Below are 55,634 nucleotides of genomic sequence, written 5' to 3'. Positions count from 1 at the left end.
AGATGCGATCGAGGACCAGCGCAAACTCCTCTCCGCCCATGCGCGCGGCGACGTCGCCCGGCTGGAGATTGGCGGTCAAATCCTTGGCGAACAGTTTCAGCACTTCGTCTCCGGTAGCATGGCCGAACTCGTCGTTGATGGCTTTGAAGCCATCGAGATCGAACACGATCACGGCGGTGAAGGCCTCGACCGGCGTCTTGCCATGCAGGTCGAACAGAGCGCGTCGGTTGAGCAGGCCGGTCAGCGGATCGGTCAGTGCTTCGCGACGGTGATGCTGTGCCAGGCGCCCCTGGTTGAGCGCCAGCGACAAAGCGCCGATGCCGGTCATGCAGGCGATGACGACGATGAGGCTGAGATCCTCCGCCCAGTTGCTCGGCGCATGGCCAAGCACCAGCCTGCCATCCCAGACCAGCGCTCCGGAGCACAGCACGAAGGATATTGCGGTGGCCGTGTAGAGCCCGGCAATGCCGATGATCGGGGCCGGAAATTCGGTGCGCCCCTTCCAGTATTCATAGGCTGTCGCAAACAGGAGCAGCGCGGCAAAGGCATTCTCCAGCATGAAGCCTAGACCGTCATAGCCAAGCGCCATTGGCGGCAAGGCGATCGCCAGCGAGACGCCGGCGCCGATGGCGATGCGCGGCAGCGGCGAGGCGCCGGTCGTGAATTGGTGGGCCGCGCCCAGCATGGTCGCGAAGCCGAGCAGCAGAAAGGTAAAGCTGGCGAGGCCGAGCAGGCGTCCCGGCGTGTCGATATAGGCCTGGTAGGCGAAGACGTCGGCGACGATCAGAAGCACGCTGACCGCCCATGTCAGCAGGAATTTTTCCGAGCGCGCGGTCAGCCAGATGCCGAACAAAGTCATGCCGAGGCAAGCGGCGGAAAAACCGACAGCCAGCAGAAGGGAATTGTAGTCGAGCGACATGCCCTCGTCCTTGCCCGCGGCGACCCAGCTCTTGCCACCGGGCCGGACCGGATTCATGCAGCAAGGAGGTATCGATAAGGTTACGATGGCGGGGAAGATACCACGTTTCGCTTGATTTAGAGCAATTCTGGGTTGAAACACTCTTTCGCGTCCAAGCGTCCGGAATCGCGTCAAACCAGAGAGTTAGAGCGGTTAGCCGTTTCCGCGAACTGCTAGGTCTGTACGTCAGCTCACCCGCTTCATCAGAGCCATGGCGCCGAACGGTGCGCGCACCTTGCCCTCGGTGATGAAGTAGGCGAACACGTCGCGCGGCTTCACTGGCGCGTCGACGGACGGATCGGCGCGCCGCAGATCGGCCGGCTGCTTGCCTTCCGCCCAGGTTTTTACCCGCTCCGCCCACTCGTCCAGACCCTTCGGCGCGTAGCAATCGGGATTGTCGTCCGAGCCGGCCTGCAGCCGCAAATAGATGAAATCGCCGGTGATGTCGGCAATGTCAGGGTATTTGGCATGGTCGGCATAGACGATCGCCGCCTTGTATTTGCGAGCGAGCGCGGCGAATTCCGGCACGATGAAACTGTCGTTGCGCACTTCGAGCGCATGGCGAAGCGCCACCCCATCCTGCTTTTCCGGCAGCAGTTTCAGAAAAGCCTCGAAATCGTCTGCATCGAACTTTTTCGTCGGCGCGAACTGCCACAGGATCGGGCCTAGCTTCTCGCCGAGCGCCGCGACGCCGGAGCTGAGGAAGCGCGTCATGGACTCGCCGGCTTCGCCGAGCACGCGGCGGTTGGTGACAAAGCGGTTGCCCTTCAGCGAATAGACGAAACCGTCCGGCGCTTCGCTCGCCCATTTGACGAAGGTCGGTTCCTTGAAGCTGGAATAGTAGGTGCCGTTGACTTCGATGCTCGGCACCTGGCGGCTGGCATAGTGCAGCTGCTTGGCCTTCGACAGTTTGTCCGGATAGAAGGAGGTATCCCAGGGTTCGAAAGTCCAGCCACCCATGCCTGAGCGGATTGTCCCGGATTTGCTCATATCGTCCTCCCAAATTCAGAAAGATCAGGCCGCCGTGCCGCGCCGACAGGTTTAGCCATGTCGACCACCGTCCATCCCGGCCGGTGGGGATTGGCCCGGCGACCCATTTCCTGGAAGCCATAGGCCGTGTAGATCGAAATGTTCCGCTCCATACGCGAATTGGTGTAGAGCCGAACCTCCGGAACGACCCACGACCGCGCCTGTTCCTCGGCGAAGTCGAGCAGCGCGGTGCCGAGTTTCTTGCCTTGGAAAGCGGGAGAGACCGCAACGCTGAAGATCATCGCATGATCGGGATGCCGCTCGATGACGATCAGCCCGGCAAGATCCGCGCCGCTCTCCAAGAGCCAGACCTCACCGCGCTCGATGCGAGGCGTGTAATCCTCGGTGACCGGAATAGGTGGTGCGCCTAACAGCGGCGTGTAGTGCTCATAGGCGGCCTGCGTCAGCGAGACGACTGCGTCGAGATCACCGGCAAGCGCCTGTCGGAATGTCATTCAAAACTCTCCAGGCGCTCGACCGGTCTGCCTACTATTCCGCCGCTTCGCGCTTGCCCCCGGGGCGCCGCTCCAGCAGCTCTTTCAGGAACTGGCCGGTATAGCTGCGCTTTTCGCGCACGATGGCTTCCGGCGTACCCTGTGCCACCAGTTCGCCGCCGCCGTCGCCGCCTTCGGGGCCGAGGTCGAGCACCCAGTCGGCGGTCTTGATCACTTCGAGATTGTGCTCGATGACCACCACCGTGTTGCCCTGGTCGACCAGCTCGTGCAGCACTTCCAGAAGCTTGGCGACGTCGTGGAAATGCAGGCCGGTTGTCGGCTCGTCCAAGATGTAGAGCGTCTTGCCGGTCGCCTTGCGCGACAGTTCCTTGGCGAGCTTGATGCGCTGCGCCTCGCCGCCCGACAACGTCGTCGCCTGCTGGCCGATATGGATGTAGCCGAGACCAACCTGCTTCAGCGTGTCGAGCTTGTCACGGACGCCGGGCACGGCGGCGAAGAAATCGACGCCTTCCTCGACCGTCATGTCCAAAACGTCGGCGATCGACTTGCCTTTGAACACGACATCGAGCGTCTCGCGGTTGTAGCGCTTGCCGTGGCAGACATCGCAGGTGACGTAGACGTCGGGCAGGAAGTGCATCTCGATCTTGATGACGCCGTCGCCCTGGCAGGCCTCGCAGCGGCCGCCCTTGACGTTGAACGAGAAACGACCGGGCTGGTAGCCGCGCGCCTTGGCCTCGGGCAAGCCGGCGAACCAGTCGCGGATCGGCGTGAAGGCCCCGGTATAGGTGGCCGGATTCGAACGTGGTGTGCGCCCGATCGGCGACTGGTCGATGTCGATGACCTTGTCGAGGAATTCCAGCCCCTCGATGCGGTCATGATCGGCCGGATGCTCTCGCGAGCCCATGATGCGCCGCGAGGCCGCCTTGAATAAAGTCTCGATCAGGAAGGTCGACTTGCCGCCGCCCGATACGCCGGTGACGGCGGTGAAAGTGCCGAGCGGGATTTCGGCAGTGACGTTCTTCAGATTGTTGCCGCGCGCGCCGACGATCTTCAGCCGGCGGCCCTTCTTGGGCTCGCGCCTGATACCGGGTGTGGCCACTTCAAGCGCGCCCGACAGATATTTGCCGGTGATCGAATTCGGGTTGGCCATCACCTGCTGCGGCGTGCCCTGGGCGATGATCTCGCCGCCATGGATGCCGGCGGCCGGGCCCATGTCGACGACATAGTCGGCATGCAGGATGGCGTCCTCGTCATGTTCGACGACGATCACCGTGTTGCCGATGTCGCGCAAATGCTTCAGCGTGTCGAGCAGGCGCGCATTGTCGCGCTGGTGCAGGCCGATCGACGGCTCGTCCAGCACGTAGAGCACGCCGGTGAGGCCCGAGCCGATCTGCGACGCCAGACGAATGCGCTGGCTCTCGCCGCCCGACAGCGTGCCGGAATTACGCGACAGTGTCAGATAGTCGAGGCCGACATCGTTGAGGAAGCGCAGCCGGTCGCGGATCTCCTTGAGCACCCTGACGGCGATCTCGTTCTGCTTGTCGTTGAGCTGCGCCGGCAGGTCGGTGAACCATTTGTCGGCGTTGCGGATCGACTGCTCGGTGACCTCGCCGATATGCTTTCCGGCGATTTTCACCGCCAGCGCTTCCGGCTTCAGCCGGTAGCCCTTGCAGACCGGGCAGGGCGTTGCCGACATGAAGCGCTCGATCTCCTCGCGCATCCAGGCGGATTCGGTTTCCTTCCAGCGCCGCTCCAGATTGGGAATGACGCCTTCGAACGTCTTGGTCGTCTTGTAGGAGCGCAGGCCGTCATCATACTGGAAGGTGACCTCGCGCTCGCCGGTGCCGCGCAGGACGGCTTCCTTTGCCTCCTCGGTCAGGTCCTTGAACTTGTCGCCGAGTTTGAAGCCGTATGCCTTGCCCAGCGCCTCCAGCGTCTGTGCGTAATAGGGCGAGGTCGATTTCGCCCACGGGCTGACGGCGCCATCGCGCAGCGAGACGTTTTCGTCCGGCACGATCAGGCTGGCGTCGATGGCACGCTGGCTGCCGAGACCGTCGCAGGTCGGGCAGGCGCCGAACGGGTTGTTGAACGAGAACAGCCTGGGCTCGATCTCCGGAATGGTGAAGCCGGACACCGGGCAGGCGAATTTTTCGGAGAACAGGATGCGCTCATGCGTCTCGTTCTTCGACTTGTTGACCGAGTCTTCGCCGGTCTGGCTGGCGTCGAGCGGCCGGTCGGCGAATTCGGCGACCGCCAGCCCCTCGGCGAGCTTCAGCGCCGTTTCGATGGAATCGGCAAGTCTGGTCGCAAGATCACCGCGCACGACGATGCGGTCGACGACGACGTCGATGTCGTGCTTGTACTTCTTGTCCAGCGCCGGCACGTCGGCAATCTCGTAGAAGACGCCGTCGACCTTGACGCGCTGAAAGCCCTTTTTCTGCAACTCCAGCAGTTCCTTGCGGTACTCGCCCTTGCGGCCGCGCACGATCGGCGCCAGCAGGAACAGGCGCGTGCCTTCCTCGACCGCCAGCACCCGGTCGACCATCTGGCTGACCGTCTGGCTCTCGATCGGCAGGCCGGTGGCCGGCGAATAGGGGATGCCGACGCGCGCGAACAGCAAGCGCATATAGTCGTAGATCTCGGTGACGGTGCCGACCGTCGAGCGCGGGTTCTTCGACGTCGTCTTCTGCTCGATGGAGATGGCAGGTGACAGGCCGTCGATCTGGTCGACGTCCGGCTTCTGCATCATTTCGAGGAACTGGCGCGCATAGGCCGACAGGCTCTCGACATAGCGGCGCTGGCCCTCGGCATAGATTGTGTCGAAGGCAAGCGACGATTTGCCGGAGCCCGACAGGCCGGTCATTACGATCAGGCTGTCACGCGGCAGGTCGAGATCGACATTCTTCAGATTGTGTTCGCGTGCACCGCGAATGGAAAGGTATTTATGGTCGGCCATCGCCGGTCGCCGCCTCAGATCTGGTATCAGTGGGATCGGCGGGGTTTTCCCGGCCATCCCCTATGTAGGTATTTTTGCCGCCACGTCGAGAGACGCCATACTTCTCGACCCAAAGTCGTTTAACCGTCTTTCGCGTGAAGGGGCAAGCGGAAAGAACAAAGGCCGAACACGCTCCTGACAAAGCTGTGCTGAAACCTGACAAAGCTGTTTCAGAAACTGACCCTGACGTAAGCTCCCGGCGATCACATTTTTCGGTAACCGGCTATTCAAGGTTGACGCCGCCGACTCAGGGGCGCAGTCTCTAAAGGTCAACGAAGCCGGCCGTCTTTCGATGGCCTCGCCGCCCATAGGTGGCCTGCGAGACGCCGCAGGTTTTTGCGATTTGTGCTTCGGACGACAACAAGCGCAACGGACATAGGAGCGGAGCATGACGCCACCGGATAGTCCTTTGAGGCTCCACATCTCGTTGGAGCCGCGGCGGGCATAAGTGCCAGGGTAGTTTCAAGCCATAAGAGTGTATGCGTCCAAAAGAACGCATTGCTTCAATGCAAAACCACCCGACAAACCGTGACCTGCCGAATCCCACAAAAATCAGAGACGGATAGTCGGATCGTCGGCTGAATGCCGCGAAGCATCCGAGATAAAAGTCGGTATAACACTACCGGCAAGTTGGATTTGGAATCCAAAAAAAGCCCCGACCGTTTGCGGAAGCAACGGCGGGGCTGCTCTTTTGTGTGGGGATATCGGGGCGAAGCGCCCTGTCGCCCGATCGTACGAAGAGTCATAGCTATCGGTGTTGGCGATGCCCCTCATTGCCCTGCCAGGCATTTCTCCCCGTGAACGGGGAGAAAGAGGCAGCTGCGGCTGCGGTGCTATTTATGCAACGTTGGTGGCTGGCGAAAGCATCGATCGGGAGCGTCCCTCGCCCCGTTTACGGGGAGAGGATGCCGGCAGGCAGGTGAGGGGCGGTGCCAACGCTCGCAGGAAGCACGTATCGCCCGGCTCAGTGATTTGGAGGTCTGATCCCGCCTGTAGCCATATCGATTGAAATGCTGCCGGAAACCCGGACATCCGTATTGCCGATCTTGAATGTGCCGTTCTCGCCGGCAGGCAGTGCGTCGTCGGGTTCGGGCTGCGGCGCCGGCTGGGCGATGCGGTAGTCGCTCGTCACACCGGGCAGGTCGGCCTTTTGCGACGATGTCGCGGTGTCGCCGGCGAAAGCTGTGCTGGAGGTTACGGCTGTGACCGCAACGGCTGTTATCAGTCTGGTCAGGCGGTGGTGCATGGAAACATTATAGTGCTGCGCTCAAGGCGGAACCAGACTGGGCGTCGAAATTGATAGGCCGGCCGGCATTCGATCTGCCGCCCCGTCAGGCCGCCGCCTGCTTGCGGGTATCAAAAACATGGTCGACGAGGCCCCAGTCCTTGGCTTCCTTCGCGGTCATGAAGAAATCGCGGTCGAGCGTGCGTTCGACGTCTTCATAGGTGCGGCCGCAATGCTGCGCATAGAGCTCGGTCATCTGCCGCTTGGTGCGCAAAATGCCTTCGGCATGGCGCTGGATGTCGGAGGCCTGGCCCTGGAACCCACCCAGCGGCTGATGCAACACGATGCTGGCATTGGGCAGCGCAATGCGACGTCCCGGCGTTCCCGCCATCAGCAGGAACGAGGCCATCGAAGCGGCAAAGCCCATGCACACCGTCGACACCGGACAGCTGACATATTGCATCGTGTCGTAGATGGCGAAGCCACTGGTCACCACGCCGCCCGGCGAGTTGATGTAGAGCGAGATCTCCTTGTCGGGATTGTCCGATTCCAGCGACAGAAGCTGGGCGCAGACCAGCGCCGACATGCCGTCATTGATCTCGCCATTGATGAAGATGATGCGCTCGCGCAGCAGCCGCGAGAAAATGTCGAAGGCGCGTTCGCCGCGGCTCGATTGCTCGATCACCATCGGCACCAGATTGGCAAAGCCGCTCATCTCATTGTCTCCGTTTGTTTTTCTTCGGCTCAGGCCGCGCGCATCAATAGATATGGCGCGTTGGCGGCGATCAGCGGTTTGGGCTTGTATGCCCTGAGCGAAAGCCGGCAACCGGCGCTCGCCATCGCCATCGCGGGCGTTGCCGCCTGCACAAACCCGTCATGGACGATGCGCAGATGCGTACCGCCTGAAACGGTGCGGGCGAGCGTGAAGGTGACGATGCTGTCCAGCCCGTTGGCATCGCCGGTCTGCGACCGCTCGCGCCAGGAATAGCGCAACAAGCGCCCGGGTTCGGCATCGAGCACTTCGCACTCGATCGGCGCGTCCGGCCCGGCAAAGGCAAAGCGGCTGCCGGTTTCCGGCTTGATGTCGTTTGGCATCATCCACGCCGCCAAAAGCTCCGGCACGGTCAGCGCCCGCCACACCTTTTCCGGTGCGTCCGGCAGGTCGCATTCGAAGGCGAGTGTATCCTTGGCGGCCGGAGCCTGCTTTTCATCGGTCATTGGTCCATGTCCTTCAAAACGGCCTTTAGTCTTTCGATGCGTTCCGGCCAGAATGCGCGGTAGCGTTCGATCCAGCCGAGCAGCGGCTCGAGCCCTTGCGGATCGGCGCGGTAGTACGCGTTGCGGCCGGACCGCCTTTCGCTGACCAGGCCGGCGCTGCGCAGCACGGCGAGGTGTTGCGACACCGCCGGCTGCGACACGCTCATGCCGGTGCGCAGTTCCGACACGCTCATCTCGCCTCCGGCCAGCCGCTCGTAGACGGCGCGGCGCGTCGGGTCGGCCAGGGCGCGAAAAATCTCTGCTTCGATCATGACAAAAGCATAAGTCGATACTTATTGATTTGGCAAGCGGTCTTTTATGGCGCCGCCGTAAGCCAGCGCCTCACCGGCTCGGCGGCCCCTTCGAAAGTCGCCTCGAAGATCGGCGACGCCAGCACGGCCTGGATGTGAAGCGTTTCGGTGCCAACGTTTCTAAACCCATGTTTTCGTTGGGCAGGAATGAGAAGCGATTGTCCGGCAATCAGTGTCAGACGTCCTTCGTCGATCCACATTTCAGCGATCCCGGCGATGACGGTCAGCACTTCCTCGACTGGGTGTTGGTGTGTCGGAGCCCCGACCCCGGGCTGAACCCATTGTTCGAACAGGCAAAGCTGGCTCGCTCCGTTGCCGGCGGAAACTTGCATGCGGGTTTCCACGCCCGCTCGCCATTGCTCTCGCGGCTGGTCCAGATGCGCAATGGCTTTCATTCGCTCCGCCTTTCGATCCCGGCATAGTCGCAATTTCAGACGCACACCCTACCTCTTGCTGACATTCTTGACAGCCGGGGCAGACAAGAATAGAACAAAAAAAGAACAAAAACCTTGTGGGAAAAGCCAGCCGCGGCAAGCGAGGATCGCATGCAGGCTGTAAGGTGAGCGACTTAAAATTTGTTTCGGATGAGCGCGGAGAAGTGTCATGGCGGGTAGCGTCAACAAGGTCATTCTGGTCGGAAACCTCGGCGCGGACCCTGAAATCCGCCGCCTGAATTCCGGTGACCCGGTCGTCAACATCCGCATCGCCACGTCGGAAAGCTGGCGCGACAAGAATTCCGGCGAACGCAAGGAAAAGACCGAGTGGCACAACGTCGTCATTTTCAATGACCAGATCGCCAAGGTCGCCGAGCAATATCTGAAGAAGGGCATGAAGGTTTACGTCGAAGGCCAGCTGCAGACACGCAAATGGCAGGACCAGACCGGCGCCGACAAATACACGACGGAAGTCGTGCTGCAGAAATTCCGCGGCGAGCTGCAGATGCTCGATTCACGCGGCGAGGGCGGCGGCCAGGTCGGCAACTATGCCGGTGGCGGCGGTGCGAGCCGTGGCTCGGATTTCGGCCAGTCGAGCCCCAATGAAAGCTTCAACCGTGGCGGTGGCGGCGGTTCCAAGGGCGGTGGTGGCGGCGGTTCGTCGCGCGAACTGGACGACGAAATCCCGTTCTGAGCAGCGAGCGATTGCCACCTAGGGAGAGGGCGCAATGTCGCTCGGACCGCTTCTATCGGCGCCCCCTCCCATTCCATGGCACGCCTTCGCGGCCCTTGCCGCGCTGGCCATGGGCGGCGCCCAGCTGGCGCTGCCGAAAGGCACGACGCGCCACCGTGTGATGGGCTATGCCTGGGCGGCGCTGATGCTGGTCATCGCCATTTCCAGTTTCTGGATCCAGCAGATACGCCTCATCGGCCCGTTCAGCCCGATCCATATCTTGTCGATCATAGTGTTGATCACCGTTCCGCTTGCGGTCTGGCACGCGCATAGGCATCGCGTAGCCAAACATCGCAGGGTCATGATTTCGCTGTATGTTTTTGCGCTGATCGGCGCCGGCGTGTTCACACTGCTGCCCGGCCGCATCATGCATGCGGTCGTGTTCGGCTAGGGATGTCTTTCCAGGAGGATGATTGCCGTGAAAGCACGGATCAAATGGGTCGAAGAGCGCACCTTCGTCGGCGAATCCGGCAGCGGCCACAAACTCGTGCTGGGAACCGCCTCCGGTCCGGAAGGCAAGACGCCAGGCCCGAGCCCGATGGAGCTGGTGCTGATCGGCACCGGCGGCTGCTCGGCCTATGACGTCGTCCACATCCTCGAAAAAGGCCGCGAGGCGATCGAGGATTGCACCGTCGAACTCGACGCCGACCGGGCCGAAACCGACCCAAAAGTCTTCACCCGCATCCATATGCATTTCATCGTCACGGGCCGCGCCCTGTCGCACGACAAGGTCCAGCGTGCGATCAACCTCTCGATCGAAAAATACTGCTCAGCCTCCGCCATGCTGGCCAAGACCGCTGTGATCACCCACGGTTTCGAGGTTGTTGATACGGCTGGGCAGTAGGGCAGTAGGGCAGTAGGGCAGTAGGGCAGTAGGGCAGTAGGGCAGTAGGCGCTGTCGTTCACCCCGCCATCAGCGCCTTGATGCCATCGGCCACGAACTGCACCGCAAGCGCTGCCAGAATGACGCCGAGCAGGCGGGTCAGGATCGAGCGGCCGGTCTGGCCGAGGATGCGGTCGATGCGTTCCGACAGCACGAACACCAGATAGGTGATGGCCAGGCAGACGAAGATGATGCCGACCAGCGCAGCCTGTGCGGTAAAACCCTGGAACGAGCCGGACAAAAGCACGGTTGCCGAAATCGCGCCGGGGCCGGCGATAAGCGGGATCGCCAGCGGGAAGGCGGCGATGTTGTGGATCATGTCCTTGGTGATGGCGACATCGCCGATCTTCTCCTTGCGGTCCTGGCGGCGCTCGAACACCATTTCGAAGGCGATGAAGAACAGCAGGAACCCGCCGGCGACGCGGAAGGCCGGCAGCGTGATGCCGAACACCGACAGGATCGAGGCGCCGGCCACCGCAAACAGCGCCATCACCAGGAAGCCGATGATCGAGGCGCGCACCGAAACCTGCTGGCGCTCCTCGCGGTTCATGCCGCGTGTCACCGCCAGGAAGAGCGGCGCGAGACCGGGCGGGTCGATAGTCACCAGGATGGTGACGAAGGCGTTGAACAGGCTGTCGAAACTCGGCATCGCTGACCCCCTCCCGCCGGGCCGAGCCCCGCACCACCCTATTGGTAGAGCAAAGCCCGGCCGGTGGGAACCGTCTGAGATGGCGATACCGGAGACGCCGGCGGTGTTAGCCGGCAGTGCTGCAATAGGCCTCCAGGCGATAGCCGTCGGGATCGATGACGAAGGCGGCGTAATGTCGCCGTAGTCGGCACGCAGGCCCGGCGCGCCGTTGTCGCTGCCGCCTGCACGCAAGGCGCCGGCGTGAAAGGCGTCGACGCTCGCCCTCGTCGGTGCGGCAAAGCAGAAATGCAGGCCGGATTTTTCGTCAGCTGGCACCGGCCGCGCCGCGTCGTTCACCCAAAATGCTGCCGCCTGCGCGCCATAGCCCAGCGAGCCCGGCGACTGGCTGAGGCAGGAATAGCCGAGCGGCTTCAGCGCGGCATCATAGAAAGGCTTTGACACGGCGGTGTCACGGACACCGATCGAAACGTGGTCAAGCATGGTTTTCTCCATGTTGCAGGTGTTGCGCCATCAGCCCTGGGCGACGCGGCGCGCCAGGAACTCGACTTCGAGGCGCCATGTCGCCCCATTGTCGTGCGAACGCTCGCCCAGCCAGCGGAAGCTGTCCTTGGTGATCCGCGAAAAGCTCCAGCGGACCGAGGAACCAGTGCCGTCGGCGCCGACCTGCACAATCGTGTCGCCTTCGGCGCGACCAAGCTGGCGGCTGTAATATTGGTTACGCGGATCGCTCCAAAAGATGTGCCAGGCATCCGCGCCGGGATCATAGGCCCGCAGCGTGGTGCCATAGAATGTCCATTTGCCGAGCGAGGGCGAGGGGCCGGCGTCGCGCGCGGGCAGAATCCACACATCCTGGATCGCCTTGCCTTCCAGGACCCAGCCGAAATGCACCTCGCCGCGCCCGGTCAAGACGGTGCCGTCCTCAAGGTGGCGCGTGGCATCGAATGTCCAGGCGCCGACAAAGCGACCGTAGAGATCCAGCTTTTCAGCCAGGTCAGGGTTGGGGCCGTCGCTGTGGAGGGCTTCTGTGAATGGATCGGTCATACTGCTGCCTTCGTGGTGTCAGGAGGCTGCAAGCGATAGGCCGGGGCGGGGTGTTGCGCTTGGGAAAAATTGCTATCTTTCAAGCTATGACGACGAGCGAGCAGAAACTGGCTTCGGGGCCGGACTGGTATGTGTCCGACGTGGTGTGCACCGCAGGCGCCGGCGATCGCCCGTTCGAGGAAGAGCACCGCAGTGTCTGCGTTGCCGCAGTCACCAGCGGCAGCTTCCGCTACCGCACCAGCCAGGGCACCGCCATGCTGGCGCCAGGTGCCGTCCTGCTCGGCAATGTCGGTGCCTGCTATGAATGCGGGCATGAGCATGGCGCCGGCGACCGCTGCCTGTCCTTCCATTTCGCTCCCGCCTATCTCGACCGGATTGCCAACGACGTGCCGGGCGCAGGCAAGCTGGCGTTTGGAGTGCCGCATCTGCCGCCCTTGCCGGCCCTTGCCTCGCTTCTGGCCGAGGCCGAAGCGGCACGCGAGACGGCCGACATCGATGCCTTCGAGGAGCTTGGCCTGCGCCTTGCCGGCGCGGCTCTTGCCGTCGGCGCAGCCCTTGCTGTCGCCGGCGAGGCCGCGCCTGCCGCTCGCCCACCGAGCCGGCGCGACCAGAAACGGGTTGCCGAGGCGGTGCGGCAGATCGAGCTCAATGCCGACCGGCCGGTCTCGCTTTCCGAGCTTGCCGGCTCGACGGCGACCAGCCCCTATCACTTCCTGCGCACCTTCCGGCAGGTCGCCGGCATGACGCCTTACCAGTTTCTGCTCAGAACCCGGCTGCACCGTGCGGCGGTACGGCTGCGCATGTCGGATGAGCCGATCTCGGCAATTGCCTTCGAGGCCTGCTTCAACGATCTGTCGACCTTCAATCGCCGTTTCCGGCGCGTCATGGGCGAGACGCCGGGAGACTATCGCGCGCGCCGGTCATGCAGCGCCTCGCCGTCACCGTCGGCGTTCGCAGCCTTCTGACCTCAGTCCGAGGTCGACCCGCACCAGCCCGGCAGATAGTTCGCGTCCTTGCCCTTCGGACCAAGCACCACTGGCACCATATGGCGGCCGAGGAAAACGCCTGTCTTCTCAGGGCTTTGTGCCCGGATCATCCGGCGCTTCAGCTCCACCTCGCGCATGCCGCCGGTGATCTGCGTGGGCCGCAGCTCCTCCACGGCGACAGGCTTCAGCAAGGGTTCCCGCTAGGTGGTCATAGCGCGTTGTCCTGTTGTCCTACAAGTTTCTTGTCCGGCGATAGCGCCTTGATGGCGGCGTCGACGCTGTGGAAGATTCTGTGCGGGCCGACGAGGTCGGCAATGCCGAAACGCGCCAGTGCCGCCTGGGCGCGCAACGATTCCAGCCGTGCGATGGCAAAGACAGCACCGGCCTTGCGGCAGTGGTCGACGGTTTCGATCAGCGCCTGTGCGGCGGTATAGTCGATCTCGGCGATGTTGCTGGCCTCCAGCACGACTAGTTTCACACTGTCGCTCCGGGCGTCGATCAGCTCGCAGACACCGCGCTTGAAGCTGTCGGCATTGACGAAGGACAGTGGCGCCTGGAAAGCCGCGACCAGCACGCCGGGGAGTTGCTCGCCGGCCGACGGCGTGCTCGGCGGCCACCACACCGAGGTGCCGGGCACCTGTTCCAACTCGATCGCCTGCGTCCGTGTCGCGCTCCACAGTCCATGCAGCAGCGACAGGCCGATGCCGACCGCGACGCCGGTCTCGATCGGCAGCACGACAATGGCCGTCATGGTGACCAGGATCAGCAGGAATTCGACCGGCGCCTGCCGGTAGACACTGGTAAACACCTTCCAGCGCAAAATATGCTGGGCAACGAACATCAGAACGCCGGCAAGGGCGGCCTCCGGGACATCGGCAAGCAGGCCACCGCCAAACGCGCCAAGCGCGAGCACGATTGCCGCGGCAATCAGGCCTGAAAACTGCGAACGCCCGCCCGACTGGGCGACGATTGCGGTGCGCGGCGGGCTGGCATTGACCGCGAAGGCGCCGAACAGGCCGGACAGGATGCTGCCGGCGCCGACACCGACAAAGTCGCGGTTGATGTCGTCGCCAGCAAAGGAGCGGCTGGTGGCCGCCGTCTGCACCATGACCACGATGGCGATCAGCAGGGCCAGCGGTAACACCGCCTGCGCATCGCTCAGGCTGACCGTCGGCAGGCCGGCCTGCGGCAGGCCGTTGGGCAAGGCACCGAGCACCTCGACGCCGCGCGCCTTCAGGCCGAAGATCGCAACCGCCAGCGTGGCCAGCACCATGCCGATCAAGGCGCCGGGGATGCGGGCGCTGATGCGCTCGGCGGTGAATACAATGGCAAACACGCCAAGGCCGAGCGCCAAGCTCCACGGGTTGATGAGGTGGAGATTGGCGGCGATCTCACCGACGCGGCGCAGCGTTTCGCCGCTTTCGGGCGGCAGCCCGAGCAATCCGGGCAGTTGCGAAACGATGATATGGACCGCGATGCCGGCCAGAAAACCGGTGGTGACTGGGACAGACAGAAGATCGGCGATCCAGCCGAGCCGGAAGATGCCGCTCAAACCCACCAGTAGCCCGACCATCAGCGCCAGCATCGCCGCCAGCGCCAGGTAATGGGCCGAGCCGGCAACGGCGATGAGGGCGAGGCCGCCGGTAAACAGCGGTGTGATGGTCGAATCCGCCCCGGACGACAGATGGCGATTGGCGCCGAACAGGGCAAAGGCCACCGATCCCGCGACAAAGGCGAAGAAGCCGATCTCGGGCGCAAAGCCGCCAAGCCGCGCCGTCGCCATCTGTTCGGGAATGGCGATTGCCGCCAGCGTCAGCCCGGCGGCCAGATCGCCATTGAGATCCCCGGGCCGCCAACCGCTCAGCGCTCGCAAAGGCAGCCACCGGGTCCAGTTCATCGTGCTTATGGCTCCCGGCCGGGGAAAACGGTCCATCGCAGGCTTTTGCCTGGCGGCGGCGAAACACGCTTTTGCCAAATCGTCGCAATCAGCGGTATCCATTTGAAATTACCACCGAAATTGTCTTTGGAAAAGTGCCGGGATCATTGGAGTTTCGAGCGGGCTTCCTATATAAGCGGTCAGTGATTCCTGATTAGATTGTGATCCAATTTGACCGACCAAAAGACACCGCGCGGCGCCGACGGCGGCCCCACCGGCATCGAGCCGATCTCCATCATCGAGGAGATGCAGAGCTCCTACCTCTCTTACGCCATGAGCGTGATCGTCAGCCGTGCGCTGCCGGACGTTCGCGACGGCCTGAAGCCGGTGCATCGCCGCATTCTCTATGCGGCGCATGAGAGCGGCTATCACTGGAACCGCAAATATGTGAAATCGGCCCGCCCGGTCGCCGACGTGATGGGTAAATACCATCCGCATGGCGACGCCTCGATCTATGACGCCTTGGTGCGCATGGCGCAGGACTGGTCACTGCGGGTGCCGCTGATCGACGGGCAAGGCAATTTCGGCTCCATCGACGGCGATCCGCCGGCGGCCATGCGCTACACCGAGTCGCGCCTGACCAAGGTCGCGCATGAGCTGCTCGAGGACATCGACAAGGAAACCGTCGATTTCCAGGAAACCTACGACGCGTCCGACACCGAGCCGAAGGTATTGCCGGCTCGCTTCCCCAACCTCCTGGTCAATGGTTCCGGCGGCATTGCCGTCGGCATGGCCACCAACATTCCGCCGCACAATCTGGCCGAAGTCTGCAACGGCGCCATCGCCATCATCGACAATCCGGCGATCGACCTGCCGGCGCTGATGGAGATCATTCCGGGTCCCGATTTCCCGACCGGCGGCATCGTGCTTGGCCGTTCCGGCATTTACAGCGCCTATGCGACCGGCCGCGGCTCCATCGTCATGCGCGGCAAGGTCAATGTCGAACAGCGCGGCAACGACCGTGAATCGATCATCATCACCGAGGTTCCCTACCAGGTGAACAAGGCCTCGATGATCGAGAAAATGGCCGAGCTGGTGCGCGACAAGCGCATCGAAGGCATTTCCGACATCCGCGACGAGAGCGACCGCCAGGGCTACCGCGTCGTCATCGAGCTGAAGCGCGACGCCGTCGCCGACGTTATTCTCAACCAGCTTTACCGCTTCACGCCGCTGCAGACGTCCTTCGGCGCCAATATGGTAGCGCTGAACGGCGGCAAGCCGGAAGTGATGACGCTGACCGACATGCTGAAGGCATTTGTCGGCTTCCGCGAAGAGGTGATCAGCCGGCGAACGAAGTTCCTGCTGCGCAAGGCGCGCGACCGCGCCCATGTGCTGGTCGGTCTCGCCATCGCCGTCGCCAACATCGACGAAGTGATCAAGCTGATCCGCACCGCGCCCGATCCGCAGACGGCGCGCGAGCAGTTGATGGAGCGCCGCTGGCCTTCCGGCGACGTCGAGTCGCTGATCCTTTTGATCGACGATCCGCGCCATCGCATCAACGAGGACGGCACCTACAATCTGTCCGAGGAACAGGCGCGCGCCATCCTCGAACTGCGCCTGCAGCGCCTGACCGCGCTCGGCCGCGACGAGATCGCCGACGAGTTGAACACGATCGGCGCCGAAATCGTTGATTACCTTGATATCTTGTCGTCCCGCGCGCGCATCCAGCAGATCGTCAAGGACGAACTCGCCGCCGTGCGCGACGAGTTCGGCACGCCGCGCCGCACCGAGCTCACCGACGGCGGCGCCGACATGGAAGACGAGGACCTGATCCAGCGCGAGGACATGGTCGTCACCGTTACCCATGAAGGCTATATAAAGCGGGTGCCTCTGTCTCTGTACCGCGCACAAGGCCGAGGCGGTAAAGGCCGCTCCGGCATGTCGACCAAGGACGAGGATTTCGTCACCCGGCTATTCGTCGCAAACACGCACACACCGGTGTTGTTCTTCTCATCACGCGGCATTGTCTACAAGGAAAAGGTCTGGCGCTTGCCGATCGGCAATCCGCAATCGCGCGGCAAATTCCTGCGCAACATGCTTCCACTAGAGGATGGCGAGCGCATCACCACCATCATGCCGCTGCCCGAGGACGAGAACAGCTGGGGTGATCTCGACGTGGTGTTAGCCACTACCCGCGGCACGGCGCGACGCAACAAGCTGTCCGACTTTGCTGACGTGAAGCGCAACGGCAAGATTGCGATGAAGTTCGACGAGGATGGCGATTCCATTCTGGGTGTCGAAATCTGCACCCACAGCGATGACATCCTTTTGACCGCCGACAACGGTCAATGCATTCGCTTCTCCGTCGAGGATTTGCGTGTCTTCCAGAGCAGAAACTCGACCGGTGTGCGTGGCATTAGCCTTGCCGATCAGGATCGCGCGATATCGACAGCAGTGCTGCAGCATGTGGACGCAACGCCAGGCGAACGCGCCGCTTTCCTCAAGCGTTCCTCGGCTGAGCGCAAGGCGATACCGGGAGATCCAGCGGAACCCACGACCGAAGACGGCGGCTCCGCGCTCGTGAATGAGGATATAGGCGAAGAGACCACGTTGATCGAGAGTCGTTACGAAGAGTTGAAGTCTAAAGAGCAGTTGGTCCTCACTGTCAGTGAGTTTGGTTTCGGCAAGCTCTCTTCGTCCTACGAGTTCCGTACTGCCAATCGTGGCGGTAAAGGTATCCGCGCGACTGATACTTCGGCCTACGCAAGGGAAAAGATCGGCCGCTTGGTCGCCTGTTTCCCTGTTACGCTCGACGATCAAATAATGCTCGTGACAGACGGGGGACAGGTCATCCGCGTGCCAGTCTCGGACATTTCTCGCAAAGGCCGCACGTCTATGGGCGTCACCATCTTAAACACGGCCGAAGGCGAGAAGGTGGTTTCGGTCGAGCGAATCTCCGAGCCGCAGTCGGACGAGGACGCCGAAGAAAACGGCGAGGGCGCTGCAGAGGCCGGCCCGGATGCCGGAGATGTCGCTCCGGACAATGCCGAATAAGGGCGCCAAATAAGCTCTGGACACAGCGACGCCGGCCCGATGGGCCGGCGCATCAAGACTTAGCCGATGAAATCGTTAGTGACGGTGGGGCCAGCGAGCGCCAAAGCCTTCGAAGCGCTTGGTCCGGACACGGACACGCTCTGCTTCCTGATGCAGCCCGAATGCGGTAGCAATCAGCATGGCGACGGTCATTGCGGTGGCGAGCATGTAGATCAGCATTTGCGTGTTCTCCTGCGCCTTATAACGGTTAGATGGGGTTTTGGTTTCATCTTCTGAAGTGCAAACTAGTGAACGCTGCGTGAAGTCTTCGTGATCAAGGCATTCATCTGTCGTTCATGTCTGCGAAAAGGTTCACGCAGATGTTCCCAATCGCATTTGCCTTCCGTCCAATGCCCCGCTAGAAGCCTGCCATGACCGAACGCACCGCCCTTTACGCCGGCTCCTTCGACCCGCTGACCAACGGACACCTCGACGTCCTGAAGGCATCGCTGGCCGTTGCCGACACGGTTTATGCGGCGATCGGCACCCATCCGGGCAAGACGCCGCTGTTTTCCTTCGAGGAACGGGTGAAGCTGATCGAGGCGGCAACCAAGGCCGAATTCGGCCGCGACGGCGGCCGCATCAAGGTTGTCGCGTTCGACGGGCTGGTCATCGACGCGGCCCGCAAGCACGGCGCCTCGATCATGATCCGCGGCCTGCGCGACGGCACCGATCTCGACTACGAAATGCAGATGGCCGGCATGAACGAGACCATGGCGCCGGAGCTGCAGACGGTTTTTCTGCCCGCCAGCCCTTCGGTGCGCACGATTACTGCCACACTTGTGCGCCAGATAGCTTCGATGGGCGGCGACATCCGTCCCTTCGTGCCGGCCGCGGTTGCCGGCGCGCTCACCGCAAAATTCAAGAAATAATCCCCCGGAGATCCCTATGCAGCTGAAGAAGCTCGCCTCGTTCCTCGTCGTGCTTGCTGGTCTTGTCACAGCATCTGTCTCGGCCTATGCCGCCGATCCGGAAAACACCATGGTCATCACCTTGAAGGATGGCGACGTCACCATCGCGCTGCGGCCCGACCTGGCGCCCAAGCATGTCGCCCAGATCAAGAAGCTGGTGCGCGAAGGCGCCTATGACAATGTCGCCTTCCACCGCGTTATCGATGGCTTCATGGCGCAGACCGGCGACGTCAAGTTCGGCAATATGAAGAAGGGGTTCAGCCCCGAGGCCGTCGGCACCGGCGGCTCCGATCTGCCTGATCTGCCGGCAGAATTCTCGCAGAGCGAACATTACAAGCGTGGCACGCTCGGCATGGCCCGCTCGCAGGATCCGAACTCCGCCAATTCGCAGTTCTTCATCATGTTCGCGCCAGCGCCGAACCTCGACGGCCAGTACACTATCGTCGGCAATGTCGTCAGCGGCATGGAATTGGTTGATCACATCAAGAAGGGCGACGAGGCCGACAATGGAACGGTCAGCAACCCCGACCGCATGATCAAAGTGCGCATCGCCGCAGACAAGTAGTCTATCAAATCAATCTGTTTTTCTGAGATAAAGGATATCCGACATGGCTGAGATCAAGGACCGCGAAAACGCGCTCATCATGGAAACGACCAAGGGCAAGGTCGTCATCGAACTGTTCCCCGATCTGGCCCCCGGCCATGTCGCCCGCATCAAGGAACTGGCGCGCGAAGGCGCCTACGACGGCGTGGTCTTCCACCGCGTCATCGAAGGCTTCATGGCGCAGACCGGCGACGTCAAGTTCGGCAATTCGAGCAAGCCCTCGTTTGCCCCCTCCCGCGCCGGCATGGGTGGCTCGGAAAAGCCCGATCTGAAGGCTGAATTTTCCAACGCCAACCACGGTCGCGGCACCTGCTCGATGGCTCGTTCGCAGAACCCGAACTCGGCCAATTCGCAGTTCTTCATCTGCTTCGACGATGCCGCCTTCCTCAACCGCCAATACACGGTCTGGGGCCAGGTCATCGAAGGCATGGACAATGTCGACAAGATCAAGCGCGGCGAGCCGGTGGTCGATCCCGACAAGATCGTGTCGCTGAAAGTCGCGGCCGACGTCAAGTAAAGGCGAACGACAATGATGGGCGTGGTCTGGTCGCTGCTCGGCATCCTGTCCGGCGCCTTCATCGCCATTCAGGCGCCGATCAATTCGCAACTTGCGCGCGGCCTGGGGCTCCCGGTCGCGGCGGCGGCGTTTTCCTTCCTGTCCGGCGCGATCGTGCTCGGCATCATCTCCTTCGCCGTGGTGAAGTTGAACGATGTCTCGCTCGACTGGAAGGCGCCGGCACCGTGGCTGTTCGTCGCCGGCGGCATGCTCGGCGGTTTCTATGTCACGCTGTCGACCATTTTGACGCCGCGCATCGGTGCGGCCGCCCTGATGGCGTTCCTGGTTGCTGGCCAGCTCTTGGCCGGCATGCTGATCGACCGCGTCGGCTTCCTCGGCGTGGCGGTGCGCGAGATCTCACTCGGCCGCGTCGCCGGCGCTGTGCTGCTCTTGGCCGGAGCGCTGCTCGTCCGGCTTTACTGATGCGCGTCGACCTCTTCGACTTCGACCTGCCGGAGGAGCGCATCGCGCTTCGCCCGACCGAGCCGCGCGACAGCGCCAGGATGCTGGTGGTCTGGCCGGGCGAGGGCCTTTCGGACCGCTCAGTGCGCGACCTGCCGTCCCTGCTCAAAGCCGGCGACGTGCTGGTCTTCAACGACACCAAGGTCATTCCGGCGCAGCTGAGAGGCATCAGGCGGCGCGGCGAAGCGCAGGCGCAGGTCGAGGCGACGCTGCACATGCGCATGGCGCCGGACCGCTGGCTGGCCTTCATGCGGCCGGGCAAGCGCATCGCCGCCGGCGACCGCATCCATTTCGGCCATGACAGCAATTCCTGCTTCCTCGGCCAGCTCGACGCCACGGTGATCGAGAAGGGCGAGGCTGGTGAGGCGCTGCTCGGCTTCGACCTGTCCGGCCCGTTTCTCGACGAGGCGCTGCGCGCCGTCGGCCACATCCCGCTGCCGCCCTACATCGCCTCCAAGCGTGACGACGACGCGCGCGACTTGACGGACTATCAGACCATCTATGCCAGGGAGGAGGGCGCGGTTGCCGCGCCAACCGCCGGCCTGCATTTCACGCCGGAGCTATTTGCCGCGCTAGACGCCAAAGGCATCGAACGCCGCTTCGTCACGCTTCATGTCGGCGCCGGCACCTTCCTGCCGGTCAAGGCCGACGACACCGCCGACCACAAGATGCATGCAGAGACCGGTTCAGTCAGCGAGGCGACCGCAGCGGCGCTCAATGCCGCGAAGGCGAGGGGCGGGCGCATCATCGCCGTCGGCACGACCTCGCTGCGCCTGCTGGAGAGCGCGGCAAAGCCCGACGGTACGCTCGCCGCATGGTCAGGCCCGACCGACATTTTCATCACGCCCGGCTATCGGTTCAAGACTGCCGACCTGCTGATGACGAATTTCCATCTGCCGCGCTCGACGCTGTTCATGCTGGTTTCGGCCTTCAGTGGCCTCGACACGATGCGGGCCGCCTATGCGCATGCCATCGACACCAGCTACAGATTCTACTCCTACGGAGACGCAAGCCTGCTTTATCGAGCGGAGATGAGCGATGGACGATGATCTGCAAGCCTTCGACCGAGAAAGCCTGATTGCCGAAGTGAAGAAATTGCGTGCCGGCATCCGCGCGCACCGCGACACGACGGGCCATGATCTGTGCTGGCATCATCCCGATCTGTGGGATCTGTTGCCGGAAAAGACCGAGCCTTCGATCGCCGTGCCGCCGTGGCCAAAATTCATGCGCGGCTGCATCCAGTATCGCCAGTCGCTCGACAGGCAGGCGCCAGACGCACCTGTCCATGACAAGGAATTCAATGGCTGAGACGTTCACTTTCAAAGTCCTCGCCACCGACGGCAAGGCACGGCGCGGTGTCATCGACATGCCGCGTGGCGAAATTCGCACGCCGGCCTTTATGCCAGTCGGCACCGGCGGCACGGTCAAGGCCATGTATATGGACCAGGTGCGCGGCGTCGGCGCCGACATCATCCTGGGCAACACCTACCATCTGATGCTGCGGCCTGGCGCCGAGCGCGTGGCGCGGCTCGGCGGCCTGCATGAGTTCGCCCGCTGGCCGCAGCCGATCCTGACCGACAGCGGCGGCTTTCAGGTGATGTCGCTGTCGAAGCTTAGGAAACTGACCGAAAAGGGCGTCACCTTCCGCTCCCATATTGACGGCGCGCCTTACGAGATGTCGCCGGAGCGTTCGATCGAGATCCAGGGGCTGCTCGATTCCGATATCCAGATGCAGCTCGACGAATGCACCGCGCTACCGGCCGATCTGAAGGAGATCGAGCGCGCCATGGAGCTGTCGCTGCGCTGGGCGGAGCGCTGCAAGACGGCGTTCGGCGACCAGCCGGGCAAGGCGATGTTCGGCATCGTCCAGGGCGGCGATAATGCAGCACTCAGGGTGCGCTCGGCGCAGGCGCTGAGCGCCATGGATCTGAAGGGCTACGCCGTCGGCGGACTGGCCGTCGGCGAGCCGCAAGCGGTGATGCTCGATATGCTCGACATCACCTGTCCGGAACTGCCTGACAACAAGCCTAGATATCTCATGGGCGTCGGCACGCCGGACGACATCGTGAAATCGGTGGCGCGCGGTATCGACATGTTCGATTGCGTGATGCCGACCCGCGCCGGCCGCCACGGCCTGGCCTACACAAGGCGCGGCAAGGTCAATCTGAGGAACGCCCGCCACGCCGACGATCCGCGCCCGCTCGACGAGGAGAGCGACTGCCCGGCGGCCCGCGATTATTCGCGCGCCTACCTGCATCATCTCGTGCGCTCGCAGGAGGCGCTGGGGGCGATGCTGCTGACCTGGAACAACCTGTCCTACTATCAGAAGCTGATGCAGGACATTCGCGGCGCGATCGAGGCCGGCGCCTTCGAGGCGCGCACGGCGGAGATTTCCGAGGGCTGGGCGAGGGGCGATATCCCTACCCTTTGAACAAATCAACGCCACCTGACGATGATTGACGGATCCATTGTCCGGGCGCAGATTCCGGTTGGGGTCAGGCCATGACTGTCACATATGAACTTGGCGGCAAGACCGCGATCGTGACTGGCGGCGCACGAGGCATCGGCAAGGCCATTGCGGCGCAGTTATTGAACTCCGGGGCCGAAGTCTGGATATGGGATGCTGATCCGACACCTGTGGACGGCGCGCATTGCCAGACGGTCGATGTGACAAAGGCTCACCAGATCAAAGACGCCCTGGCTGAGGTCGTCGCAGACAATAGCCGGATTGACATTCTAATCAACAATGCAGGCTATTTAGGCGACTATCGTGGGTTCGAGGCATTCGAGCCGATCGAGTGGCAACGCATCATCGGTGTCAACCTGATCGGCGTTTTCGAGGTTACGCATCAGGTTCTGCCGATCATGCGCAAGGCTGGTAGGGGCCGGATCATCAATATGGGGTCCCTGGCAGGCAAGGAAGGGTTGCCGAATCTGGCCGCCTATTCAGCGGCAAGTGCAGGCGTCATTGCCTTTACGAAAGCCTTGTCGCGGGAGACCTGCGATACCGACATTCGGGTGAATTGCGTGGCACCGGGGCCGATCGATACCGAGTTGATCAGGCGCCTTGGAAACGATGTCGTAGACGACATGATAAATGCCAGCCCGCTCAGGCGCCTTGGCTCGGTCGATGAAGTGGCGGCACTGGTGCTTTGGCTTTGTTCCGACGCCAGCGCATTCAACACCGGAGCCGTGTTCGACATGTCGGGCGGCAGGGCACGCTACTGAGGCTTTGTGCGTCAGGTGCTCAGTGAATTCGATGCCCGAAGGCTGCAGCCGGTGATCTGGAAACTGCCGTCGGGCTGCTGCTGCAGCGTATAGACCGCCTCGTAGTCCTTGCCGTCGGGACCGACGATCAGCACCTGCTGGATGATCGAGCCTGGGCCGGTCTGCTCGACCTTGCCGAAGGAATAGCTTTGTGGCTGACGCACCGGCGCGTAGCCGTTGGTCACCATGTTCATGAAGGCGTCGACGGTCGGGAAAATCTGCTTCACGTTTGGAGCAGCGTAGCTGTAGGCCTTCGCGCCATCGTTTGCGATGAGCGCCTTCAGCTGACCATCGATGACGGCCTGGCCGGCCTTGATTTCGGCATCGCCGGCAAGGGCTGCCGAGATGAACAGGGTAGACGCGAACAGCAATGAAACGACTGCGAATGCGATACGGCGCATGGCCTGTCTCCATTGTCTCCTGACAATCGCTGTCTGAAGACACATCATACCATACGCTTGGCGCTGCCTCACGGTTTCAGCAACCGCAGTAATTCGCCACGCAAGTGCCGCAAGATCATGCTTAAGCATCCTTTAAGGCGGGGCGCGCATCGTAGGGGACGGGTGGGACCCGTTCGCGCAACCAGGGACGAACCATGTCTAAGCAGCCGATCGACCGGCGCCTTTTGCTGAAGGGCGCGGCTAGCTTTGCAGTTCTGGCTCCCTTGCCCGCTTGGGCAGCCACCGGGCCGACCGTCACCGAAATCGCCTTCGATCCGGCCATTCCAGCGCTCGGCAATCCGGATGGCGACGTCACCATCGCCGAATTCGTCGACTATCAGTGCCCGATCTGCAAGCTCGTCTTCGTCGAACTGAAGAAACTGATGGCACAGGACAGCGGCATCCGCCTGGTGATGAAGGACTGGCCGATCTTCGGCGACGTCTCGCGCGACGCGGCGCGCGTGGCGCTTTTGACCGGCGAACACTATGCCGCAGCGGTCGATGCGCTGATGACCAACCAGCGCGGCCTCTCGGAACGCCGCACCAACGATATCCTGGCTTCGGTCGGGGTCGATGTGGCGATGGTGCGTGCCGATCTTGCCATCCGTGAACCCGACATCGACGCTGCCCTTTTGCGCACCGGTACGCAGGCAACCGCCTTTAAACTGCGTGGCACCCCCGCTTTGGTCATCGGTGGCAGCCTCTACCGGCGCGGCATGCCGGTGTCCGAACTTAGACAAGCCGTTGCCAAGGCGCGTTCGGCCTGATGCTTGAAAGCCAGGCGGCAGTCTGCGAGAAGGGCCGCCATGGGCGCAAGATGCGCGTTTCAACGTGGCAGGACCGGCAATGAAGACGTTTTTCGTGCAGATAAAGTGCGACCTGGGCAAGTCCTATGAGGTCGCCAGCGCGCTCGCCGACGCCGAGATCGCCTCGGAAATCTACTCGACCGCCGGCAATTATGACCTGCTCGCCAAATTCTATGTCGACGACGAGGAAGATGTCGGCCACTTCGTCAGCGAGAAGGTGCAGCATCTTCCCGGAATCAAGGACACCTTCACGGTCGTCACTTTCCGCGCTTTCTAAAGCAATTCCAGGAAAAGTGTGAAGCGGTTTTCCCGGGAAGCGCGTAGCGCTTTCCCTTGGGAATTGCGTTGAAACAAAGGATAGAGCGGTTCACCGTTTCCGTGAAACGATGAGCTGCTCTAGCGCCGCATCAGGGCACTTGCCCGGCGACGAGGCAAAGCCTGATTACGCCCCTGTTTCGACTGCCCTAATTTTGGGCAGTCGTAACATACTGATCGCCGATGTCCTCCAAATCACCGATTGCGCTTGATTTTCTCCTGCGACGCCAGTGAAATGGCGTCACAGGGGAGTATGCGATTGGCAGCGTTCGATGAAATGCTTCCGGAAGTTTCCGGATTGAGAAAACCATATACGGCTTACGACCGCTGGCTGAAGGAGCAGGACCCGGCCAGGCTTACCGAGAAGATGCAGGACGCCGAGCGCGTCTTCCGCAAGACCGGCATCACCTTCGCCGTCTATGGCGAGCAGGAAGCTTCCGAGCGGCTGATCCCCTTCGATATCGTTCCGCGCATCATCTCCGGCAATGAATGGCGGCGCCTCACGCAAGGCATCGAGCAGCGCGTGCAGGCGCTGAACGCTTTCCTCGATGACATCTACCATCGCCAGGAGATCCTGCGCGCCGGCCGTGTGCCGAGGGAGCTGATCGCCAGGAACGAGGCCTTCCTGCCGGAAATGATCGGCGTGCGGCCGCCGGCCGGCGTCTACACCCACATTATCGGCGTCGATATTGTCCGCATCTCTGAGAACGAGTTCTACGTGCTGGAGGACAATGCTCGCACGCCGTCGGGCGTCTCCTACATGCTGGAGAACCGCGAGACGATGATGCAGCTCTTCCCCGAGCTGTTCCAGCAGATCAAGGTGCGACCGGTCGAGAACTATCCGCAGCTCCTTCGCCAGTCGCTGGCAGCGGTCCGGCCGCAAAGCACCAAGGGCGCGCCGACCATCGCCGTGCTGACGCCGGGCAGCTTCAACTCCGCCTATTTCGAGCACGCCTTCCTTGCCGACCAGATGGGCGTGCAGCTGGTCGAAGGCCAGGATCTGCGCGTCGTCGACGGCCATGTCGCCATGCGCACCACCGAGGGCTACAAGCAGATCGACGTGCTCTACCGGCGTGTCGACGATTCGTTCCTCGACCCGCTCACCTTCCGGCCGGACTCGGCCCTTGGCGTGCCCGGCATCATGGATGTCTATCGCGCCGGCAACATCACCATCGCCAATGCGCCGGGAACCGGCATCGCCGACGACAAGGCGATCTATTCCTACATGCCCGAGATCGTCGAGTTCTACACCGGCCGCAAGGCGATCCTCGGCAACATCCCGACCTGGCGCTGCTCGGAACCCGACAGCCTGAAGTATGTGCTCGAACACATCCACGAGCTGGTCATCAAGGAAGTGCACGGTTCCGGCGGCTACGGCATGCTGGTCGGACCGGCGGCGACCAAGAAGGAATGCCAGGACTTCGCCAAGAAGCTGCAGGCCAAACCGTCCAACTACATCGCCCAGCCGACGCTGGCGCTCTCGACCTGTCCGATCCTGACCGAAAAAGGCCTGTCGCCGCGCCACGTCGACTTGCGCCCCTACGTGCTGGTTTCGGACCGCATCCAGATCGTGCCCGGCGGATTGACGCGGGTGGCGCTGAAGGAGGGTTCGCTGGTCGTCAACTCCTCGCAAGGCGGCGGCACCAAAGACACCTGGGTGCTCGATGACTGATTTTCACCTGAAGGATTTTTGATGCTTTTAGGCCGCACCGCCAACGGGCTCTACTGGATGAACCGCTATATCGAGCGGGCGGAAAACATGGCACGCCTGGTCGATGCAGGCCTGCGCATGGCGCTGACCCGTACCCAGAGCGCCTCGGAAGAGTGGAATTCGGTGCTGCTCAGCGCCGGCTCGGACGTGACCTTCACACAGAAATACCAGGACTACACCGCCGCCAACGTTGCCGACTTCCTGCTGCGCGACACGTCGAACCCGTCGAGCACGATGTCGGCGATCGAGACCGCCCGCAACAATGCCCGCATGGTGCGTACCGCGCTGACGCGCGAAACCTGGGAGAGCATCAACGAGGCCTGGATGGCGCTGAAGCGCATGCTGGCCAAACCCATCGACGAGCGCGACCTGCCCAGCGTGCTCGACGCCATCAAGCGCGAGACGGCGCTGATCCGCGGTTCGTTCTACGGCACCATGCTGCGCAACGAGATCTTCGATTTCTCGCAGCTCGGCACCTATGTCGAGCGCGCCGACAACACGGCACGCATCCTCGACGTGAAATACTATGTGCTGTTGCCGTCGATCTCCTGGGTCGGTTCGAGCCTCGACAATTATCAGTGGGAATCGATCCTGCGGTCGGTCTCGGCGCATCGCTCCTATCGCTGGGTCTACGAGGCCGACTACAAGCCGACCAACATCGCCGACTATCTGATCCTCAATGTCCGCATGCCGCGCTCGCTGACCTTCTGCTATCGTTTCCTGGCCGAGCACCTGAAATTCCTCGGCGACGATTATGGCGAACGCCATGCCTGCCACGCCACTGTCGACAGGACACAAGCAATGCTGCGGGCAGGGTCGATCAAGGACATATTCGATGCCGGCCTGCACGAATTCCTGGCCAGGTTCATCCAGGACAACACCAAGCTCGGCGACGAGATCGCACAAGATTACCGGTTCAACTGATATGCGGCTCAAGATCACCCACCGGACCGAGTACCGCTACGATGCGCCAGTGCATTATCTGCTGCAGCGGCTGCGGCTTTTGCCGGTCAGCGGCCCGACGCAGACCGTGCTTTCCTGGGCGCTGAAGATCGAGGGTGCGCGCGAGGAAGTGCGTTTCAGCGACCATTTCGGCAACGATAACAGGCTGTTGAGCGTCGAGGGCGAGCGCGACTTCATCACCGTCGAGGCCTCCGGCGAGGTTGTCACGCGCGACACCGCAGGCGTCTCGGGTCCGCATCACGGCTTTGCGCCGCTCTGGCTGTTCAGCCAGGAGACCGCTTTGACCATCCCCGGCGACGGCATTCGCGAGCTTGCCGCAGCGCTCGGCAAAGGCACCGACATCGAAAGGCTGCATGGGCTGATGGCGCTGATCGTCGAGCGCGTCGCCTATACGCCGGGCACCACCAGCGTGACGACGCCGGCGGAAGAGGCGTTGGCGCTGAAGACCGGCGTCTGCCAGGATCACAGCCATATCTTTGTCGCCGCCGCCCGCGCCATGGGCTTTCCGGCCCGTTATGTCAGCGGCTATCTGATGATGGATGCGGCCATCGAGCAGGCGGCGAGCCATGCCTGGGCCGAAGCCCATGTCCAGGGTCTCGGCTGGGTCGCCTTCGACGCCGCTAATGGCATTTCTCCCGATGAGCGCTATGTCAGGGTGGCCACCGGCCGCGATTATCGCGACGCCTCGCCCGTGTCGGGAATTCGACTGGGACAGGCGGAGGAACAGCTTGCGGTCACCGTCACGGTAGAGCAGTAGTTCTCGGCAAGATTGCTGCCTGAAGAGATTCCATGACTTATTGCGTCGGCCTCAAGATCGATCGTGGGCTCGTGTTCATGTCGGACACGCGCACCAATGCCGGCATGGATTCGATCTCGACCTTCAAGAAGATGCATGTCTGGGAAGAGCCGGGCGAGCGCGTCATCGTGCTGATGTCGGCCGGCAATCTGGCCACGACGCAGGCTGTCATCAGCCTGCTCGACGAGCGCAACAAGGCGATCGGCGAACGCCATGCGACGCTGCTCGAAACCCCGTCCATGTACCAGACGGTGCGGCTGGTCGGCGACACCGTCAAGGAAGTCATCGCCCAGTCGTCACCGGCCGGCGAAAAGGCGGATTCCTATTTCAACGCCTCCTTCATCCTCGGCGGCCAGATCAAGGGCAGCGCGCCGCGCCTGTTCATGATCTACCCCGAGGGCAATTTCATCGAATCGACCGACGACACGCCGTTCTTCCAGATCGGCGAGACCAAATACGGCAAGCCGATCATCATCCGCGCCTATGAAAGGACGATGAGCCTGGCCGAGACAGTGAAGCTGCTTCTGGTCTCCTTCGATTCGACGCTGAAGTCGAACCTGTCCGTCGGCCTGCCGCTCGACCTGCTGTTCCTCGAGAAGGATGCGTTCAAGGTCGGGCTGAAGAAGCGGATAGGCCAGGACGACCAGTATTATCGTACCATCTCGGACGGCTGGTCGAACGCGCTGAAAACGGCCTTTGCCAGCCTGCCCGATTTCCCGGGTTAGATTGCCTTGCTGGCGCTGTTGCGTGGCGCTTGCCGCGGCGATCGACGCTGCTTGGCCCAAGTCTGGAGACCAGAATGAACAGTGATGATTTCCGGCAATGGTCGAGGCGCGCCGCTGATTGGGGAGTCGAATACCGCTCCTCGCTGCGCGAAAGGCCGGTGCGGCCGCTGGTCGAACCCGGCGACATCTTTCGCAGCATCGAGGCGTCGCCACCGGAAGCGGCTGAGCCGATGGAGCGGATTTTCGCCGATTTCGAAGAGAAGATCGTGCCGGGCATGACGCATTGGCAGCATCCGCGTTTCTTCGCTTATTTTCCGGCCAATGCCGCGCCGGTCTCGGTGGTGGCCGAATATCTTGTCTCGGCAATGGCCGCGCAATGCATGCTGTGGCAGACCTCGCCGGCCGCGACCGAACTCGAGACACGCATTGTCGACTGGATGCGCCAGGCGCTCGGCCTGCCCGAAGGATTTTCCGGCGTCATCCAGGATTCGGCCTCGTCGGCGACGCTGGCCGCCGTGCTGACCATGCGCGAGCGCGCGCTCGATTGGCAGGGCAACAAGCAGGGCCTGGCCGGGCAGAGGCGGCCGCGCATCTATTCCTCCGATCAGGTCCACACCTCGATCGACCGCGCGATCTGGGTGTCGGGCATCGGCGAGGACAATCTGGTCCGCATTCCGGTCACCGGGCGCTTTCGCGCCATGGATACGGTTGCACTCGAGGCGGCGATCGCCGCCGACCGTGAGGCCGGCATGCTGCCCGCCGGCATCATCGCCAGCGTGGGCGGCACCAGCACCGGCGGCACCGACGATGTCGCCGCCGTCGCCGCGGTGGCCAGGCGCCACGGGCTCTATCTGCATGTCGATGCCGCCTGGGCCGGATCGGCAATGATCTGCCCGGAATTCCGCCATTTCTGGGCCGGCGCAGAGCTCGCCGATTCCATTGTCTTCAACCCGCATAAGTGGCTTGGCGCGCAATTTGACTGCTCGATGCAGTTCATCCGCCAGCCCGAGGATCTGGTCCGGACTTTGGCGATCAAGCCCGAATTCCTGAAGACGCACGGCCGCGACGGCATCATCAATTATTCCGAATGGTCGGTGCCGCTCGGCAGGCGTTTTCGGGCGCTGAAATTGTGGTTCCTGCTGCGCGCGCACGGCTTGGAGGCGCTGCGCAGCATGATCCGCAACCACGTCGCCTGGAGCGAAGGGCTTGCGGCGCGGCTCAAGGGCGAGCCGGATTTCGAGATCGTCACCGAGCCAATGCTGTCGCTGTTTTCATTCCGTCACAAGGCCACCGGCGATGCCGATGACCACAATCTGCGCCTGGTCAATGCCATCAACGACGACGGCCGCCTTTATCTGACGCAGACGCGGGTCGATGGACGCGTCGCCATTCGTTTCCAGGTCGGACAGTTCGAGACGACTGCAGAAGACGTCGATACCGCCTTCACCGTCATTTGCGACTGCGCAAGATCCCTGAGGGACTGACAGAGATTGTCCGGGCGGTTGCCGCCGCGGGGTAGCCAGCAAGGAATTGCGAGCAAGCATATGGCCGGACAGGGCGAAGAGGCGAGCCGGAATCTGACGGGCGTCTGGAGCGGGCGCTATTTCTATCCGCGCGAGCTGGCGCCGGTCTCGTTTGTCGCGACGCTGATCGAGACCGCAACCAGCTTGACGGGGGCGACCCACGAACCGGCCGGCCCGGCGACCGGCACAGTGAGATACGCAACCCTGCAGGGGCAGCGCGACGGCAATGCCGTCTCCTTCATCAAAACATATGACAATGGCGGGTCGAACGTGGATCCGATCGACTACAGCGGCATTCTGAACGGCGATGCCACCGAGATCGCGGGCACCTGGCGCATCCTGGGAAGCTGGTCCGGCAAATTCCTAATGATCCGCTCGCCGGGCAAAGTCGCTGCCGTCGCCCGCAAGGTGGCGGAGCGGGTCTGAGCTGTATCTGCCTGGTTCGCCTTTGCAATCATCGATATTTCATTAGCCGGCTTCTCCCTTTTCATTGCTTTCGTTTTGAGCTACAAACAAGAAAAACGAAAACGGGAGGTTCTTAGTGTATCTGTCACCGCGTCACGCCGAAATCATCCAGATGGCCAAAGACCATGGTCGCGTGCTGGTCGACGATCTGGCCACGCATTTCAACGTGACGCCTCAGACCATCCGCAAAGATCTCAACGATCTCTGCGACCAGCGGTTGCTCACTCGCATCCATGGCGGCGCCTTGTTTCCGTCCGGCATCGAGAACATGGAGTACGAGGCGCGCCGCAAGATCGCCGCGGACGAGAAGGAGGCGATCGGCCGCGCGGCGGCCAGGCTGATCCCGGACAACGCTTCGTTGTTCATCAATATCGGCACCACGACCGAGTCAGTCAGCAAGGCGCTGCTCGATCACACCGGGCTCATGGTCATCACCAATAACATCAATGTTGCCAATAGGATGCGCATTTATCCTTCGATCGAGGTGGTGATCGCCGGCGGCGTCGTGCGCGGCTCCGATGGGGGCGTGGTCGGCGAGGCGGCGGTCGATTTCATCCGCCAGTTCAAGGTCGACTATGCCGTCATCGGCGCCTCGGCGATCGACCATGATGGCGCGCTGCTCGATTTCGACTTTCGTGAAGTGAAAGTGGCGCAAGCCATCATCGCCAATGCCCGGCATGTCATCCTGGTTTCCGACCAGACCAAATTCGAACGCACCGCGCCGGTTCGCATCGGACATCTGTCGCAGGTCAACACCTTCATCACCGACCGTTGCGACATTCCTTCGGTGCGCAAGATCTGCGAGGAAGCGGAGGTTCAATTGATCGAAACGTCGCTCGGCTAGCGGCTTTCGGGGCCTCTATTACCTGGCTGTGATATTTCGTTTGACATTCGTTATCATTTCGAAATAATTCCGTCACGGTTTCGCAAAACACCAAAAATGCTGCAATGCGAAATCGGTGGAGGAATTTTTGGACGCATCTCCGATCCATGACATCTTTGTCATTGGCGGCGGTATCAACGGCTGCGGCATTGCCCGCGATGCGGTTGGCCGCGGCTTCTCGGTGTTTCTCGCCGAGATGAATGATCTCGCCAGCGGAACCTCCTCCGGCTCGACCAAGCTGATCCATGGCGGCTTGCGCTACCTCGAATTCTATGAATTCCGGCTGGTGCGCGAGGCGCTGATGGAGCGCGAGATTCTCTGGAAGAACGCGCCCCACATCATCTGGCCGATGCGGTTCGTGCTGCCCTATGCCAAGGGCCTGCGCCCGGCCTGGCTGATCCGGCTCGGCCTTTTCCTCTATGATCATATTGGCGGCCGCAAATTGCTGCCGGCGACCCGCACACTCGACATGGCCAAGGACCCGGCTGGCAAGCCGCTGAAGCCGCTGTTTCACAAGGCGTTCGAGTATTCCGACGGCTGGGTCAACGATGCCCGCCTGGTGGCGTTGAACGCACGTGATGCCGCCGACCGCGGCGCCACCATCCGCACCCGCACGAAGGTGGTCTCGGCGCGGCGCGAAGGCGATATCTGGGCAATCCGGCTGGAGGATCTGGCGACCGGAAAGGCCGAGGAAGTCAAGGCCCGGCTGCTGGTCAATGCCGCTGGTCCGTGGGTCGACCACGTCCTGTCGACCGCGGTCGGCCAGAACGACGTCCACAATGTCCGCCTCGTGCAAGGCAGCCACATCGTCATCAAAAAGAAGTTCGATGACCCGCGCGCCTACTTCTTCCAGAACAAGGACGGGCGCATCATTTTCGCCATCCCCTACGAGGAAGAATTCACGCTGATCGGCACCACTGACCAGGACTATCTCGGTGATCCGCACGACGTGAAGATCAGCGACACCGAGATCGACTATCTCTGCGCAGCCGCGAGCGAATATTTCGCGCAGGCCGTCAAGCGTTCCGACATCGTGTGGACCTATTCCGCCGTGCGGCCGCTCTATGATGATGGCGCCTCGAAGGCGCAGGAAGCGACCCGCGACTATGTCCTGAAAGCCGATGGCGGGAACGGCGCGGCCCCGATTGTCAACGCCTTTGGCGGCAAGATCACTACCTATCGCCGGCTGTCGGAATCGATGCTGGAAAAGATCGAGGGTTTTCTGGGCAAGCGCGGCAAGCCGTGGACCGCGAACGCGCCGCTGCCGGGCGGCGATTTTCCGGCCACCGGCTTCGATGCCGAAGTGGCGAAACTGAAAACCGCCTATGCGTTCCTCGACGCGCGGCTCGCCCGCCGGTTGACCCGGCTCTACGGCACCCGCGCCAGAATGCTGTTGGGCCTCGCCAAGTCGAATGCCGACCTTGGCCGCAACTTCGGCGTCGATCTTTATGAGGCCGAGGTGCGCTATCTCGTTCAAAACGAATGGGCTGTCACCGCCGAAGATGTATTGTGGCGCCGGACCAAGCGTGGCCTGCATCTCAGCCGCGAGCAGGCGGCGGCACTCGACGAATTCATGCACGGAATAAGCCGGCGCCATGTCGCGGCTGCGGAATAGGGAAGGCTGTTGATGCACAAAGCCTGGGAGGAGGCATCATGCTGGAACTGAGAAACGTGACGAAGACGGTCGGCGCGTCGGAGCATATCCGCGACGTGTCGCTGGCGCTTCAGCACGGCTCGCTCAACGTTCTGCTCGGACCGACGCTATCCGGCAAGACCAGCCTGATGCGGCTGATGGCCGGCCTCGACGTGCCGACCTCCGGTTCGGTCTGGTTCGACGGCCAGAATGTCACCGGCATGCCGGTGCAGCAGCGCAAGATCGCCATGGTCTACCAGCAGTTCATCAATTACCCCGCGATGACGGTCTATGAGAACATCGCTTCACCGCTGCGGGTGGCCGGCACCGACCAGGCCAAGATCGACAAGGAAGTCCGCAACGCGGCAGCGCTTCTGAAGCTGACGCCCTATCTCGACCGCACCCCGCTCAGCCTGTCCGGCGGCCAGCAGCAGCGCACTGCGCTCGCCCGCGCTATCGTCAAGAACGCCAGCCTGGTGCTGCTCGACGAGCCGCTCGCCAATCTCGATTACAAGCTGCGCGAGGAGTTGCGCGCCGAGCTGCCGAAGATCTTCGCCGCCGCCGGCACCATTTTCGTCTATGCCACGACTGAGCCGCACGAGGCCTTGCTGCTCGGCGGCAACACGGCGACGCTGTCGGAGGGACGCATCACCCAGTTCGGCCCGACCATCGACGTCTTCCGCAAGCCGATTGACCTGGTGACTGCAAGGACCTTTGCCGACCCGCCGCTCAACACCATCGTGCTGGCAAAGAAGGGCCCGGATTTCCTGCTCGAGGGCGGCGTCAAGCTGCCGGTGCCGGCCGAACTCGCCGGCATCGCCGACGCCAATTATACGATCGGTTTCCAGCCGCATCATCTGTCGCTCGAGCGGCCCAACGCCGCCGCCGTGCCGGTCCGCGCCAAGGTGACGATCACCGAGATCACCGGTTCGGAAAGCTTCATCCATCTCGATTTCGCCGACGCGCGCTGGGTCATGCTGACCCATGGCATCCGCGATTTCGAGCCCGACGCAGAGATCGAGGTGTTCATCGATCCGCGCCACATCATGGTCTTCGACAGCAACGGCAGCGCCGTCGCCGCATCGAAGCTGGCGGCTTGAGGGGGGAAGAGATGGCGCGCATCGACGTCAACCATGTCCGGCACTCCTACCTGCCCAACCCGCAGAAGGATGCCGATTTCGCTCTGAGGGAAGTACACCACACTTTCGAGGATGGCGGTGCCTATGCGCTGCTCGGGCCGTCCGGCTGCGGCAAGACCACGCTGCTCAACATCATTTCGGGACTTTTGCATCCTTCGCACGGAGAGCTGCTGTTCAACGGCAAGGACGTCACCAATTTGTCGACGCAGGAGCGCAACATTGCGCAGGTGTTCCAGTTCCCGGTCATCTACGACACCATGACCGTTTACGACAATCTGGCCTTCCCGCTGCGCAACCGCGGCGTGCCGGAAGCCGACGTCGACCGCAAGGTGCGCGAGACGCTGGAGATGATCGATCTGGCGTCATGGGCGAAGAAGAAGGCGAGGGGCCTGACCGCCGACCAGAAGCAGAAGATTTCGCTTGGCCGCGGCCTGGTGCGCTCCGATGTCAACGCTATCCTGTTCGACGAGCCGCTGACCGTCATCGACCCGCATATGAAGTGGGTGCTGCGCTCGCAGTTGAAGCAGCTGCACCGCCGCTTCGGCTACACCATGGTCTATGTCACCCACGACCAGACCGAGGCGCTGACCTTCGCCGACCAGGTCGTCGTCATGTACGACGGCGGCATCGTCCAGATCGGCACGCCGGCCGAACTGTTCGAGCGGCCGCGCCACACCTTTGTCGGCTATTTCATCGGCTCGCCCGGCATGAACGTCATGCCGGTGGCGATCGAGGGCAAGACCGCGACCATCGGCAGCCAGCGCATCGAGCTGCCCGGCGCGCCCAAGACCGGCCCAAACACCGGCAATGGCGCCATCGAACTCGGCATCCGCCCCGAATATGTCCGGCTTGGCCGCGACGGCATGGCGGTGAAAATCAGCAAAGTCGAGGATCTCGGCCGCCACAAGGTGGTGCGCGCCAGCCTCGAAGGCCGCGAGATTGCTGCCGTCATCGGCGAGGATGAGAGCGTTCCCGCCGAACCGAAAGTGCGCTTCGATCCGGCCGGCATCAACATCTATGCCGATTCCTGGCGCGTCGAGATGGGGGCATAGATGGAAAAGACCTGGAACAACAAGGCCTGGTTCCTGGTGCTGCCGGTGCTGGTGCTGGTGGCGTTCTCGGCCGTCATCCCGCTGATGACCGTCGTCAACTATTCGGTGCAGGACACGTTCGGCAACAATCAGTTCTTCTGGGCCGGCACCGAATGGTTCGAGGAGCTGCTGTCCTCCGACCGCTTCTGGGAAGCGATGGTGCGTAACCTGATCTTCTCCTTCATCATCCTGGCCATCGAAGTGCCGCTCGGCATCTTCATTGCGCTCAACATGCCGAAGAAGGGCTGGGGCGTGCCGGTCTGCCTGGTGCTGATGGCGCTGCCGCTCTTGATCCCGTGGAACGTTGTCGGCACCATCTGGCAGGTGTTCGGCCGTAACGACATCGGCCTGCTCGGCTACTACGTCAACGCGCTCGGCATCGACTACAATTACGTCCAGGACCCGTACGACGCCTGGGTCACCATCATCATCATGGATGTCTGGCACTGGACCAGCCTCGTCGTGCTGCTTTGCTATGCCGGCCTGGTCTCGATCCCCGACGCCTTCTACCAGGCGGCCAAGATCGACGGCGCTTCGCGCTGGGCGGTGTTCCGCTACATCCAGCTGCCGAAGATGCAGCGCGTGCTGCTGATCGCCGTGTTGTTGCGCTTCATGGATAGCTTCATGATCTACACCGAGCCGTTCGTCGTCACCGGCGGCGGCCCCGGCAACTCGACGACCTTCCTGTCGATCGACCTCGTCAAGACCGCGCTCGGCCAGTTCGACCTCGGCCCGGCGGCGGCGATGTCGCTGGTCTACTTCCTGATCATCCTGTTGTTGTCGTGGGTGTTCTACACCGTGATGACCAACTACGACGCGGAGCGCTGAGATGAGCGGCGCCAACGAGAGAGCTGACCGAGTGAGCGAGACGACAGCCGAGAGCAAACTGGCGAGCACGCTCTCGCAGGAGCAGGTCGCCCGGCTGATGCGCAAGCGCGGCGAGGAATCGCGCTGGTGGTGGATCGTGCCGACGGTCTACATCATCGTGCTTTTGCTGCCGATCTACTGGCTCATCAATATGAGCTTCAAGACCAATGCCGAGATCGTGTCGTCGCTGACGCTCTACCCGCATCAGCCGACGCTCGCCAACTACGTCACCATCTTCACCGACGCCTCCTGGTATTCGGGCTACATCAACTCGATCACCTATGTGGTGATGAACATGGTGATCTCGGTGGCGGCGGCACTGCCGGCGGCCTACGCCTTTTCGCGCTACCGCTTCCTTGGCGACAAGCATCTGTTCTTCTGGCTGTTGACCAACCGCATGGCGCCACCGGCGGTGTTCGCGCTGCCATTCTTCCAGCTCTATTCGGCCTTCGGCCTGATCGACACCCATATCGCCGTCGCTCTGGCGCACTGCCTGTTCAACGTGCCGCTGGCGGTGTGGATCCTCGAAGGCTTCATGTCGGGCGTGCCGAAGGAAATCGACGAGACCGCCTACATCGACGGCTATTCGTTCCCGCGTTTCTTCGTGAAGATCTTCATGCCGCTGATTGCCAGCGGCATCGGCGTCGCCTGCTTCTTCTGCTTCATGTTCTCATGGGTGGAACTGCTGATCGCGCGCACACTGACCACCACCGATGCCAAGCCGATCGCCGCCACGATGACCCGCACGGTTTCGGCCGCCGGCATGGACTGGGGCCTGCTCGCCGCCGCCGGCGTGCTGACGCTGATCCCCGGCGCGCTCGTCATCTGGTTTGTCCGCAACTACATCGCCAAGGGCTTTGCCCTGGGGAGGGTGTGACCATGAACCTCGACCTCACCTGGATGGCGTGGACGTGGCCGACGGCGGCGTTCTTCGGCACCATTCTTCTGCTGCTGTGCGGCATGGCGTTTTGGGAATTTGCCTCGCCGGGCGGCAATCCGCGCGTCGGCGTCCTGCGCTTCGAGACGACGCGCGGCGACCGCCTTTTCCTGTCGCTGCTTGGCAGCGCCTTTATCCATCTCGCTTGGCTGGGTCTTGTCGGATCCAACCTGTGGTGGGCTCTCGCTCTCTCCGTGGTCTACGCCGTCGGCGTGTTCCGCTACGTATAGAGGGGGAAACTGTTGGAGCGACCGCGTGCCGGCGGCCGCTCCAGATCGCACTTGAAACCTAAATGTGGAGGAAACCTATGCGACGGCAATTTTTAACATCTACGACCGCGCTTGTCCTGTTGCTCGGGGCAGGCAACGCCTATGCCGGAATGGACGAGGCAAAAGCGTTCCTGGACAAGGAAATCGGCCCGCTGTCGACGCTCTCGCGCGCCGACCAGGAAGCCGAAATGCAGTGGTTCATCGATGCCGCGAAGCCTTTCGCCGGCATGGACATCAAGGTCGTCTCCGAAACCATCGCCACCCATTCCTATGAATCGCAGGTGCTGGCGCCGGCCTTTTCGGCGATCACCGGCATCAAGGTGACGCATGACACCATCCAGGAAGGCGACGTCGTCGAGAAGATCCAGACCCAGATGCAGACAGGTCAGAACCTCTATGACGGCTGGGTCAACGATTCCGACCTGATCGGCACCCACTGGCGCTACCAGCAGGTCCGCAACCTGACCGACTGGATGGCGGGCGACGGCAAGGACGTCACCAATCCGAACCTCGACCTGAAGGATTTCATCGGCACCTCCTTCACCACGGCGCCGGACAAGAAGCTCTACCAGCTGCCCGACCAGCAGTTCGCCAACCTCTACTGGTTCCGTTACGACTGGTTCAATGACGAGAAGAACAAGGCAGACTTCAAGGCCAAGTACGGCTACGACCTCGGCGTTCCCGTCAACTGGTCGGCCTATGAGGACATCGCCGAGTTCTTCACCGGCCGCGAGATCGACGGCAAGAAGGTCTATGGCCACATGGACTACGGCAAGAAGGATCCGTCGCTCGGCTGGCGGTTCACCGACGCCTGGTTGTCCATGGCCGGTAACGGCGACAAGGGCATCCCGAACGGTCTGCCGGTCGACGAATGGGGCATCAAGGTCGATGAGAATTCGCGTCCTGTCGGCTCCTGCACCGCGCGCGGCGGCGACACCAACGGCCCGGCTGCCGTCTACTCGATCCAGAAGTACCTCGACTGGCTGAAGGCCTACGCTCCGGCCGAGGCCCAGGGCATGACCTTCTCCGAATCCGGCCCGGTTCCGGCGCAGGGTGCGGTTGCCCAGCAGATCTTCTGGTACACCGCGTTCACCGCGTCGATGGTCGACGCCGGCGCCAAGGCGGTGATGAACGACGACGGCACGCCGAAGTGGCGCATGGCGCCGTCGCCGCACGGTGTCTACTGGAAGGACGGCATGAAGCTCGGCTATCAGGACGTGGGTTCCTGGACGCTGATGAAGTCGACGCCGACCGACCGCGCCAAGGCCGCCTGGCTCTACGCGCAGTTCGTGACGTCGAAGACCGTTGACGTGAAGAAGAGCCATGTTGGTCTCACCTTCATCCGCGAGAGCACGATCCACGACAAGAGCTTCACCGAACGTGCTCCGAAGCTCGGCGGCCTGATCGAGTTCTACCGCTCGCCGGCCCGCGTCCAGTGGTCGCCGACCGGCACCAACGTGCCTGACTATCCGAAGCTGGCACAGCTCTGGTGGCAGGCGATCGGCGATGCGTCCTCGGGCGCCAAGACGGCGCAGGAGGCCATGGACTCGCTCTGCGGCGAACAGGAAAAAGTCATGAGTCGTATCGAAAAGTCGGGCGTCCAGGGCGATATCGGCCCGAAGATGGCCGAAGAGCATGACCTCGCCTACTGGAACGCCGACGCAGTCAAGAAGGGCAATCTCGCGCCTCAGCTGAAGATCGAGAACGAGAAGGAAAAGCCGGTCACCATCAACTACGACGAACTGGTGAAGAGCTGGCAGAAGTAAGCTTGGCGTACGCGCCAGGATCATAGTGAACGGGGAGGCGGCATCTTGCCGTCTCCCCTGTTTGTATAAGCGAGCTACCGGGAGGACGAATGACCGGACACATCCTTGCGATCGACCAGGGCACGACATCGACCAGGGCGATCCTGTTCGACGGTGAGATGAAGGTTGCCGGCAGCAAGCAGCAGGAATTCACCCAGCATTACCCGGCCTCCGGCTGGGTCGAGCACGACCCGGAGGACATCTGGGCAACCGTCGTCGCCACGGTCAAAGGCGCGCTAAAAGCCGCCGGCCGCGAGGCGTCCGATGTGGCGGCGATCGGCATCACCAACCAGCGCGAAACCGTCGTCATCTGGGACAAGGCGACAGGCAAGCCGATCCACAATGCCATCGTCTGGCAGGACAGGCGCACCGCGCCGCTCTGCCAGAAGCTGAAGAAGCAGGGGCTGGAAAAGACATTCACCAAAAAAACCGGCCTGTTGCTCGATCCCTATTTCTCCGGCACCAAGATCGCCTGGATGCTGAACAAGGTGAAGGGCGCCAGAAAACGCGCCGAAAAGGGCGAATTGCTCGCCGGCACCATCGACAGTTTTTTGATCTGGCGGCTGACCGGCGGCAAGGTTCACGCAACCGACGCCACCAACGCCTCGCGTACGTTGGTCTACAACATCGAGAAAAATGTCTGGGACGACGAGCTGCTCTCCATCCTGCGCATCCCGGTCGCGATGCTGCCTGAGGTCAAGGATTGCGCCGACGACTACGGCGTGACGGAGAAAAGCCTGTTTGGCGCCGGGATAAAGATCCTCGGCGTGGCGGGTGACCAACACGCTGCGACCATCGGCCAGGCCTGTTTCGAGCCGGGCATGATGAAATCCACGTACGGCACCGGCTGCTTCGCGCTGCTCAACACGGGCGCCGATCTGGTGCGCTCGAAGAACCGGCTGTTGACCACCATCGCTTACCGGCTGAACGGCAAGACCACCTATGCGCTGGAAGGCTCGATCTTCATCGCCGGTGCTGCCGTGCAATGGCTGCGCGATGGCATCAAGGTGATCGGCAAGGCCGAGCACAGCGGCGTGCTGGCGGCCGAGGCAGATCCCACGCAGAATGTCTATCTGGTGCCGGCTTTCGTCGGGCTGGGCGCGCCGCATTGGGACGCCGAGGCGCGTGGCGCGATCTTCGGCCTGACCCGTAATTCAGGCCCGGCGGAGTTCGCCCGCGCCGCACTCGAATCCGTCGCCTACCAGACGCGCGACCTGCTCGACGCCATGCGTAAGGACTGGAAAGGGGCTTCAGTCAAAACCGTGCTTCGCGTCGATGGCGGCATGGTGGCCTCCGACTGGACCATGCAGAGGCTGGCCGACATTCTCGACGCGCCGGTCGATCGCCCGACCATTCTGGAGACGACGGCACTGGGCGCCGCGTGGCTCGCCGGCTCCAAGGCGGGTGTGTGGCCAAAAGCGAAGGACTTTGCCAGGAGCTGGGCGCTCGAGCGTCGGTTCAAGCCGGACATGGATGCAAGTGTGCGTTCGGCAAAACTGGCGGGCTGGCGCGATGCGGTGCGCCGGACGCTAAGCGCGCGATAGATCGGCGAGCCGCGAAATGATTAGGTTTTGCTGAGCGAGGGGGCATGAGAAGTCCAGATTGGTATCCTGCTTGGCGCGAGGAGGCTGTCGACCAGCTGAACGCGAAGAACAAGCGACTCGAGGGCGACTTCAACCTGGGTAACTGGTCCCGCTACGACTATGATCTGACATCCGGAAAGCTTCTCTTTTCAGACCAGAACGTCGTCAGAGTTGTCGCCGAAATCCAGATTGCAGGTAGCACGAGCGCGAAGGCCAGCAACTGGCTTTGGGCCTGGTCGAACTCAAACCTGCCTAGCGAACTGCTTGTCGACGCAAAGCTGGTTCGATCGTTCGGAGAGAAGAACGGCATTAAGGAGCTGGCGCAGGCCTATGTGACGGATGCTCAAGACGATCTGGAAGTGCTCGGTTGGGAATTGTCCGCGACCATGGTTCGAATTTGCGACGCTCTTGGAGCTTACCGGTCTCCGCGCGGAGAAGGCGGTGGTCTCTATCTGGTCTTGAAGAGCATTGGTTGGGCGAGTTGAACTGAACCGCCGCTCCCTGTGACAAGCCATATAGAAAAACCCGCGCCGTCTCGGCGCGGGTTTTTACTCATACTCGTCAGCTACTGGTACTCACCCTTGGATCAGTAGGGCGAATTGCACTGCCGCCGAGGACCGTAGTTCGGCTGGTAGGTGTTGTCCGACGCGCGATACGACCGGTAGCGGTCATAGCACCACTGCACATGCGAATCGCCGCCCCGGTAGACGCGGTTCTGGTTGTTGTTGACGATCGCGCCGGTAATCAGCGCGCCGGCAATGAATGCACCAGCCGGGAACCAGAAATCACCGTGACGGCGATAGCCGTGGCGGTAATGGCGCGAGCCGCGATGGCCGTTCCAGTAGGCACCGTCATTGTTGCTGCGCGAGAAATTGCGGTCGCCGTTGAAGTTGCGGTTTTTCATCCACGGCCTGTAGTCGACCGCCTGCACATCGGACGAAGCCGACGGGGCCTGCGGCGCAATCATTTGCGTGGCGCCGGCCGGCACGGCCGCGGAAGCTGCGAAAGAAGCTGACAATGTGGCCGCCAGCATACCCGATACGATCTTGTTCATGATCTTCTCCTTAAAAAGGGTGGTTGACGTCCCTTGTGGGGAGAGAACGGCCCGGCGGTGCGAAGGTTCCCCGCCAGAACATTAAGTTGCTGATTTGCAATGTTTCTCCAGTCAACCGGAGAAGAAAATACCCATCTCGCGCGCCTGCAGATTTTGAAGCGGCGACCTCATTGCGGGAGCGGCTCACCGAGCGTCCTGCCAAGGCAATTTGCAGGGCGTCAGGCGATGGCAGAAACCTCGGTGAAAGGGCCATCTTTTTCCGGTTGACCGGTCGCGGCACTCTCCCTATGTTCCGCGCAATTTCGAGGGCGGCCTTTAGAGCCCGCGGGAGCGCGTAGCTCAGCCGGTAGAGCAACTGACTTTTAATCAGTAGGTCTCGGGTTCGAACCCCGACGCGCTCACCAAAAACGAAACTAAATCAAGGTATTGCGGGAGGTGAGGGCGGTCTTTCGTGCCCGCCTGAAAGCGTGTCCGCACTATGTCCGAAGCAGAGTCTGGATCTCCGCTCTAATCGAGTGACGTTGATTTCCAAGGGTTCCCTGCCACACTTCGCTGGTCCATGCGACATGGTAGGGGAGGTGCCGACAAAGCTGGAATCAGATCAGGAAGCCATAGCTCGTATCTTGGAGATCCTGCTCGGCAATGGGCTGGGTAGCGCGCGCTTCGATTCATCGCAGGATGGCGCCGGTTTGCTGCATATGGCAGACGCAGATCAGGCAATGAATACCTTCGATGACGTCCTGAAATGGATGGCCGACGAGGGGCTGATTCGAGTGGCGAACAGGTATCCAACACTTTCGAGCGGAACTACATGGATGGCGTCGAGTTAACGTCGAAGGGGCTCGAAGCCTTGAACAGAAAACCGTCTAACCACGAGAAGTCGGTCGCCGAGACACTTTCCGGGACGAACGGGGATCTCGATCCGTCTGCCTACTCGAAGCTCGGCGCCTTATTTGGCGGATTCGTTGGAGGAGCAATTCAGACTTTCACGTAAAAAGCCCGCCACCGTGAGGCAGCGGGCGAAAAGGCGAAAACTTTTCGTCTTTAATGAGAGCGAGACCAGAACCTCCTGCGATTTAAGATCATCGCCCCTCGGTGATCCGGCGGCGGGTGCGGAATTCCGACATATCTGTCAGCGCTCCGCCACCCGATTCTTGCGCAGCCGCCCGCTAGCTCGAATCCGCCGGTGTCGACTTCATCCCCGAGAACGGCGCCGCCAGCCCGCCGAATGAGATACCTCGAATTGCGCTCGTTAGGGCGGTGGCCAACGGCGCAACTACCTCGCTGGCATACAAGGGTAACTATGTAAGAAAAATGAATCAATTTCCGTGTAAAAATTCATCAATCATAAGTTAAATTAGGATATTTCTGAAATATGCCTTGAGTAATGAGCTCGGCAAATACGTTCTCCGATCAACCAAATAGGGGCCACTTCGGTGGCGAGGCCAATGAACGCTCTTGCGCGCGCCGACAAATCGGCATCTGACCAGCTCACTGGTCCAGATGCGAAGCCCGTTCAGCTTGAAAGCAAAACCCTGGCGACTCCCGCGGGCGCGGTCGAGCTACAGTCTCTGCTGGGCAAGCACTTCCGCGACAACGGCGACGACGCTGTCGCAGTACCCGCGGCGGCCCTGCCGGCGGCATCGAACTGGACGTCTCGCCTTGTCAAAAGCGCCGTCGGCCTGGCGTTGGTGGTAGCGGCCGGATGGATGCCGGCGCAGCGGCTCTTCCAGATTTCGAGCGTGGAGGCTGTCGTAAGCGCCCGTCTCGTCACCGTGCGAGCGCCAATCGACGGAATTGTCCGACTCGATACCCGACATACGGGTCTTGGTGAGACGATAGATCTCGGCGACCCGCTGGTGACAGTCACGAACCCCCGTGCGGACCGTAGCCGCCTGGAGGCCGCAAGCGACGAGCTCAGCAACGCCCAACAGGAACGTCAAGCTCTCTCCTTGAAGCTGCTGAACCTCAAAGGTATTCGCGAGAGCCTGCGCACACAACTTGCAGCATTTCATTCGAACCGTCTTCGCCAGCTTGATGCCGAGAGCACCGAAGCCGATGCGGGCATTCAGGCATCAGTCGCCGAGCAGGCCAGAGCGGACGCGATCCGCTCCAGGCAGGCAACGCTTTCACAATCGGGGTCGGTCGCACAATCACGAATAGACGATGCCGAGCGTGACTCAAGGGTTGCTGTGGCCGCGGTTGCGGCGGCGCGCGCCCGTCGCGCGGTCCTAGTGGTCGAACGCGATGCCCTCAATGCAGGAACCTACCTTGGCGACGCCTACAACGACCAGCCGCGCTCGGCGCAACGCCTCGACGAGGTGGAACAGGCCATCGCGGGCCTCGACGCCGATATGGTTCGGCTCGCCACGCGCATGAACCGTGCGGAAGATGCAATTGGAGACGAGGAGCAAAGCCTCGCTATGAACGTCCAAGCTCGGCTCATGGCTCCGGTCGATGGCACAGTCTGGGAGGTTCTTACCGCTCCGGGGGAGCAGGTAACGGCAGGTCAACCACTGTTCAGCCTTTTGAATTGCTCGGATGCGATCGTCACGGCGACCGTCAGCGAAGCCGTGTACAATACCCTGAGCGTCGGCATGCCAGCGACATTCACCTATAGGCAAGGCGGCGCGGCACTGGCTGGCAAGGTCGTGCAGCTCAGCGGCGTTGCATCTGCCTCGTCGCACTTCGCGATCATGCCATCCGCCTTGACCAAAGAATCCTACCGGGTGGCAATATCTGTCAGCAAGCTGGCCTCCGATGGTTCATGTCCTGTCGGGCGCACGGGTCGTGTCGTGTTCGAGCCAGCGGCGAGCTGACGGTACGATGGCGGTAGGCCACCCATGAACCCGATGATCTCTGTCTTAGCCGAAGGGCTGACACCGGCTCTTATCGCACTTGGCGGACTTCTGTTACTGCTGCCCTTGATCGATCGCGAGTCGCAATGGCGGGCCGTGCCGATCGTCATCGTGATAGTGCTGACGCTGCGCTATCTGATGTGGCGCGCAACCATGACGATCCCGTCGGCGAGTGAACCCGCCGACTTCGTCGCCGGTTGGCTGTTCTTCGCTCTCGAATGTGCTGCCGCAATCGGATCGATCCTCTCATATATCACGCTGACACGCATCAAGGACCGCTCACCGGAAGCCGACGCCAACACCGAATGGTTGCTTTCACGCGAGAAGGCGCCGTTGATTGACGTGTTCATCTGCACCTACAACGAGGAGCGCGATATCCTCGAACGCACTATGCTCGGCGCCATCGGCATATCCTATCCCAATTTTCGCGTCTGGGTTCTCGATGACGGACGGCGCGCGTGGCTTGCCGAACTCGCGACAGAGCTGAAGTGCAACTATCTGAGCAGGCCGGACCATGCGCACGCGAAAGCGGGGAACATCAACCACGCGCTGCGGCACGTTTGTGGGCTCGACACTCCGCCGGATTTCGTCTCCATCCTGGACGCCGATTTCGTTCCGACATCGGCGTTCCTCTCGCGTGCGCTCACGCTGTTTCGAGATGAGGATGTCGGCATCGTTCAGACACCACAGCATTTCATCAATCCGGATCCGATTCAGGCCAATCTGCAGGCCTCCGATGCCTGGCCGGACGAGCAGCGCTACTTCTTCGACGTCCTGATGCCGGCGAAGGACGCATGGGGAACCGCATTCTGTTGCGGCACCTCCTCGGTGATACGCATGCAGGCTTTGGCCGAGGTCGGAGGCTTTGCCACCGAGTCGGTTACCGAGGACTATCTGTTGACCTTGCGGCTAAAGCGCCATGGGTACCGTACGGTCTATCTCAATGAACGCCTTTCGCTCGGACTGGCCCCTGAGGGAATCAAGGAATACATCACCCAGCGCAGCCGCTGGTGTCTCGGCTTCATGCAGATCATCCGAGGCGCAGATGGGCCGTTCAAGCGCCGCAACGGCTTACATCTCCTCGATCGCATGAGCCTCATCGAGAGCCTGCTTCACTGGACGGCCTCCTATCTGTTTCGGATTGCCGGCCTGGTGATCCCGATCCTCTACCTGCTCTTCGACGTCCAGGCCGTGAATGTTGGAACCGCCGACGGCATCGCGCACTTCGTTCCTTACTATCTTGCCCAGGTCGGCGTGATGGCATGGCTCTCGGGACAACGGGTGCTTCCGGTGATGTCCGACGTGTCACAGCTCCTTGCCGCGCGTGAGGTCCTGTCGGCAGCTGCGATTGGGCTCTTCCGTCCGAAGGGGCAAAGATTCAAGGTCACGGCCAAGGGAGGAGATCGAAGCGAGACGGTGATCCAATGGCGGATGCTAATCCCATTCAGTGTGCTGCTCTGCCTGACCATCCTCGGTATTCTTGTTTCCTTCGGCGGCGACGGACCACTGCAGGATTCCAGCGTCGTTGCACTCTATTGGTGCTGGTACAATATGCTCATCCTTATCTCCACCATTGCCGTCTGCATCGAGCGACCGCGACTGCGGCGCAACGAGCGGCTTCGCAGTGCACTGCCTGTTATCGTGACGATCGGTGCCCGGTCTCATGTGTATCAGACTGCGGACATTTCGCTGGGTGGAATGCGGCTGGTGGGCATGGTGCACGCACCGATTGGTACGGAAGTAGGAGTTCAGATTGGTGGTGCTCGCCTCAATGGACGCATCGTCAGGAGCTCTGGCCACGATTTCGCGGTCGAGGTCGAACGCAGCATCGGTGCTCGCGCCGCAATGGTCCGGCAAGTCTATTCGGGGGGCTTCGTATCGAGCGTGGGCCGTGTGCGACCGCGTCAGGTCGCCGGCAAGGTTCTGGCGCGACTTTTCAAGTGAGACGCGCTTGCGGCATTTAACTCTCAATTATGCATGTTGCTCGACGCTGATGATCCCGCCAACACGCATCCCAGTAAGGAGTGCGATGGCCAATTCGATCATCGGCCTAGGCCTTCCGAAGCGTGACAGGAGCGGCTGCTTACTCGCTTTCGCCTTTCGAAAGCCGCCGGTCCGCTTCCGGCCCAAAAGGTGCCTGTCGGCTACGCGCCTCATATCCGTCATAAAGCGAGAATTTGCGCCCGCCCGGAGGCAGACATCGCGCAAGGGTGATTGGAAGTGAGCGGCTACTTACGGGCCGTGTTGGGTTGCGAAAGCGATCACGAACGTCACGCAGAAATTGCGACCAGAGCGACGGATGGCCTACGCCAGAAGCGGATGACTATCAAAACAGCTCGCTGGAATGCGGGAAAACGGGTGGCTACTGGCGTCCCTGAATAGTCAGTGAGGATTGTCGTGACTCTTATTCTCCCCGACGTGATGTCATGTTCGTTGCCGACCTCTGAAAGGGGGCTTGGGGAAGCGCACCAATGAAGTGTCGTCAAAAACCGGCCACTTCGGCATCAAATGTAGAGCAACTTGTCGTTAAGGCACGTTAGTGGCACCGTATCCGCCTACAGAGGGCACATATCCAAATGTAGGGGGCGCGGCCACATATGGGTGCACAGAGCGAATTCCAGGAGCTCCAGAAATGCTGTGACGATCTCACCCGTGTTCTCGACCTGGCTGGGACCTGGAGAGGGCGCGACACAACGTTCATCGCGGAAAGCCTCCTTGCCGTTCTCTGCCGTATGCTGGATCTTGATTTTGTCTATCTTCGCCTGGATGAAGCGGTACACGCATTCACCCGAGTTGGACAGGTCCTGGGTAGCGCGCTTGGGACCGACGACATGTCGGAACGAATTGGACGCTGGCTCGACACCGAGCCGCAGCTGCGCTCAAGGCATTTTTTGGCGAATGAGATGTCGATTTCGGGTGCAGCTTTTCCATTGGGCATCGCCGCAGGGATCGGTTGGTTGGTGGTAGGCTCGCGTCGCCACCCCTTCCCCAGCGAGACGGAGCATTTGCTGCTGAGCGTGGCAGCCAGCCATGCCACGGTCGCGTTTCGCGAGGTGCGCGATCTGGCCGATCGGCCGCTGCCACCGGGCTTCCGCCATCGTGAGCCAACCGAGGCGGCCCTAGCCGAAGGCGAACGCGCGCTGCAGCTATTCATCGACACGATTCCGGCAGCGGCATATTGCGCCACCGCGGACGGAATGGTGGAGCTCATCAATCGGCATCATTTGGACTATGTGGGTCGCACTTACGAAGAGATGAAAGGCCTGGGTTTTCTCGGGCAGTTCCATCCCGACGATTTGCCGGGTCTCCTTTCAACTTGGCAGGGGATGTTGGCCTCCAAACAGGGGGGCGATCTCGAGGGGCGTGTACGCCGGGCAGACGGTGAGTATCGCTGGACACTGATCCGCACGACCGCTCTGCTGGACGACGATGGCAATGTCGTGCGGTGGTATGGGGTCAATACCGACATCGAAGACCGTAAGCGCACGGAAGACTCACTGAGAGCGGCTGAAGCGGCGCTCGCGGCGACAGAACGTAATTTCAGCCTCATGATCGACTCGCTGCCCGTTCTCGTCTGGTCAAGCCGGGCGGACGGAAGCGCCGACTATGTGAACAAGCCCTATCTCGAATATGCCGGCCTGCCCGAGCGCGACATCATGGATTGGGGCTATCTGAATCTGATCCATCCCGACGATGTGGAAGGGATGGCAGCCCGGTGGAGGGCGCAACTAGACCTGGACTGGGCCGTCAATCAGGCTCGTCTCCGCCGCCACGACGGCGAGTACCGGCGATTCTATTTTGCCGGCCGGAAGTTCATTGACTCAAGCGGCGCGGTCAGGTGGTTCGGCGCCAATATAGACATTGAAGACCTGAAGCGGGCCGAGGACGCTTTAAGGGAGAGCGAAGCCGCGCTCCGGACGAGCGAACGCAAGCTACAGCAGATCATCGGCACCATCCCGGGCTTGGTTTGGACAGCCTCCGCGGATGGCGCGGGCACGTTCGCAAACCAGCACTATCTCGACTATGTCGGTTTCTCGGCTGAGGACGCGCTCGGCCGCGGGTGGGCTACCGCGGTTCATCCGGATGATCTGGAGCGTCTTGCGAATACGTGGACATCCATGCTGGAAACCGGTCGTGGCGGCGATGTCGAGGCACGCATTCGACGAGCCGATGGACAGTATCGCTGGTTCCTGTTTCGCACGAATCCGCTATACGACGATGCGGGAAATCTGACCCAGTGGTTCGGCATCAACACGGACATCGACGACCGAAAGCGGGCCGAGGAAAAACTGCGCGAGGCCCAGGCGGAACTCGCGCATGTGACCCGCCTGATCACCATGGGCGAGCTTGCCGTGTCGATTGCGCATGAGGTGAACCAGCCGCTTATGGCCATTGTCACCAACGCGGCAACATGCCTGCGGTGGCTGGAGGAGGGCAAGCTTGACGTGACCGAGGCAAGACAAGCGGCCGAGCGCATTGTCAGGGACGGGCATCACGCCGGTGAAATCATCGCGAGCATCCGCGCACTGGGGCGCAAATCGTCGCCGCTGATCGAACGAATGGACCTGGGAAAGGCGATCAGGGAGATGCTTGAACTCATTCAGGGACAGCTCGGCCGGGCGGGCATAGAGCCGACGCTGGAATTTTCGGATGACAAGCCTGAGGTATTCGGTGACCGTACACAGCTTCAACAAGTCGTGCTTAACCTGATCCTGAACAGCGTCGAGGCTATGGCTGATACCCCGGATGAACAGCCCCGATTGCACATTCACGTTTCTGCCGGCGACGACGGTTTTGCTGAGGTCCGCATTGCAGACAATGGACCGGGCATCGATCCCAACACCATCGATCGTCTGTTCGACGCATTCTTTACAACCAAGCCAAATGGGATCGGGATGGGCCTTTCCATCTGCCGATCAATCATCGACGGGCATGGTGGGCAGATCTGGGCATCCCAGAACGCTCCTAAAGGCAGCGTGTTCCATTTTACCGTGCCTCTGGCCGTGGCGGCGTAGTGAGATGAGCAAGAACACCAGTTTTGACAAACCCACGGTAGTCGTCATCGACGACGACAAGAGTGTGTGTGAGGCGCTCCGGGGACTTTTCGAGTCCGTAGGTCTGTCGGTTCAAACTTACGGTTCGGTCCAGCAGTTCATAGCGGATGACCTACCCGCGCGGCCTGGTTGTCTGGTGGTTGACATCCGTCTTCCGGGGCAGAGTGGCCTCGAACTTCAGGAAATGGTTGCGAGGACTGGAACGCCGCGATCAGTTGTCTTCATCAGTGGCCATGTCGATGTGCCAATGGCCGTTCGTGCAATGCGAGCCGGCGCAGTCGATGTCCTGACGAAACCTGTTCGAGAGCAGGACCTTTTGGAGGCCGTCCACAAAGCGATAAGCCAGGATGCCTTGTGCCGTAGGCAAACGAAGCTGAGAGCTTCGTTGGAGGCACGGTATGCTACGTTGACAGTGCGAGAGCGCGAGATCATGGCCCTCGTCGTGACCGGAATGCAAAACAGCCGGATTGCCGCCGAGGCCCGGATTGCGGAAGCTACTGTAAAGCTTCACCGAGGGCAGGTCATGCGCAAAATGGCAGCGGATTCCATCGCCGCGCTGGTCAGGATGGCGGACCTTCTCGATGACGGTCATGCGGCTACGCTCGACCAAAGCAGTGACAGCACACGACCTAGGTCTAGGTTTCGTCACCTCTCGTCGGATTGAACGGGCAGACTGCCTCGTGCACTATCGCAATGATGAGGGATACAGAAACTACATCACGACCGCTCATCATTGCCTGCGTGGACGACGATGCCTTGGTCCGCGAGGCGATCGAGGGACTCTTACGGGCCTTTGGCTATGACGTTCTTACCTTTGCTTCGGCTGAAGCATTTCTCGTGTCCGGCAAGCTCGCTACGGTCGACGGCATTATCACGGACATTCAGTTGGGAGGAAAGTCCGGGCTCCAGCTTCAAAGTGAGCTAGTCGCGACGGGATATTCCATCCCAACCATCGTCATCACCGCTTTCGCGGAAAACGGATACAGAGCACAGGCAATGAGGGCAGGCGCCATCGAGGTATTGTCGAAACCCATCTCGTCGGAGCGCCTTCTGGAAGTCGTTGAAACTGCCCTGAAAGGTAGGGGGCCCTAAGACCCGGCTAGATTGCCCGGACCGGTATAGTGGAGGGGGCTATGCAGACGTACCAGACGGAAACATCGGCTTATACGACCCCGGGAGTAACCGCTCGCGCCGCGGCGGAAACCATACGCTTTGGGCGGTTCCGCGTTCTGCCCGGCTCTCGCCTTCTGCTTCGCAACGACCAGAAAGTCCCGATCGGCGGCCGCGCTTTCGATCTTCTGGTCGCCCTGCTCCAGTTGCGCGGCCAACTGGTCGACAAGGTCGAGATTAGAAGACGTGTCTGGCCCTCCACCATCGTCGATGAATCCAATATCCGATTCCAGATAGCGTCGCTTCGCAAAGCTCTTGGCCCGGAGGGAGACTTGATCAAGACAATTCCAGGGCGTGGGTATCTGCTCGCTGAACCGCAACCTCGTTCGGAACCGTCAACACCCGCCGCGATACCGATTGCCTCCTCCTGGTTTCCGATTTGGCTCAGGTCTCCTCACGACCAGTTTTCTCCGTCAGAGCAATACGTCGCCCTGGTAGACGACGACGCCTCGATCCTTGAGGCCCTAGCTGGCCTTATTCGTTCCGCCGGCTTTCGCGTCGAGACCTTTCAATCGACGCGTGACTTCCTGGACAGCGATCAACTCCAACCGCCGATCTGTATCGTTCTGGATGCCTGGTTGCCGGGTCAGGGCGGCCTGGATTTTCAGGACAAGCTGCTTCGCGCCGGCGCCAACGTTCCTATTATCTTCATTAGCGGTCACGCCGACATCGCCATGTCAGTTCGTGCGATCAAAGCCGGCGCGTCTGATTTCCTGACGAAGCCGGTCCGGCATGAAGACTTGCTGAACGCAATAAGCCTCGCAGCGTCTGCCGCAGCAACCTGAGATAAACGCGCTCGATCATTATTATGCGGCACACGCGCGGAAGCAGAGTGGTCGCACAAGAGCGTTTAAAACAAGCCATCGACATCTATCACCGCCTGCGCAAAAGCCGCTGGTGCCTCTTGCGGCAGATTGTGTCCGATGCCGCAGTCTTTCCGGTTCGCGGTGCCGACGGCCCACGCTCGTGTCATCCAGTGCAAAGTCAGCGTTACAACGCACCTCCAGATGCGGCGGCGACTATGTTCGAAAGCCTGTCGGCCATCCCGCGAAGCAGCAGCTTCGTGTGGTCGATCACCCCATGATGCTCCCCAATCCACATGGGATCAGTGTAGCCAATCCAGGTTTTCCCTTCAGCGTCCCGCCACGCGAGCGCTTTCAGCGGCAGGTCAATCGCTGCGGTCTGCATATCCTGCATGATCGGCGTCCCGGCCTTCGGGTTGCCAAAAATCAGCACTTCCGTTGGCCTCAGATCCATGCCGACTTGCGCCGCTGCCGCGGCGTGGTCAATGCGTGCCAGAACGGCCATTCCGTTGGAGACAGCGGTCGCCGCCAGGCGATCCATGGTCTCCTTGGGATCAAACCCGCTTTCGCGCGCGATAAAACCTTTCGGTGTCATGCCAGCGACCTCACGAGCCATCGCCTGACTGAGACCACCGCCCTTCGACCTCCCTCATCTTATCGGCAAGTTCGCTCGGGGTGAGGATGCCTTTCCGGAAGAGGATGTTGGCGAAGGCAACGATCCAGCGCTCATAGTAGCTGAGCTTGCCGACCATCTCGGAACCCAGCGCCTCGACTCCGCAGCGCTTCTCCTCCGTGTTGATGATCTTGTGAAAATCGAGGACGTCGGCCAGGGCATGGCAGCGCTTTTCCCAAGGCTCGAGCTCGTGGTCGACGCGATGGATGGGATCGGCCGGCACCCCACCGATGTCGTTGGGAAGCCGGCTCACAAGGTGCTGCGTATCGGTCATGGTTCAACCTCACTGCTCAAGTCTGACGGGAATCACGCCGATCATCGCGTCGCGTGTGACGAGATCGGCCAATTGTTGCTCGTCATAGGCATCGGTGCCGTCAGGACGCATAGGCAGCACGAGATAGCGGACAATCGCCGTCGAATCGCTGACACGGACTTCGACGTCTTCGGGAATTTCCGTACCGAATTCGGCAAGAACGGCACGGGGTTCCGCAACGGCCCGCGCCCTGTAGGGCTTCAGCTTGTACCAGTCCGGTGGGAGCCCGAGGACAGGCCGCGGGTAGCACGAACACAGGGTGCAGACGATCAGGTTGTGAACGTCCGGGGTGTTTTCCAGGACGATCAGTTCGGTATCGTCATAGAAGCTGATGCCGAGCTCCTCGCAAGCGGTGCGTCCGTTGCCCAGCAGGCGGGCCTTGAAGTCCGGATCGACCCAGGCGCGCGCGACGACCTTTGCTCCGAGGGCGGGGGTTCGCGAGTCGATCACCTCAATCTGGCGCCGGATCTCATCGGCGCGGATCAGCTTCCGCTCGATCAGAAGTTCGCGGACAGCCGTTTCCATGATGTCATAGTAGCCCGGCGCCTCGGTCTGCGTGATTTCGGGATGGGCATGATCATGCCCGTCGTGATCGTGATCAGGTTGAGCCATCTTCAGATCCTCTCAAGCCATGTCTCAAAGATTTCGATGCGCAGCCCGTCTCGCGGCGAGCCAACATAGTCGGCCCATATTTCGGTCATCGGGATGGCCACACGGTAATAGTGGCGCTTCGATCCGGCATTGCGGCCAAAGCCTTCCTCCTCGTTGTCGACCGCCGCCGGCTCGATGACGGCCTCGATCGACCCTTGCTTGCCGCGCAGGTAAATCGGCACTCGGTAATGGCCGATCGGGGAGCGCGTGAGTATCCTGACCCGGTCTCCAGGCTGGAAGATCGGCGCCTCGCCCGTGGCGAGCACGACGCTGAAGCGTCCGGTGTGCGAGGCGTCTGATCGGCTCCCCATTCCTTCCTCCCTGGTCAAATGTCCGGCTCGCAATTTCTGGTGCTTCCCTGTCGGAACGGCGCGAACATCGTGGCAATTTCGCTCTCCGTGAAGCGCGGTGTAATGTGTTGCGGGCAGTTCCAGTCGAACGCCGCCACCGTAATCACCATTGATCGTTCGACCACCGCACCGTATTCGGCGATCGCCATCCGTTCCGCGAGCGCTGGATCGTCGTGAACGTCGAGTGCGCGCATTCGTCCGAAAATCTTGAGGCGGCGCCGGTCTGCATAGTCCATGAGGAACAGCGATACCTGGTCATTCCCGGCAACATTGCCGGTGGTGATGTACTGGCGGTTGCCGCGAAAGTCGGCAAAGCCGAGGGTCCGTTCGTCGAGAACGCGCAGGAAGCCCGCCGGACCTCCTCGGAACTGGACATAGGGCCAGCCGGTTTCGGAAACCGAAGCGATGTAGAAGCTGTCGCGCGCGCCGATGAAGGCAATCTCATCTTCGCCAAGCCGTCCGTTGACGTCAGGCCCAAATTCGCGTCGTGCATAGGCCTTACGACTGCCCAGGGCTTCCTGGACGGCCTTCACGGCGCTGGTGAATGCTATGTCCGCAAACTTGTCAGGCATTGGAACCCCGAATCTGACGGGTCGAGGAAACAAGCCGAACAATGGGAAGAACCTTGTCGGATGCGTCACGTCTTCTGGGCAGCCCTTCACGTCCTGTGACCTCGTCCTTGACTGTCGACCGTGGTCTTCAAGCCGCGCTTGAGAAGCGGAATGCGCTGCCCTTGCGCTCCGCATATCCAATTCCCGGATACTCCCAATGATACCCAAGCAGCTTCATCTTGTCGGTCGCCGCGCGGTCGAGCAGCTTGAGCCGGTTCTGGATGGCGAGATCCGGAAGCGTGTCGTAGCCGAATTTCCAGTCGGGATGTTCGAACGAGACGATCTGATTGTTGGCAACGTCCCCGGTGATGAGCAGTCCCTCCGAGCCTGCCAGTTCGAATGACAGGTGACCCGGTGTGTGGCCTGCCGTGTCAAGAACGCTCAATCCCGTGACCACCTCGTCGCCGGGCTTGAGCATCAC

59 protein-coding genes, 1 tRNA gene and 2 pseudogenes (2 of these 62 cut by a window edge) are annotated in these 55,634 nt (G+C 61.7%); 39 read left to right on the top strand and 23 right to left on the bottom strand.

Going from position 1 to position 55,634, the window contains the following annotated elements:
* The 9 genes from AC1D1L_RS07730 to AC1D1L_RS07690 form a co-directional block, all read right to left on the bottom strand.
* Positions 1–919, bottom strand: the 5' portion of a protein-coding gene (locus AC1D1L_RS07730) for a GGDEF domain-containing protein (RefSeq protein WP_477340748.1). It extends 227 nt beyond the left edge of the window; the window shows 919 of its 1,146 coding nt (coding positions 1–919); the start codon lies at positions 917–919; its stop codon lies beyond the left edge, outside the window.
* A 225-nt stretch (positions 920–1,144) separates the two neighbouring features.
* Entirely contained in the window at positions 1,145–1,948 is an 804-nt protein-coding gene (locus tag AC1D1L_RS07725; RefSeq protein ID WP_477340216.1) for a DUF72 domain-containing protein, read from the bottom strand.
* Positions 1,945–2,442, bottom strand: coding sequence for a GNAT family N-acetyltransferase (locus AC1D1L_RS07720; protein ID WP_477340214.1), 498 nt, complete (start codon positions 2,440–2,442; stop codon positions 1,945–1,947). The genes AC1D1L_RS07725 and AC1D1L_RS07720 overlap by 4 nt, the downstream gene beginning before the upstream one ends.
* 34 nt (positions 2,443–2,476) lie before the next feature.
* Positions 2,477–5,398: an excinuclease ABC subunit UvrA gene (uvrA, locus tag AC1D1L_RS07715; protein ID WP_352586839.1), complete on the bottom strand. Its 2,922-nt coding sequence runs from the start codon at positions 5,396–5,398 to the stop codon at positions 2,477–2,479.
* Positions 5,399–6,401: 1,003 nt separating this feature from the next.
* Positions 6,402–6,683: a hypothetical protein gene (locus tag AC1D1L_RS07710; protein WP_477340212.1), complete on the bottom strand. Its 282-nt coding sequence runs from the start codon at positions 6,681–6,683 to the stop codon at positions 6,402–6,404.
* An 85-nt stretch (positions 6,684–6,768) separates the two neighbouring features.
* The gene (locus AC1D1L_RS07705) at positions 6,769–7,377 is read right to left on the bottom strand and encodes an ATP-dependent Clp protease proteolytic subunit (RefSeq protein ID WP_352586841.1); all 609 of its coding nucleotides are present in this window, start codon (positions 7,375–7,377) and stop codon (positions 6,769–6,771) included.
* Positions 7,378–7,406: 29 nt separating this feature from the next.
* Positions 7,407–7,880, bottom strand: coding sequence for an SRPBCC family protein (locus AC1D1L_RS07700; protein WP_477340210.1), 474 nt, complete (start codon positions 7,878–7,880; stop codon positions 7,407–7,409).
* Positions 7,877–8,191: an ArsR/SmtB family transcription factor gene (locus tag AC1D1L_RS07695; RefSeq protein WP_477340208.1), complete on the bottom strand. Its 315-nt coding sequence runs from the start codon at positions 8,189–8,191 to the stop codon at positions 7,877–7,879. The genes AC1D1L_RS07700 and AC1D1L_RS07695 overlap by 4 nt, the downstream gene beginning before the upstream one ends.
* Positions 8,192–8,235: 44 nt before the next feature.
* Positions 8,236–8,625, bottom strand: coding sequence for a cupin domain-containing protein (locus AC1D1L_RS07690; protein ID WP_477340206.1), 390 nt, complete (start codon positions 8,623–8,625; stop codon positions 8,236–8,238).
* Positions 8,626–8,833: 208 nt separating this feature from the next.
* On the opposite strand from AC1D1L_RS07690, the gene ssb reads away from it, so the two are divergent.
* The 3 genes from ssb to AC1D1L_RS07675 are packed head-to-tail and all read left to right on the top strand — an operon-like array spanning position 8,834 to position 10,241.
* On the top strand, positions 8,834–9,358 hold the full coding sequence (gene ssb / locus AC1D1L_RS07685; RefSeq protein ID WP_112561535.1) for a single-stranded DNA-binding protein: 525 nt from the start codon (positions 8,834–8,836) through the stop codon (positions 9,356–9,358).
* Positions 9,359–9,392: 34 nt separating this feature from the next.
* Positions 9,393–9,788 carry a DUF2306 domain-containing protein gene (locus AC1D1L_RS07680; RefSeq protein ID WP_477340204.1) on the top strand — a complete coding sequence of 132 codons (396 nt, stop codon included), beginning with the start codon at positions 9,393–9,395 and terminating at the stop codon, positions 9,786–9,788.
* A gap of 27 nt (positions 9,789–9,815) precedes the next feature.
* Entirely contained in the window at positions 9,816–10,241 is a 426-nt protein-coding gene (locus AC1D1L_RS07675) for an OsmC family protein (RefSeq protein ID WP_477340202.1), read from the top strand.
* Positions 10,242–10,299: 58 nt separating this feature from the next.
* Here AC1D1L_RS07675 and AC1D1L_RS07670 read toward each other — a convergent pair whose 3' ends face one another.
* The 3 genes and pseudogenes from AC1D1L_RS07670 to AC1D1L_RS07660 form a co-directional block, all read right to left on the bottom strand.
* On the bottom strand, positions 10,300–10,929 hold the full coding sequence (locus AC1D1L_RS07670) for a MarC family protein (protein WP_023822237.1): 630 nt from the start codon (positions 10,927–10,929) through the stop codon (positions 10,300–10,302).
* A gap of 106 nt (positions 10,930–11,035) precedes the next feature.
* Positions 11,036–11,409: pseudogene (locus AC1D1L_RS07665) on the bottom strand (VOC family protein).
* A 30-nt stretch (positions 11,410–11,439) separates the two neighbouring features.
* The gene (locus AC1D1L_RS07660) at positions 11,440–11,970 is read right to left on the bottom strand and encodes a hypothetical protein (RefSeq protein ID WP_477340200.1); all 531 of its coding nucleotides are present in this window, start codon (positions 11,968–11,970) and stop codon (positions 11,440–11,442) included.
* Positions 11,971–12,056: 86 nt separating this feature from the next.
* Between AC1D1L_RS07660 and AC1D1L_RS07655 the strand changes: the two genes are divergently transcribed.
* Positions 12,057–12,935: a helix-turn-helix transcriptional regulator gene (locus AC1D1L_RS07655; RefSeq protein WP_477340199.1), complete on the top strand. Its 879-nt coding sequence runs from the start codon at positions 12,057–12,059 to the stop codon at positions 12,933–12,935.
* Positions 12,936–12,982: 47 nt separating this feature from the next.
* Here AC1D1L_RS07655 and AC1D1L_RS07650 read toward each other — a convergent pair.
* A pseudogene (locus AC1D1L_RS07650) lies at positions 12,983–13,147 on the bottom strand (ParB-like protein); the annotation flags it as partial.
* A 17-nt stretch (positions 13,148–13,164) separates the two neighbouring features.
* Positions 13,165–14,853, bottom strand: a complete 1,689-nt coding sequence (locus AC1D1L_RS07645; RefSeq protein ID WP_477340197.1) for a SulP family inorganic anion transporter — start codon at positions 14,851–14,853, stop codon at positions 13,165–13,167.
* 210 nt (positions 14,854–15,063) lie between these two features.
* Between AC1D1L_RS07645 and gyrA the strand changes: the two genes are divergently transcribed.
* Complete coding sequence (gene gyrA / locus AC1D1L_RS07640) at positions 15,064–17,886, top strand: DNA gyrase subunit A (protein ID WP_477340195.1); 2,823 nt, start codon at positions 15,064–15,066, stop codon at positions 17,884–17,886.
* Positions 17,887–17,961: 75 nt separating this feature from the next.
* Here the strand turns inward: gyrA and AC1D1L_RS07635 are convergent, their stop codons facing one another.
* Positions 17,962–18,105 (bottom strand): hypothetical protein, encoded by a 144-nt coding sequence (locus tag AC1D1L_RS07635; protein WP_181057120.1) that lies wholly within the window; start codon positions 18,103–18,105, stop codon positions 17,962–17,964.
* A gap of 191 nt (positions 18,106–18,296) precedes the next feature.
* On the opposite strand from AC1D1L_RS07635, the gene coaD reads away from it, so the two are divergent.
* From coaD to AC1D1L_RS07595, 8 genes are all read left to right on the top strand, one after another.
* The gene (gene coaD, locus AC1D1L_RS07630) at positions 18,297–18,797 is read left to right on the top strand and encodes a pantetheine-phosphate adenylyltransferase (protein ID WP_112561542.1); all 501 of its coding nucleotides are present in this window, start codon (positions 18,297–18,299) and stop codon (positions 18,795–18,797) included.
* Between the two features lie 109 nt (positions 18,798–18,906).
* Entirely contained in the window at positions 18,907–19,401 is a 495-nt protein-coding gene (locus tag AC1D1L_RS07625; RefSeq protein WP_477340746.1) for a peptidylprolyl isomerase, read from the top strand.
* Positions 19,402–19,444: 43 nt separating this feature from the next.
* Complete coding sequence (locus tag AC1D1L_RS07620; protein ID WP_192253758.1) at positions 19,445–19,957, top strand: peptidylprolyl isomerase; 513 nt, start codon at positions 19,445–19,447, stop codon at positions 19,955–19,957.
* Between the two features lie 12 nt (positions 19,958–19,969).
* On the top strand, positions 19,970–20,419 hold the full coding sequence (locus tag AC1D1L_RS07615) for a DMT family transporter (RefSeq protein WP_477340193.1): 450 nt from the start codon (positions 19,970–19,972) through the stop codon (positions 20,417–20,419).
* Positions 20,419–21,507 (top strand): tRNA preQ1(34) S-adenosylmethionine ribosyltransferase-isomerase QueA, encoded by a 1,089-nt coding sequence (gene queA / locus AC1D1L_RS07610; protein ID WP_477340191.1) that lies wholly within the window; start codon positions 20,419–20,421, stop codon positions 21,505–21,507. The genes AC1D1L_RS07615 and queA overlap by 1 nt, the downstream gene beginning before the upstream one ends.
* A complete protein-coding gene (locus tag AC1D1L_RS07605) occupies positions 21,497–21,766 on the top strand; it encodes a hypothetical protein (protein WP_192253764.1) in 270 nt (89 codons plus the stop codon). Before queA ends, AC1D1L_RS07605 begins: the two co-directional genes overlap by 11 nt.
* Complete coding sequence (gene tgt, locus AC1D1L_RS07600) at positions 21,759–22,889, top strand: tRNA guanosine(34) transglycosylase Tgt (protein WP_477340188.1); 1,131 nt, start codon at positions 21,759–21,761, stop codon at positions 22,887–22,889. Before AC1D1L_RS07605 ends, tgt begins: the two co-directional genes overlap by 8 nt.
* A gap of 71 nt (positions 22,890–22,960) precedes the next feature.
* On the top strand, positions 22,961–23,686 hold the full coding sequence (locus tag AC1D1L_RS07595) for an SDR family NAD(P)-dependent oxidoreductase (RefSeq protein WP_477340186.1): 726 nt from the start codon (positions 22,961–22,963) through the stop codon (positions 23,684–23,686).
* An 11-nt stretch (positions 23,687–23,697) separates the two neighbouring features.
* Here AC1D1L_RS07595 and AC1D1L_RS07590 read toward each other — a convergent pair whose 3' ends face one another.
* On the bottom strand, positions 23,698–24,126 hold the full coding sequence (locus AC1D1L_RS07590) for a DUF4864 domain-containing protein (protein WP_477340184.1): 429 nt from the start codon (positions 24,124–24,126) through the stop codon (positions 23,698–23,700).
* 194 nt (positions 24,127–24,320) lie between these two features.
* Here AC1D1L_RS07590 and AC1D1L_RS07585 point away from each other — a divergent pair, with 194 nt between their 5' ends.
* The 18 genes from AC1D1L_RS07585 (at position 24,321) to AC1D1L_RS07500 (ending at position 42,161) form a co-directional block, all read left to right on the top strand.
* Complete coding sequence (locus tag AC1D1L_RS07585) at positions 24,321–24,932, top strand: DsbA family protein (RefSeq protein WP_477340182.1); 612 nt, start codon at positions 24,321–24,323, stop codon at positions 24,930–24,932.
* A gap of 79 nt (positions 24,933–25,011) precedes the next feature.
* Positions 25,012–25,248, top strand: a complete 237-nt coding sequence (locus AC1D1L_RS07580; protein WP_477340180.1) for an Lrp/AsnC family transcriptional regulator — start codon at positions 25,012–25,014, stop codon at positions 25,246–25,248.
* 297 nt (positions 25,249–25,545) lie between these two features.
* The gene (locus tag AC1D1L_RS07575; protein WP_162712104.1) at positions 25,546–26,958 is read left to right on the top strand and encodes a circularly permuted type 2 ATP-grasp protein; all 1,413 of its coding nucleotides are present in this window, start codon (positions 25,546–25,548) and stop codon (positions 26,956–26,958) included.
* Between the two features lie 21 nt (positions 26,959–26,979).
* Positions 26,980–27,921, top strand: coding sequence for an alpha-E domain-containing protein (locus AC1D1L_RS07570; RefSeq protein ID WP_352586879.1), 942 nt, complete (start codon positions 26,980–26,982; stop codon positions 27,919–27,921).
* 1 nt (position 27,922) lies between these two features.
* Entirely contained in the window at positions 27,923–28,717 is a 795-nt protein-coding gene (locus tag AC1D1L_RS07565; RefSeq protein WP_477340178.1) for a transglutaminase family protein, read from the top strand.
* Positions 28,718–28,749: 32 nt separating this feature from the next.
* The gene (locus tag AC1D1L_RS07560) at positions 28,750–29,481 is read left to right on the top strand and encodes a proteasome-type protease (protein ID WP_436259815.1); all 732 of its coding nucleotides are present in this window, start codon (positions 28,750–28,752) and stop codon (positions 29,479–29,481) included.
* Positions 29,482–29,555: 74 nt separating this feature from the next.
* Positions 29,556–30,965 carry a pyridoxal phosphate-dependent decarboxylase family protein gene (locus tag AC1D1L_RS07555; protein WP_477340176.1) on the top strand — a complete coding sequence of 470 codons (1,410 nt, stop codon included), beginning with the start codon at positions 29,556–29,558 and terminating at the stop codon, positions 30,963–30,965.
* A gap of 60 nt (positions 30,966–31,025) precedes the next feature.
* Complete coding sequence (locus tag AC1D1L_RS07550; protein WP_477340174.1) at positions 31,026–31,430, top strand: hypothetical protein; 405 nt, start codon at positions 31,026–31,028, stop codon at positions 31,428–31,430.
* Between the two features lie 115 nt (positions 31,431–31,545).
* Positions 31,546–32,313 (top strand): DeoR/GlpR family DNA-binding transcription regulator, encoded by a 768-nt coding sequence (locus AC1D1L_RS07545; RefSeq protein ID WP_023670971.1) that lies wholly within the window; start codon positions 31,546–31,548, stop codon positions 32,311–32,313.
* 127 nt (positions 32,314–32,440) lie between these two features.
* Positions 32,441–33,967, top strand: coding sequence for a glycerol-3-phosphate dehydrogenase (glpD, locus tag AC1D1L_RS07540; protein ID WP_477340172.1), 1,527 nt, complete (start codon positions 32,441–32,443; stop codon positions 33,965–33,967).
* Between the two features lie 38 nt (positions 33,968–34,005).
* Positions 34,006–35,085 carry an ABC transporter ATP-binding protein gene (locus tag AC1D1L_RS07535; protein ID WP_477340170.1) on the top strand — a complete coding sequence of 360 codons (1,080 nt, stop codon included), beginning with the start codon at positions 34,006–34,008 and terminating at the stop codon, positions 35,083–35,085.
* An 11-nt stretch (positions 35,086–35,096) separates the two neighbouring features.
* Positions 35,097–36,176, top strand: coding sequence for an ABC transporter ATP-binding protein (locus AC1D1L_RS07530; protein ID WP_477340168.1), 1,080 nt, complete (start codon positions 35,097–35,099; stop codon positions 36,174–36,176).
* Positions 36,177–37,043, top strand: a complete 867-nt coding sequence (locus AC1D1L_RS07525) for a carbohydrate ABC transporter permease (protein WP_454574966.1) — start codon at positions 36,177–36,179, stop codon at positions 37,041–37,043.
* A 1-nt stretch (position 37,044) separates the two neighbouring features.
* On the top strand, positions 37,045–37,959 hold the full coding sequence (locus AC1D1L_RS07520) for a carbohydrate ABC transporter permease (protein ID WP_477340166.1): 915 nt from the start codon (positions 37,045–37,047) through the stop codon (positions 37,957–37,959).
* A 2-nt stretch (positions 37,960–37,961) separates the two neighbouring features.
* Positions 37,962–38,249, top strand: coding sequence for a DUF2160 domain-containing protein (locus AC1D1L_RS07515; RefSeq protein WP_023693410.1), 288 nt, complete (start codon positions 37,962–37,964; stop codon positions 38,247–38,249).
* A gap of 77 nt (positions 38,250–38,326) precedes the next feature.
* The gene (locus AC1D1L_RS07510; RefSeq protein WP_477340164.1) at positions 38,327–40,054 is read left to right on the top strand and encodes an ABC transporter substrate-binding protein; all 1,728 of its coding nucleotides are present in this window, start codon (positions 38,327–38,329) and stop codon (positions 40,052–40,054) included.
* 89 nt (positions 40,055–40,143) lie between these two features.
* Positions 40,144–41,637 (top strand): glycerol kinase GlpK, encoded by a 1,494-nt coding sequence (gene glpK, locus AC1D1L_RS07505; protein WP_477340162.1) that lies wholly within the window; start codon positions 40,144–40,146, stop codon positions 41,635–41,637.
* A gap of 44 nt (positions 41,638–41,681) precedes the next feature.
* On the top strand, positions 41,682–42,161 hold the full coding sequence (locus AC1D1L_RS07500) for a DUF6882 domain-containing protein (protein ID WP_477340160.1): 480 nt from the start codon (positions 41,682–41,684) through the stop codon (positions 42,159–42,161).
* A gap of 101 nt (positions 42,162–42,262) precedes the next feature.
* Here the strand turns inward: AC1D1L_RS07500 and AC1D1L_RS07495 are convergent, their stop codons facing one another.
* Complete coding sequence (locus AC1D1L_RS07495) at positions 42,263–42,730, bottom strand: BA14K family protein (RefSeq protein WP_477340158.1); 468 nt, start codon at positions 42,728–42,730, stop codon at positions 42,263–42,265.
* A 328-nt stretch (positions 42,731–43,058) separates the two neighbouring features.
* On the opposite strand from AC1D1L_RS07495, the gene AC1D1L_RS07490 reads away from it, so the two are divergent.
* The 8 genes from AC1D1L_RS07490 (at position 43,059) to AC1D1L_RS07455 (ending at position 52,597) form a co-directional block, all read left to right on the top strand.
* Positions 43,059–43,134, top strand: a tRNA-Lys gene (locus tag AC1D1L_RS07490).
* 174 nt (positions 43,135–43,308) lie between these two features.
* Positions 43,309–43,560 (top strand): hypothetical protein, encoded by a 252-nt coding sequence (locus tag AC1D1L_RS07485; protein WP_477340156.1) that lies wholly within the window; start codon positions 43,309–43,311, stop codon positions 43,558–43,560.
* Between the two features lie 618 nt (positions 43,561–44,178).
* A complete protein-coding gene (locus AC1D1L_RS07480) occupies positions 44,179–45,549 on the top strand; it encodes an HlyD family secretion protein (RefSeq protein WP_477340154.1) in 1,371 nt (456 codons plus the stop codon).
* Positions 45,550–45,573: 24 nt separating this feature from the next.
* Positions 45,574–47,532: a glycosyltransferase gene (locus AC1D1L_RS07475; protein WP_477340153.1), complete on the top strand. Its 1,959-nt coding sequence runs from the start codon at positions 45,574–45,576 to the stop codon at positions 47,530–47,532.
* A gap of 653 nt (positions 47,533–48,185) precedes the next feature.
* Complete coding sequence (locus AC1D1L_RS07470; protein ID WP_477340151.1) at positions 48,186–50,603, top strand: PAS domain-containing sensor histidine kinase; 2,418 nt, start codon at positions 48,186–48,188, stop codon at positions 50,601–50,603.
* Between the two features lie 4 nt (positions 50,604–50,607).
* Positions 50,608–51,306 (top strand): response regulator transcription factor, encoded by a 699-nt coding sequence (locus AC1D1L_RS07465; protein WP_477340149.1) that lies wholly within the window; start codon positions 50,608–50,610, stop codon positions 51,304–51,306.
* A 77-nt stretch (positions 51,307–51,383) separates the two neighbouring features.
* Positions 51,384–51,734: a response regulator transcription factor gene (locus tag AC1D1L_RS07460; protein WP_477340147.1), complete on the top strand. Its 351-nt coding sequence runs from the start codon at positions 51,384–51,386 to the stop codon at positions 51,732–51,734.
* A 41-nt stretch (positions 51,735–51,775) separates the two neighbouring features.
* Positions 51,776–52,597, top strand: a complete 822-nt coding sequence (locus tag AC1D1L_RS07455; protein ID WP_477340145.1) for a response regulator — start codon at positions 51,776–51,778, stop codon at positions 52,595–52,597.
* 205 nt (positions 52,598–52,802) lie between these two features.
* Here AC1D1L_RS07455 and AC1D1L_RS07450 read toward each other — a convergent pair whose 3' ends face one another.
* The 6 genes in view from AC1D1L_RS07450 to AC1D1L_RS07425 are tightly spaced (at most 58 nt apart) and all read right to left on the bottom strand, a layout consistent with a single transcriptional unit that may run on beyond the window.
* The gene (locus AC1D1L_RS07450; RefSeq protein ID WP_477340144.1) at positions 52,803–53,210 is read right to left on the bottom strand and encodes a DUF302 domain-containing protein; all 408 of its coding nucleotides are present in this window, start codon (positions 53,208–53,210) and stop codon (positions 52,803–52,805) included.
* Between the two features lie 10 nt (positions 53,211–53,220).
* Entirely contained in the window at positions 53,221–53,562 is a 342-nt protein-coding gene (locus AC1D1L_RS07445; protein WP_477340142.1) for a nitrile hydratase, read from the bottom strand.
* Between the two features lie 9 nt (positions 53,563–53,571).
* Entirely contained in the window at positions 53,572–54,213 is a 642-nt protein-coding gene (gene nthA, locus AC1D1L_RS07440; protein WP_477340140.1) for a nitrile hydratase subunit alpha, read from the bottom strand.
* A 2-nt stretch (positions 54,214–54,215) separates the two neighbouring features.
* The gene (locus AC1D1L_RS07435) at positions 54,216–54,563 is read right to left on the bottom strand and encodes an SH3-like domain-containing protein (RefSeq protein ID WP_477340138.1); all 348 of its coding nucleotides are present in this window, start codon (positions 54,561–54,563) and stop codon (positions 54,216–54,218) included.
* Between the two features lie 14 nt (positions 54,564–54,577).
* A complete protein-coding gene (locus AC1D1L_RS07430) occupies positions 54,578–55,243 on the bottom strand; it encodes a pyridoxamine 5'-phosphate oxidase family protein (RefSeq protein WP_477340136.1) in 666 nt (221 codons plus the stop codon).
* A gap of 58 nt (positions 55,244–55,301) precedes the next feature.
* Positions 55,302–55,634 carry the 3' portion of an MBL fold metallo-hydrolase gene (locus tag AC1D1L_RS07425; RefSeq protein ID WP_477340134.1) on the bottom strand. It continues 597 nt past the right edge of the window, so the window shows 333 of its 930 coding nt (coding positions 598–930); its start codon lies off the right edge, out of view — the gene reads right to left on this strand; the stop codon is at positions 55,302–55,304.

It is taken from the genome of Mesorhizobium sp. P2_D6, assembly GCF_056404315.1.
Note: the sequence above shows the minus strand (reverse complement) of the source record. Positions and strands in the feature narration are given on the sequence as shown.

Bases quoted from the DNA above. Each gene is read 5' to 3' on its own strand.
- AC1D1L_RS07725 (WP_477340216.1), bottom strand. From the start codon at position 1,948: ATGAGCAAATCCGGGACAATCCGCTCAGGCATGGGTGGCTGGACTTTC.
- AC1D1L_RS07720 (WP_477340214.1), bottom strand. From the start codon at position 2,442: ATGACATTCCGACAGGCGCTTGCCGGTGATCTCGACGCAGTCGTCTCG.
- uvrA (WP_352586839.1), bottom strand. From the start codon at position 5,398: ATGGCCGACCATAAATACCTTTCCATTCGCGGTGCACGCGAACACAAT.
- AC1D1L_RS07710 (WP_477340212.1), bottom strand. From the start codon at position 6,683: ATGCACCACCGCCTGACCAGACTGATAACAGCCGTTGCGGTCACAGCC.
- AC1D1L_RS07705 (WP_352586841.1), bottom strand. From the start codon at position 7,377: ATGAGCGGCTTTGCCAATCTGGTGCCGATGGTGATCGAGCAATCGAGC.
- AC1D1L_RS07700 (WP_477340210.1), bottom strand. From the start codon at position 7,880: ATGACCGATGAAAAGCAGGCTCCGGCCGCCAAGGATACACTCGCCTTC.
- AC1D1L_RS07695 (WP_477340208.1), bottom strand. From the start codon at position 8,191: ATGATCGAAGCAGAGATTTTTCGCGCCCTGGCCGACCCGACGCGCCGC.
- AC1D1L_RS07690 (WP_477340206.1), bottom strand. From the start codon at position 8,625: ATGAAAGCCATTGCGCATCTGGACCAGCCGCGAGAGCAATGGCGAGCG.
- ssb (WP_112561535.1), top strand. From the start codon at position 8,834: ATGGCGGGTAGCGTCAACAAGGTCATTCTGGTCGGAAACCTCGGCGCG.
- AC1D1L_RS07680 (WP_477340204.1), top strand. From the start codon at position 9,393: ATGTCGCTCGGACCGCTTCTATCGGCGCCCCCTCCCATTCCATGGCAC.
- AC1D1L_RS07670 (WP_023822237.1), bottom strand. From the start codon at position 10,929: ATGCCGAGTTTCGACAGCCTGTTCAACGCCTTCGTCACCATCCTGGTG.
- AC1D1L_RS07660 (WP_477340200.1), bottom strand. From the start codon at position 11,970: ATGACCGATCCATTCACAGAAGCCCTCCACAGCGACGGCCCCAACCCT.
- AC1D1L_RS07655 (WP_477340199.1), top strand. From the start codon at position 12,057: ATGACGACGAGCGAGCAGAAACTGGCTTCGGGGCCGGACTGGTATGTG.
- AC1D1L_RS07645 (WP_477340197.1), bottom strand. From the start codon at position 14,853: ATGAACTGGACCCGGTGGCTGCCTTTGCGAGCGCTGAGCGGTTGGCGG.
- AC1D1L_RS07635 (WP_181057120.1), bottom strand. From the start codon at position 18,105: ATGCTGATCTACATGCTCGCCACCGCAATGACCGTCGCCATGCTGATT.
- coaD (WP_112561542.1), top strand. From the start codon at position 18,297: ATGACCGAACGCACCGCCCTTTACGCCGGCTCCTTCGACCCGCTGACC.
- AC1D1L_RS07625 (WP_477340746.1), top strand. From the start codon at position 18,907: ATGGTCATCACCTTGAAGGATGGCGACGTCACCATCGCGCTGCGGCCC.
- AC1D1L_RS07620 (WP_192253758.1), top strand. From the start codon at position 19,445: ATGGCTGAGATCAAGGACCGCGAAAACGCGCTCATCATGGAAACGACC.
- AC1D1L_RS07615 (WP_477340193.1), top strand. From the start codon at position 19,970: ATGATGGGCGTGGTCTGGTCGCTGCTCGGCATCCTGTCCGGCGCCTTC.
- queA (WP_477340191.1), top strand. From the start codon at position 20,419: ATGCGCGTCGACCTCTTCGACTTCGACCTGCCGGAGGAGCGCATCGCG.
- AC1D1L_RS07605 (WP_192253764.1), top strand. From the start codon at position 21,497: ATGGACGATGATCTGCAAGCCTTCGACCGAGAAAGCCTGATTGCCGAA.
- tgt (WP_477340188.1), top strand. From the start codon at position 21,759: ATGGCTGAGACGTTCACTTTCAAAGTCCTCGCCACCGACGGCAAGGCA.
- AC1D1L_RS07595 (WP_477340186.1), top strand. From the start codon at position 22,961: ATGACTGTCACATATGAACTTGGCGGCAAGACCGCGATCGTGACTGGC.
- AC1D1L_RS07590 (WP_477340184.1), bottom strand. From the start codon at position 24,126: ATGCGCCGTATCGCATTCGCAGTCGTTTCATTGCTGTTCGCGTCTACC.
- AC1D1L_RS07585 (WP_477340182.1), top strand. From the start codon at position 24,321: ATGTCTAAGCAGCCGATCGACCGGCGCCTTTTGCTGAAGGGCGCGGCT.
- AC1D1L_RS07580 (WP_477340180.1), top strand. From the start codon at position 25,012: ATGAAGACGTTTTTCGTGCAGATAAAGTGCGACCTGGGCAAGTCCTAT.
- AC1D1L_RS07570 (WP_352586879.1), top strand. From the start codon at position 26,980: ATGCTTTTAGGCCGCACCGCCAACGGGCTCTACTGGATGAACCGCTAT.
- AC1D1L_RS07565 (WP_477340178.1), top strand. From the start codon at position 27,923: ATGCGGCTCAAGATCACCCACCGGACCGAGTACCGCTACGATGCGCCA.
- AC1D1L_RS07560 (WP_436259815.1), top strand. From the start codon at position 28,750: ATGACTTATTGCGTCGGCCTCAAGATCGATCGTGGGCTCGTGTTCATG.
- AC1D1L_RS07555 (WP_477340176.1), top strand. From the start codon at position 29,556: ATGAACAGTGATGATTTCCGGCAATGGTCGAGGCGCGCCGCTGATTGG.
- AC1D1L_RS07550 (WP_477340174.1), top strand. From the start codon at position 31,026: ATGGCCGGACAGGGCGAAGAGGCGAGCCGGAATCTGACGGGCGTCTGG.
- AC1D1L_RS07535 (WP_477340170.1), top strand. From the start codon at position 34,006: ATGCTGGAACTGAGAAACGTGACGAAGACGGTCGGCGCGTCGGAGCAT.
- AC1D1L_RS07530 (WP_477340168.1), top strand. From the start codon at position 35,097: ATGGCGCGCATCGACGTCAACCATGTCCGGCACTCCTACCTGCCCAAC.
- AC1D1L_RS07525 (WP_454574966.1), top strand. From the start codon at position 36,177: ATGGAAAAGACCTGGAACAACAAGGCCTGGTTCCTGGTGCTGCCGGTG.
- AC1D1L_RS07520 (WP_477340166.1), top strand. From the start codon at position 37,045: ATGAGCGGCGCCAACGAGAGAGCTGACCGAGTGAGCGAGACGACAGCC.
- AC1D1L_RS07515 (WP_023693410.1), top strand. From the start codon at position 37,962: ATGAACCTCGACCTCACCTGGATGGCGTGGACGTGGCCGACGGCGGCG.
- AC1D1L_RS07510 (WP_477340164.1), top strand. From the start codon at position 38,327: ATGCGACGGCAATTTTTAACATCTACGACCGCGCTTGTCCTGTTGCTC.
- glpK (WP_477340162.1), top strand. From the start codon at position 40,144: ATGACCGGACACATCCTTGCGATCGACCAGGGCACGACATCGACCAGG.
- AC1D1L_RS07500 (WP_477340160.1), top strand. From the start codon at position 41,682: ATGAGAAGTCCAGATTGGTATCCTGCTTGGCGCGAGGAGGCTGTCGAC.
- AC1D1L_RS07495 (WP_477340158.1), bottom strand. From the start codon at position 42,730: ATGAACAAGATCGTATCGGGTATGCTGGCGGCCACATTGTCAGCTTCT.
- AC1D1L_RS07480 (WP_477340154.1), top strand. From the start codon at position 44,179: ATGAACGCTCTTGCGCGCGCCGACAAATCGGCATCTGACCAGCTCACT.
- AC1D1L_RS07475 (WP_477340153.1), top strand. From the start codon at position 45,574: ATGAACCCGATGATCTCTGTCTTAGCCGAAGGGCTGACACCGGCTCTT.
- AC1D1L_RS07470 (WP_477340151.1), top strand. From the start codon at position 48,186: ATGGGTGCACAGAGCGAATTCCAGGAGCTCCAGAAATGCTGTGACGAT.
- AC1D1L_RS07465 (WP_477340149.1), top strand. From the start codon at position 50,608: ATGAGCAAGAACACCAGTTTTGACAAACCCACGGTAGTCGTCATCGAC.
- AC1D1L_RS07455 (WP_477340145.1), top strand. From the start codon at position 51,776: ATGCAGACGTACCAGACGGAAACATCGGCTTATACGACCCCGGGAGTA.
- AC1D1L_RS07450 (WP_477340144.1), bottom strand. From the start codon at position 53,210: ATGACACCGAAAGGTTTTATCGCGCGCGAAAGCGGGTTTGATCCCAAG.
- AC1D1L_RS07445 (WP_477340142.1), bottom strand. From the start codon at position 53,562: ATGACCGATACGCAGCACCTTGTGAGCCGGCTTCCCAACGACATCGGT.
- nthA (WP_477340140.1), bottom strand. From the start codon at position 54,213: ATGGCTCAACCTGATCACGATCACGACGGGCATGATCATGCCCATCCC.
- AC1D1L_RS07435 (WP_477340138.1), bottom strand. From the start codon at position 54,563: ATGGGGAGCCGATCAGACGCCTCGCACACCGGACGCTTCAGCGTCGTG.